This window comes from Pseudobutyrivibrio ruminis, from assembly GCF_015057245.1.
Lineage (GTDB): Bacteria > Bacillota > Clostridia > Lachnospirales > Lachnospiraceae > Pseudobutyrivibrio > Pseudobutyrivibrio ruminis_E.
Genome location: NZ_SVET01000005.1, coordinates 57,672 through 115,342 on the forward strand (window position 1 = coordinate 57,672; position 57,671 = coordinate 115,342).

Annotated in this window: 53 protein-coding genes (2 of these 53 cut by a window edge); 51 read left to right on the top strand and 2 right to left on the bottom strand. The window is 37.8% G+C overall.

Annotation, left to right across the window (positions count from 1 at the left end; genetic code table 11):
* The 28 genes from E7274_RS06015 to E7274_RS06150 form a co-directional block, all read left to right on the top strand.
* Positions 1-354, top strand: the 3' portion of a protein-coding gene (locus tag E7274_RS06015; RefSeq protein WP_304174540.1) for a phosphotransferase. It extends 474 nt beyond the left edge of the window; the window shows 354 of its 828 coding nt (coding positions 475-828); its start codon lies beyond the left edge, outside the window; its stop codon occupies positions 352-354.
* 14 nt (positions 355-368) lie between these two features.
* Positions 369-1,436, top strand: a complete 1,068-nt coding sequence (locus E7274_RS06020; RefSeq protein WP_304174541.1) for a hypothetical protein — start codon at positions 369-371, stop codon at positions 1,434-1,436.
* On the top strand, positions 1,437-2,003 hold the full coding sequence (locus E7274_RS06025) for an HAD family hydrolase (protein WP_304174543.1): 567 nt from the start codon (positions 1,437-1,439) through the stop codon (positions 2,001-2,003).
* 22 nt (positions 2,004-2,025) lie between these two features.
* Complete coding sequence (locus tag E7274_RS06030) at positions 2,026-3,108, top strand: hypothetical protein (RefSeq protein WP_304174545.1); 1,083 nt, start codon at positions 2,026-2,028, stop codon at positions 3,106-3,108.
* Positions 3,109-3,151: 43 nt separating this feature from the next.
* Positions 3,152-4,465 carry a WavE lipopolysaccharide synthesis family protein gene (locus tag E7274_RS06035; protein ID WP_304174547.1) on the top strand — a complete coding sequence of 438 codons (1,314 nt, stop codon included), beginning with the start codon at positions 3,152-3,154 and terminating at the stop codon, positions 4,463-4,465.
* A gap of 16 nt (positions 4,466-4,481) precedes the next feature.
* Positions 4,482-5,564 carry a hypothetical protein gene (locus tag E7274_RS06040; protein WP_304174549.1) on the top strand — a complete coding sequence of 361 codons (1,083 nt, stop codon included), beginning with the start codon at positions 4,482-4,484 and terminating at the stop codon, positions 5,562-5,564.
* An 11-nt stretch (positions 5,565-5,575) separates the two neighbouring features.
* On the top strand, positions 5,576-6,958 hold the full coding sequence (locus E7274_RS06045) for a 6-hydroxymethylpterin diphosphokinase MptE-like protein (RefSeq protein WP_304174551.1): 1,383 nt from the start codon (positions 5,576-5,578) through the stop codon (positions 6,956-6,958).
* 43 nt (positions 6,959-7,001) lie between these two features.
* Positions 7,002-8,135: a hypothetical protein gene (locus E7274_RS06050; RefSeq protein ID WP_304174552.1), complete on the top strand. Its 1,134-nt coding sequence runs from the start codon at positions 7,002-7,004 to the stop codon at positions 8,133-8,135.
* A 14-nt stretch (positions 8,136-8,149) separates the two neighbouring features.
* Positions 8,150-8,965, top strand: a complete 816-nt coding sequence (locus E7274_RS06055; RefSeq protein ID WP_304174555.1) for a CatB-related O-acetyltransferase — start codon at positions 8,150-8,152, stop codon at positions 8,963-8,965.
* A 68-nt stretch (positions 8,966-9,033) separates the two neighbouring features.
* Positions 9,034-9,933, top strand: a complete 900-nt coding sequence (locus tag E7274_RS06060; protein ID WP_304174557.1) for a class I SAM-dependent methyltransferase — start codon at positions 9,034-9,036, stop codon at positions 9,931-9,933.
* A 24-nt stretch (positions 9,934-9,957) separates the two neighbouring features.
* Positions 9,958-10,641 (top strand): acylneuraminate cytidylyltransferase family protein, encoded by a 684-nt coding sequence (locus E7274_RS06065; RefSeq protein ID WP_304174559.1) that lies wholly within the window; start codon positions 9,958-9,960, stop codon positions 10,639-10,641.
* Entirely contained in the window at positions 10,638-12,260 is a 1,623-nt protein-coding gene (locus tag E7274_RS06070) for an aldolase catalytic domain-containing protein (RefSeq protein WP_304174561.1), read from the top strand. The genes E7274_RS06065 and E7274_RS06070 overlap by 4 nt, the downstream gene beginning before the upstream one ends.
* Before the next feature lie 15 nt (positions 12,261-12,275).
* Positions 12,276-13,115, top strand: coding sequence for a TylF/MycF/NovP-related O-methyltransferase (locus E7274_RS06075; protein WP_304174563.1), 840 nt, complete (start codon positions 12,276-12,278; stop codon positions 13,113-13,115).
* A gap of 17 nt (positions 13,116-13,132) precedes the next feature.
* A complete protein-coding gene (locus E7274_RS06080) occupies positions 13,133-13,375 on the top strand; it encodes a hypothetical protein (RefSeq protein WP_304174565.1) in 243 nt (80 codons plus the stop codon).
* Positions 13,376-13,382: 7 nt separating this feature from the next.
* Positions 13,383-14,588: a hypothetical protein gene (locus E7274_RS06085; protein WP_304174566.1), complete on the top strand. Its 1,206-nt coding sequence runs from the start codon at positions 13,383-13,385 to the stop codon at positions 14,586-14,588.
* The gene (locus tag E7274_RS06090; RefSeq protein WP_304174568.1) at positions 14,573-14,944 is read left to right on the top strand and encodes a hypothetical protein; all 372 of its coding nucleotides are present in this window, start codon (positions 14,573-14,575) and stop codon (positions 14,942-14,944) included. The genes E7274_RS06085 and E7274_RS06090 overlap by 16 nt, the downstream gene beginning before the upstream one ends.
* A 118-nt stretch (positions 14,945-15,062) precedes the next feature.
* Entirely contained in the window at positions 15,063-16,643 is a 1,581-nt protein-coding gene (locus E7274_RS06095) for an ATP-binding protein (RefSeq protein WP_304174569.1), read from the top strand.
* Positions 16,644-16,760: 117 nt separating this feature from the next.
* Complete coding sequence (locus E7274_RS06100; protein ID WP_304174571.1) at positions 16,761-16,973, top strand: helix-turn-helix domain-containing protein; 213 nt, start codon at positions 16,761-16,763, stop codon at positions 16,971-16,973.
* 301 nt (positions 16,974-17,274) lie between these two features.
* Entirely contained in the window at positions 17,275-18,522 is a 1,248-nt protein-coding gene (locus E7274_RS06105) for a HipA domain-containing protein (protein ID WP_304174573.1), read from the top strand.
* Positions 18,504-18,860 (top strand): hypothetical protein, encoded by a 357-nt coding sequence (locus E7274_RS06110; protein WP_304174575.1) that lies wholly within the window; start codon positions 18,504-18,506, stop codon positions 18,858-18,860. The genes E7274_RS06105 and E7274_RS06110 overlap by 19 nt, the downstream gene beginning before the upstream one ends.
* Positions 18,861-18,910: 50 nt before the next feature.
* Positions 18,911-19,645, top strand: coding sequence for a hypothetical protein (locus E7274_RS06115; RefSeq protein ID WP_304174577.1), 735 nt, complete (start codon positions 18,911-18,913; stop codon positions 19,643-19,645).
* Positions 19,629-20,084, top strand: a complete 456-nt coding sequence (locus E7274_RS06120) for a DUF4869 domain-containing protein (RefSeq protein WP_304174579.1) — start codon at positions 19,629-19,631, stop codon at positions 20,082-20,084. Before E7274_RS06115 ends, E7274_RS06120 begins: the two co-directional genes overlap by 17 nt.
* Complete coding sequence (locus E7274_RS06125; protein ID WP_304174581.1) at positions 20,074-20,502, top strand: ABC transporter ATP-binding protein; 429 nt, start codon at positions 20,074-20,076, stop codon at positions 20,500-20,502. Before E7274_RS06120 ends, E7274_RS06125 begins: the two co-directional genes overlap by 11 nt.
* 37 nt (positions 20,503-20,539) lie before the next feature.
* On the top strand, positions 20,540-20,887 hold the full coding sequence (locus E7274_RS06130) for a helix-turn-helix transcriptional regulator (protein ID WP_304174582.1): 348 nt from the start codon (positions 20,540-20,542) through the stop codon (positions 20,885-20,887).
* A gap of 106 nt (positions 20,888-20,993) precedes the next feature.
* Positions 20,994-22,061 (top strand): hypothetical protein, encoded by a 1,068-nt coding sequence (locus E7274_RS06135; protein WP_304174584.1) that lies wholly within the window; start codon positions 20,994-20,996, stop codon positions 22,059-22,061.
* 112 nt (positions 22,062-22,173) lie between these two features.
* Positions 22,174-23,757, top strand: coding sequence for a glucose-6-phosphate isomerase (locus E7274_RS06140; protein ID WP_304174586.1), 1,584 nt, complete (start codon positions 22,174-22,176; stop codon positions 23,755-23,757).
* 99 nt (positions 23,758-23,856) lie between these two features.
* Positions 23,857-24,552, top strand: a complete 696-nt coding sequence (locus E7274_RS06145; protein WP_304174588.1) for a hypothetical protein — start codon at positions 23,857-23,859, stop codon at positions 24,550-24,552.
* A gap of 3 nt (positions 24,553-24,555) precedes the next feature.
* Positions 24,556-25,182 (top strand): YesL family protein, encoded by a 627-nt coding sequence (locus E7274_RS06150; RefSeq protein WP_044936428.1) that lies wholly within the window; start codon positions 24,556-24,558, stop codon positions 25,180-25,182.
* Positions 25,183-25,270: 88 nt separating this feature from the next.
* On the opposite strand, the gene E7274_RS06155 is transcribed toward E7274_RS06150, so the two are convergent.
* Positions 25,271-26,068, bottom strand: a complete 798-nt coding sequence (locus E7274_RS06155; RefSeq protein WP_304174589.1) for a hypothetical protein — start codon at positions 26,066-26,068, stop codon at positions 25,271-25,273.
* 866 nt (positions 26,069-26,934) lie between these two features.
* Between E7274_RS06155 and uvrB the strand changes: the two genes are divergently transcribed.
* From uvrB to recD2, 7 genes are all read left to right on the top strand, one after another.
* Positions 26,935-28,923: an excinuclease ABC subunit UvrB gene (gene uvrB / locus E7274_RS06160; protein ID WP_304174591.1), complete on the top strand. Its 1,989-nt coding sequence runs from the start codon at positions 26,935-26,937 to the stop codon at positions 28,921-28,923.
* A 15-nt stretch (positions 28,924-28,938) separates the two neighbouring features.
* On the top strand, positions 28,939-31,761 hold the full coding sequence (gene uvrA / locus E7274_RS06165) for an excinuclease ABC subunit UvrA (protein WP_304174593.1): 2,823 nt from the start codon (positions 28,939-28,941) through the stop codon (positions 31,759-31,761).
* A 413-nt stretch (positions 31,762-32,174) separates the two neighbouring features.
* A complete protein-coding gene (locus E7274_RS06170; protein ID WP_033152819.1) occupies positions 32,175-33,158 on the top strand; it encodes a rod shape-determining protein in 984 nt (327 codons plus the stop codon).
* A 148-nt stretch (positions 33,159-33,306) separates the two neighbouring features.
* Complete coding sequence (locus tag E7274_RS06175) at positions 33,307-34,113, top strand: flagellar hook-basal body protein (protein ID WP_304174595.1); 807 nt, start codon at positions 33,307-33,309, stop codon at positions 34,111-34,113.
* Between the two features lie 112 nt (positions 34,114-34,225).
* Complete coding sequence (locus tag E7274_RS06180) at positions 34,226-35,044, top strand: flagellar hook-basal body protein (protein WP_304174596.1); 819 nt, start codon at positions 34,226-34,228, stop codon at positions 35,042-35,044.
* 90 nt (positions 35,045-35,134) lie between these two features.
* Positions 35,135-35,593 carry a hypothetical protein gene (locus E7274_RS06185; protein WP_304174598.1) on the top strand — a complete coding sequence of 153 codons (459 nt, stop codon included), beginning with the start codon at positions 35,135-35,137 and terminating at the stop codon, positions 35,591-35,593.
* A 53-nt stretch (positions 35,594-35,646) separates the two neighbouring features.
* Complete coding sequence (gene recD2, locus E7274_RS06190) at positions 35,647-37,878, top strand: SF1B family DNA helicase RecD2 (RefSeq protein ID WP_304174600.1); 2,232 nt, start codon at positions 35,647-35,649, stop codon at positions 37,876-37,878.
* On the opposite strand, the gene E7274_RS06195 is transcribed toward recD2, so the two are convergent.
* On the bottom strand, positions 37,868-38,995 hold the full coding sequence (locus E7274_RS06195) for an HD-GYP domain-containing protein (RefSeq protein ID WP_304174602.1): 1,128 nt from the start codon (positions 38,993-38,995) through the stop codon (positions 37,868-37,870). The two genes, recD2 and E7274_RS06195, sit on opposite strands and share 11 nt — an antisense overlap.
* A 183-nt stretch (positions 38,996-39,178) precedes the next feature.
* Here E7274_RS06195 and metK point away from each other — a divergent pair, with 183 nt between their 5' ends.
* The 16 genes from metK to E7274_RS06275 all read left to right on the top strand — a co-directional run.
* Entirely contained in the window at positions 39,179-40,360 is a 1,182-nt protein-coding gene (gene metK / locus E7274_RS06200; protein WP_033152825.1) for a methionine adenosyltransferase, read from the top strand.
* A gap of 65 nt (positions 40,361-40,425) precedes the next feature.
* Entirely contained in the window at positions 40,426-41,580 is a 1,155-nt protein-coding gene (locus tag E7274_RS06205) for a sensor histidine kinase (RefSeq protein ID WP_033152826.1), read from the top strand.
* Positions 41,573-42,262 carry a response regulator transcription factor gene (locus tag E7274_RS06210; protein WP_033152829.1) on the top strand — a complete coding sequence of 230 codons (690 nt, stop codon included), beginning with the start codon at positions 41,573-41,575 and terminating at the stop codon, positions 42,260-42,262. Before E7274_RS06205 ends, E7274_RS06210 begins: the two co-directional genes overlap by 8 nt.
* A gap of 80 nt (positions 42,263-42,342) precedes the next feature.
* On the top strand, positions 42,343-42,999 hold the full coding sequence (locus E7274_RS06215; RefSeq protein ID WP_304174604.1) for an RluA family pseudouridine synthase: 657 nt from the start codon (positions 42,343-42,345) through the stop codon (positions 42,997-42,999).
* Positions 43,000-43,019: 20 nt separating this feature from the next.
* On the top strand, positions 43,020-45,308 hold the full coding sequence (locus E7274_RS06220) for an EAL domain-containing protein (protein ID WP_304174605.1): 2,289 nt from the start codon (positions 43,020-43,022) through the stop codon (positions 45,306-45,308).
* Between the two features lie 774 nt (positions 45,309-46,082).
* Positions 46,083-47,522, top strand: coding sequence for a proline--tRNA ligase (gene proS / locus E7274_RS06225; protein ID WP_304174607.1), 1,440 nt, complete (start codon positions 46,083-46,085; stop codon positions 47,520-47,522).
* On the top strand, positions 47,518-48,849 hold the full coding sequence (locus E7274_RS06230) for a CCA tRNA nucleotidyltransferase (protein WP_442960414.1): 1,332 nt from the start codon (positions 47,518-47,520) through the stop codon (positions 48,847-48,849). Before proS ends, E7274_RS06230 begins: the two co-directional genes overlap by 5 nt.
* Positions 48,850-49,000: 151 nt before the next feature.
* Positions 49,001-50,098 carry a hypothetical protein gene (locus E7274_RS06235; protein ID WP_304174611.1) on the top strand — a complete coding sequence of 366 codons (1,098 nt, stop codon included), beginning with the start codon at positions 49,001-49,003 and terminating at the stop codon, positions 50,096-50,098.
* A 229-nt stretch (positions 50,099-50,327) separates the two neighbouring features.
* Positions 50,328-50,600, top strand: coding sequence for an HU family DNA-binding protein (locus E7274_RS06240; protein ID WP_044936413.1), 273 nt, complete (start codon positions 50,328-50,330; stop codon positions 50,598-50,600).
* A 74-nt stretch (positions 50,601-50,674) separates the two neighbouring features.
* Positions 50,675-50,914, top strand: a complete 240-nt coding sequence (locus E7274_RS06245) for an RNA-binding S4 domain-containing protein (RefSeq protein WP_033152845.1) — start codon at positions 50,675-50,677, stop codon at positions 50,912-50,914.
* 21 nt (positions 50,915-50,935) lie between these two features.
* Complete coding sequence (locus E7274_RS06250) at positions 50,936-51,244, top strand: septum formation initiator family protein (protein WP_033152846.1); 309 nt, start codon at positions 50,936-50,938, stop codon at positions 51,242-51,244.
* Positions 51,207-52,565 carry a tRNA lysidine(34) synthetase TilS gene (tilS, locus tag E7274_RS06255; RefSeq protein WP_304174613.1) on the top strand — a complete coding sequence of 453 codons (1,359 nt, stop codon included), beginning with the start codon at positions 51,207-51,209 and terminating at the stop codon, positions 52,563-52,565. The genes E7274_RS06250 and tilS overlap by 38 nt, the downstream gene beginning before the upstream one ends.
* A gap of 4 nt (positions 52,566-52,569) precedes the next feature.
* A complete protein-coding gene (hpt, locus tag E7274_RS06260) occupies positions 52,570-53,094 on the top strand; it encodes a hypoxanthine phosphoribosyltransferase (RefSeq protein ID WP_044936405.1) in 525 nt (174 codons plus the stop codon).
* Between the two features lie 33 nt (positions 53,095-53,127).
* Positions 53,128-54,963, top strand: coding sequence for an ATP-dependent zinc metalloprotease FtsH (ftsH, locus tag E7274_RS06265; RefSeq protein WP_304174695.1), 1,836 nt, complete (start codon positions 53,128-53,130; stop codon positions 54,961-54,963).
* 202 nt (positions 54,964-55,165) lie between these two features.
* On the top strand, positions 55,166-57,190 hold the full coding sequence (locus E7274_RS06270) for a glycoside hydrolase family 13 protein (protein ID WP_304174615.1): 2,025 nt from the start codon (positions 55,166-55,168) through the stop codon (positions 57,188-57,190).
* Between the two features lie 106 nt (positions 57,191-57,296).
* Positions 57,297-57,671, top strand: the 5' portion of a protein-coding gene (locus E7274_RS06275; RefSeq protein WP_097075953.1) for a molecular chaperone DnaJ. The gene runs 75 nt beyond the window's last position; the window shows 375 of its 450 coding nt (coding positions 1-375); its start codon is at positions 57,297-57,299; its stop codon lies beyond the right edge, outside the window.

Sequence of the window (57,671 nt, forward strand, 5' to 3'; positions counted from 1 at the left end):
ACATTAGAGAATATTATTGTTCAGGATAACGAATTTTATCTTATTGATTGTTTAGATTCTTTTTACGATTCATGGTTGATTGATATAGCTAAAATATTTCAGGACGTAGATTTATTCTGGTCATATAGAAATCAGAATAATATAAGTGAAAATCTCTTAATCCGACTAACTGTAATTAGAGATTTGTTGATGGAAAAAATATTAGGAATGCCAATGGGAAAGGAAATATTGGATACGATTTACCATATATTAATAGTAAATCTATTAAGGATATATCCATATGTATCGGATAATAAAACTGAATTATTTTTAGACGAAAAATTAAAATATGTGATTAATAAAATTGAGCAGTAAAGGAGCATATATATATGAATACATTAATAATACCATGTGCTGGAAGATCAAGTCGTTTTCCAAATATGCGCCCTAAATGGATGTTATTATATCCAGACGGAAATATGATGGTAAAAAAGGCAATAGAAGGCGTTGAATTGGGTATATTTGACAGGATAATTATCACTATCTTGCAAGAGCATATTGATAAATTTAATGCAAAGGAGATATTGAATAATATATTTGACTTCGAAAACTCTAATTGCTATGAGTTATGCGTGTTAGAGGAGCCTACAAGCTGCCAGGCTGAAACTGTATATGAAACATTAATTAGATGTAATGTTGAAGGACAGTTTTCAGTAAAAGATTCAGATAATTATATTAAAGTAGATTCAAGTAATCATGGAGAATACATTGCATCTCTTAATATTAATAGTTTTCATAAAGAAATAGGTAGATTAGGTGGAAAAAGTTTCTTGGTAGTAAACGAACAAGGAATAATAACAGATATTATTGAAAAAAGAATAGTATCAGAAAATATTTGTGTGGGAATGTATGGTTTTGAAGATGCGAAAAAATTTGAAGATGCTTATAACCACATGAGAGAAGTAAGTGATAAGAGATATGAAATCTATTTAAGCCATATAATAGCTTATTTAATAGGAACAAAAAAATCTGTTTATAGAAATATTGAAGTAGCTGACTATGAAGATTGGGGAACAATAAAAGATTGGAATATTGTATTAAATGAAAAGAAAACAGTAATACTCAATATTGATGGTCTATTATTTGAAAAGAATGAAAAATTCTTCTCAAATGTTGACTGGAATGAATCGCTAATACCAATTAAAGAGAACATAGATAAAGTAAAGGAGATAGTAAAAGAGGGGGCACAACTAATACTTTTAACATCGATGCCAGAATCATATAAAGATATGGTCGTAAAATCGTTAAGTGATATCGAAATAGAATATTATAAAATTATTTTTGGATGTTATATTTCACATGAAATACTAATAAAGAAAGCGGAGAAGACAATACCATATCCAGGAGGAGAAGTTGTTAATGTTAGTGCCAACTCTTATATAGGAGACTATATATAAATGAAGAAAAAAATGGCAGTATTTGATATGGATGGAACTTTGTTTGATACTTGTGAGTCTAACTATCGTGCTTATGAATTTGCAATCAAAGAAAGTGGTTTTGACAAAACAATATCTCTTGGCGATTTTCAAAAAAAATGTTTTGGTAAGAATTACAAAGATTTTTTACCGGAGATATATGGAATAGCCGATGCAGAGGCAATAAAAAGAATTCATGATATCAAGAAGAAAACATACAAATCAGTACTAGAAAAACATGGGAAGACATTTGATGGTCTATTAGACTTGTTGAAATGTATTAAGCCAGAGTACGTAATTGTTCTTTGGACAACTGCGTCCAAAGAAAATACATATGAATTACTTGATGTTTTTCAATGCACAAATCTATTTGATGAGATAATTACAGCTGAAGATGTAAAGGTTCTTAAGCCAGATTTAGAAGGGCTAAATAAGGTCATGGATAAATATGGTATAGCAAAAGAAAAAATAGTATATTTTGATGATTCGGAAGCATCTGTGCTAAGAGCGCGTGAACAAGGAATTACTTCGTTCAAGGTATTAAACTAGGAATTAGAAAAAGAAAAATAAAATGGGAAGAGATATAAACAAATATTACTTTATAATTCCATATGGTTTTGGAGATGCAATGTTTTGTTGCTCATTTTATGAATGCCTGAAGACAAAATTTCAAAGCGAGATTGTTTTCGTCATAAGGCCACAACATGCAATATTGATGTGGATGTATGACATTGATAGCTACGTGGTAAAAAATTTCAGCGAAAATGAATTATTTGAAATAGCAGAATCAAATAGAAATCCCATTAAAGGCGAATATTATGTAGCGCATCCTCATTTTGGGAATAAAAAAAGGATAGAAGAGGATTTTCTAAATATTAAGATTTCCTTTGTAGAAATGTTTAAGAGGTTTTGGGAAATTAAAGAGAAGGAACTATTATCTTCACCTAAAAGATGGCCATCAATGACAGAGGATTTAAAGTCAAAAATAAAAGGGATTGAATTAGAAAAAACGATATTGATTGCGCCAGAAATGAATAGTGCGTCTAGAACAGAGAAAATTCCTTATGAATGGTATTTTAAACTGATAGAACAATATGAGTTAGATGGATACACAGTTTTAGTAAATGCTTATAAAGATAAGGAGCTTTTCGCTAAAAATTATATAGAATTAGAAATAAATGAGTTAATAGCATTAGCGATTAATGTGAAAAAGGTGGTTACATCACGATCTGGTTTTTCTGACATTATATATCCAAAAGTAAAAAACATGGAGATTATATATCCAAATTTGGCTTTTTTTAGAATGTATAGAATGACAGATATTTTTGAAATGAATAATACGAATGTTTATGAAAAGATAGTGTCAATTTCAGCAAAATTAGAATTGTTAAATGTTAAGTCTGTAGCAATATATGGATTTGGACAAGTGGGACACAGATTATTATATTCCCTACAAAACGAAGGAATTGATGTGGATTATGTTTTGGACAACAGGAGAATAGAAGAATATAGATATTATGGATTAAATGAAGAACTGCCACGAGTTGATGCTGTTATCATAACTATTATTGATAATGAAAACAATATTAAAAAAATGATAAATAAAAAAGGCTTAAGCGCAATAAATCTTTCGGAAATAATGAAAACGATATAACACATAGAGTATAACAATAAAAAATGATTGGAGTACATTTTTTATGGAAAAAATTGATATGAAAAAAATGAAGAGAGGGTATTTTATAGGTGATTTCGAACCCTCAGCATTTAAGACAGACGCTGTTGAAATCTGTTCTAAAGGAGCAAGCAAATATACACTTGATGCGGGATACTATAGAAAGAAAGATGTTCAATTTATTTTTTTAAATCGTGGTTCTGCTGAAATTAATGGTGTTAAATTTAAAAAATATGATTTGATTAAATTTGAGCCAGGAGAAGTAATTAATATTTTTGCATTAACAAATATTGAAATGACTATTATTAGATTCCCTGGCACAAAGGGCGATTTAAATAAAGTTGTTTGGAACGATTTTGATGAAATGAACTCGTTCTACCATTCATATTTGGATAGATTAATAAAATTACATGAAGAGCCTGACAACTGTAAAAAAGGGAAAAGTATTTCATCCAAAGATGTGTCTGTAGTAATTCAAGGATACGCAGATTCAGTTATAACCAAAAACACAATTGAAAGCGTTAGAAAATATCTTCCAGATTCAAAAGTAATTCTGTCTACGTGGAAGGAATGTGATTGTAGTCAACTCGATTACGATGAGGTGATATTAAATGAGGATCCCGGTGCTTGCGAGTGTGGTTTATATGCAATGGAACCTATAGCTAATAATGGGAATAGGCAAATTCTTTCGACAAAAAAAGGGCTTGAGAAGGTAAAGACCAAATATGCACTAAAGCTGAGAAGTGATTTAGTTTTATTGGGAAATGATTTTCTTAGATATACAAATGTATTTCCGGAATATAAAAAGGATGTACGTATTTTTAAAGAAAGAATAGTTATAGGAGAATTGTTTACGCGAAATGATTTCGTATACTATGACCCTAATGGATATAAACATAAAGTTCCTAAGCCGTTCCATCCATCAGATTGGTTTTTCTTTGGTTTAACAGAAGACTTAAACACATTATATGATGCGGTAACTCTTATTCCAGAAAATGAGATGGCAAACTATGAATGTAATAATAAAAATCGAGTTGAAAATAATAAATATAAATATTCATGGAGATACACTACCGAACAACATATAATGCTTGGTTGCGTTCGAAATAAATTAGGATTTTCAAAATTTGCTGATTGGACAGATTGGGATGATGAGATTATTGAGTATTCAAAAGAAGTAATGCTTAATAACTTCACAATATTAGATTTTTGCCAACACAAAATATTGAACCAAAAATATATACCGGCAAGTTTTGCAAACAGTGGAGTATGTTATAAAGAATGGAATCTTATGACAAACAAGCAATTGTCAGATTACTATAAAACAAACTTTCAGTAGAGGACGAGTCTAAAAGATGGTAAGTCAGAAATTATATTTTTTATGTCCATATGGAATAGGCGATACATTTATAGTCTGTAGTTATAAGAAGTTTATTGAAGCAAAATATAATACGGAAATAGTTTTTATTATTAAAAAATCTCACGAAGTAGTGCTTAGACTTTTTGATATTAAAGAATATATTATTTATAATTTTTCGGAACAAGAAATAGAAGCAATATCTCAGAAGACAAATCAAGGAGATATAAAAAAAGGAGAAATATTTCTAACTAGACCGGGGTATGAAGATGAAAATAGTGTTTTTAGATACTTTATAGAAAGGAAAATATCCTTTGTTGAAATGTATACAAAATCATTGGGAATACCATGTATCAAAATACCAAATTCTGTGTTGCCTATGGAGTATCCAAAGGTTACTAAGCAATTAATTGAAAAACTTCCTGGGGAAATAGAGAATATTACACTTGTATTGCCCGAGATGAATGCACCAGCGATTGATACTGTTTCTTTACAATATTTTGAAAAAGTTATTCAAAATATTAATGGTCCGGTTGTGGTGAATATGTTGAGACCTAATGAAAAATTATCAAAATATTGTATCGATTTATCGTTGGAAGAATTAGTTGCATTAGCAATAAATTGCAAGAAGGTTATTTCTGCACGGTCAGGCTTTTGCGATTTGATATATGCTAAAGTAAAAGAATTAGAAGTTATATATCCAAATTATTTTTTTTATGATTTATATAAATTCGAAGATATTTTTGAGGAAAAAAATAGCCATATAACAGAAACAGTATTTAGCTATAGTGAAAAAATAAAACAATTGAATTGTAAGAGTGTGGCTATATATGGAATGGGGTTTATAGGAAAAAGAATAGTCAAATGTTTGGAAATCGAAAAATTTAAGGTTAATTATGTTATCGATAGAAGAAAGGATATTGAAGGTGTAGAATTACCAATTTATCAGTTAGAGGATGATTTACCAGATGTTGATTTGATTATTGTTACACCCGAACAAGACAAGAATGAACTGATAAAAGCATTGAATGTGTGTAAAGGGAACGCAGAGGTTGTTTTTTACAAAGATCTAATCAAATAAGAAGGAACAAAATGATAAAATATATTATTTTTGGTGCAGGAGTAACTGGTAAGAGAGCTTTGGCATATTTGGGCGACCTAAGAACAGAATGTTTTATATCTAATTACAAAGAGGTTGAAGTATGTGAAGGTAAGATTGTTCGTGGATACAATGAGCTTCCTGAATTTATACAAGAATATCATGTTATTGTGATAGCAAGTGAAAAATATTACCAAGTAATGGAAGAACAAATAAAAAACGATAATTATAAAAGATACTTTGTGTATCACGAAATAGATGATATAAGAATTAGCGGATTATTACCAGGATATTTTTTACATAGGTGTTATGAGAGAATTAATTACAATAGAGCATTAAGCGTCAAGAATTTGAATAAGTATCAAAGTATAGTGATATATGGTGATAATGCTTGTAATCCATATTTACTTTGCGAAATTGCTATGCAGCACAACTTGGGATTTGCTGCAATAAAGTGCATTATAGGAAATACTGATAAAAAAGAAGAACTTCTAAATATTCCTTATATGGAATTGAATGTTGCTATAAATGATATAGATTGTCTTTTGGTAACTGAGCGACGTACAGAGACAGACATATATAGATTTATAGATGAGAATGACTATGATTTTGATGTTATAGATTTGTATGATGTAGATTGTTGCGAACAATCATTTTCTCATCCGGAACTAATTAAATATCGCAATATACATGAGGGAAAGAGAATATGGCTTATTGGCAATGGGCCTAGTTTGAGATTGGGAGATTTGGAAACATTAGCACGTAATAATGAGATTTGTATTGCGTTTAATATGATATTTAAGATATTTGAGAAAACGGTGTGGAGACCTAATTATATAGGAATTACAGATAGTGGGGTCCTATACGATTGTTTGGATATAGACAAATATATAGAAAACATAGGATTATTTGTTGCTGATGGATTTATGCGTGATACTGATTATTATTTGAATAGAGCAGAATATGTGCATCTTAACATTGAAGACTACAATCCATCGTATCCAAATTTTTCAGAAGATATAACTAAGGAAATATACTGGGGAAGTACAGTTTCATACGATATTGGATTACAGTTTGCGCATTATATGGGGGCAGTACAAATATTTTTACTTGGAATGGATAATTCCTACCCAGGTAGCGTGGCAGATGAAAAAAGTCACTTTATAAAAGACTATCATTCTAAAGAACTTAAAAAAACATACAAGGAGGAAGGACGAACAACAAATTGGGACAAAATCAATTGTGCATATGAAAAAGCTGAACTATATTCTCGTAAACATGGATTTCGGATATTTAATGCTACGAGGGGAGGGAAGCTTGAAGCTTTTGAAAGGGTAGACTTTGACTCATTATTTGATACTAATTACAGTAAATAACATTTGTGAAAAGTAGTAGTGTATGGCATTTGGGAGAAAAAATATGATAAAAAAGGAAGATATTGCTAGCTTAGTAAGTTATGGGATGAAGTATATAGATGGTGAAATATACTTCTATAACTATACATATGGTGCAATCTTTAAAATGGATTTAGAAGGAAATACTGATGTAATCTGGATTGATAATGAAGATAGTTTTTTTTCTTGGAATATGTACGGTGGTATAGAGTATGTTAACGAAAAACTAATTTTTGCTCCTAGATGTGCAGATGAGATTTTGATTTATGAGTTAAAAAATAAGACTATAAGAAAAATACCATATAATACAAAATCTACAGTCGATGGTATGAAGATAAATCAGTTTGTTAGTATACACAGATATGGAGATTATTGCTATCTCTTTCCAGGTAGAAATGACGAGATTCTTAAGTTGGATACTAACACATATGATATTGATTATATTCGTGGATGGGCGGATGAATTAGGTGAAATGCCAAATCCAAAATCTGTTAAATTCGCAAATGCAAGAGTTGTATCCGAAGGAGTGTGCATGCTTCCTTGTTTTCAAAAAGGTAAAATACTTGAGCTTGATATGAGAACTGATGCATGGGTTGTGCATAATATATGTGACGAACCATTATCAGATATTGTTTTTGATGGACAATTCTATTGGATTTCTTTAAGAGACAAAGGCGAATATGTGAAATGGGACAAGAATACAGGACGAATTGAACGAAAAATAATAAAAAACAAAGATTTGATTTTAGAAAGGGGATACATGTACATAATCGATGGAGGCAAGTATGTATACTTGATTCCATTTAGAGGGATGGGGATTGTTAGAATTGAGAAGGAATCAGAAAAAGAAGATGTTGTGTATAAGTGGGATAATATAAAGCCATCATCCAAAATGGAATCTATAAATGCCGTGAATACAAATTCATTCTGTTGTGAAAGAGTATCCAATGAAATGAATCTTGTGTTTGATGTTATGCAAGGAAATATTATTATATTGAACGGTTTTAATGGAAGTGCACAACGGGTAGAAATAAGGTTTAATGAGAAAGATAAGAGCCTTATTAGTAGACGTATGACACTTGAAAAAGGTACAGAAATCAATATTGAGAATGAGATGTTTAGTCAAAGAGACTATGTTGGCTATATTAGGTTATGCTGAATTGAATATTAATTATGAAATTTGAAGATTATCTGTTATCAAAATTGAATAAATCGGAAAGAATTGGGAAGAAAATATTTGTATGTCCTTATGGAACTTGGGGCAGGAAGGTTTCGAAAATCTTGGATAATAATGGAGTAAATCATTTTATTCTTGATAATTATGTAAGAGATGACGGAGCAATGCCAGTTAAGAGCCTACAGCAATTAAAAAAAGCCATCGTAATATACACATGTGATAGAGATGATATATATGAAGATTTATTAAGTAGTATTCAAATGTATATTTCAGCAGAGAACATAATTGAACTATTTCCGAGATTTAAAGTCGGAAAATATAGTTATGGTCCCATAACGCAATCATCATATACAGTTCAGGAGATAGGTAGTTTTTGTTCATTTGCAGTTAATGCAGTCGTGGTAGCGAATCATGATGTGTATATATCCTCGCATGAATTCTTATCATTTCCAGGTGACTGGAGTAATCACCCAGGATATGTACCAGGTATTGAGATTAAATATCCAAGATTTTTTGAAAAAAGTATAATAGGCAACGATGTATGGATAGGATATGGAGCTGTTATCATAGCTGGTTGTAACATTGGAAATGGTGCAATAATAGGAGCAAATTCGGTTGTTACCAAAGATGTTCCAGACTATGCAATAGTGGTAGGGAATCCAGCCAAGGTGATAAGGTACAGATATACTGATGAGCAAATTAGACAATTAAATAACATAGCATGGTGGAACTGGTCAGATGAAAAAATAATAGAATGCTATGAAGATTTTTATTTAGATGTAGATGATTTTATAAAGAAGCATATTAAATAATAAATTTCGCAAGTGGTCAAACTAGCTGTTTGGATCAAAGGTATAGTTGCAAGAAGGTGAAATATAAAATGAGTAAAACATGTCCAATCTGTAGAAGTAGAAAAGTTATAGTTGAATATGATGGGATAATACGTAATGGTGGATTAGGAAAATATACAGACACAAATGTAAAAATGTTTCGATGTAAAGAGTGCGAAACTATTTGGCATGACAATTTAATTGATTTAATTAGTTATTATCAAACGGATACCTATAGGATGTCGTTAGAGGATTCTGTAGATGCGCAAGAATTTTATAGACTACATGATCGAGAATCATTGGATAAGTTGAGATATACTGGAATGATTTATAGGAATAAAAATGTAGCTGATGTTGGATGTGGATGTGGTGCTTTTTTAGATGTGGTATCTGGAATGGCAAAGGAGACAATTGCAATTGAGCCTACTTTGAAATATCGAGAAATAATGTCGAAGGAAAAGCATTATAACACTTATGCATATTCAAAAGATGCATTGGAAGACTGGAGAGAAAAGGTAGATGTTGCAGTATCATTTGATGTAATCGAGCATGTAGATAATCCTAAAGAGTTTTTGATTGATATTTTTAATATGCTTAGTAACGATAATGGATATGCGGTAATAGGCACTCCAACTGAAACCCCAGTTATGAGAAAGCTATTAGGTGAAATATATGATAAAAAAATACTGTTTTCTGTGCAACATAAGTGGATTTTTTCAGAGAAGAGTTTAAGAATAATGGCTTCTGAGGCAGGATTCAAAAGTGATGATGTAAAGATTAAATATTTTCAAAGATATGATCTTAATAATGCTATGGGCTGGGTTAATTCAAAGAATCCAGGCAATGCAATAGCAGATGGTGTCATAAGTGAAACAATGAATCAGGTATGGAAAAGTGAATTGGAGAATAAAGGAATGTCTGATTACATTGTTTTATATCTTAGTAAATAGCGGCGCAATAGGAGTTGTTTTTTAATGAAAAAAGAGAAGGTTGTTTCGTTTATTCCAATAAAATTAAATAATCAAAGATTTCCTGGTAAGAACTTAAAAGAATTAAGCGGGAGACCTTTGTGTGACTTTATCTTTGACACTATTTGTGATGTTAAAGGGATAGATGAGAGATATGTATATTGTAGTGATGTATCAATTATAAATTATATGAAATCATTTTCTGATAGGGGATTGATGTTCCTAAAACGTGATTCTCAATTGGATGGTTTTCAGGTTAAGGGATTGGAAATAATAGAACGTTTTGTAAATGATATAGATGCAGATATATATGTTTTAACACATGTAACACAGCCTTTTACAAAAAAGGAGTCTATAGAGAATGCATTAAATAAAGTTTTATACGAAGGATATGATTCCGCTTTTAGTTGTGTATGTATACAGGATTATTGTTGGTATAAGGGTAAAACTTTAAATTATGACATGAAAGATATTGTGACTACACAAAATCTAGAACCGGTTTATAAAGAGACGGGTGCTTTTTTTATTTTCAGAAAAGAAGTGTTTACTGAAATGCATCAAAGAATTGGAAGCAAGCCATACTTACAAGTAATAGATGAATTGGAAGCTGTAGATATTGATACACCTGAAGATTTTGAATTTGCTAAGGTTGTTGCAAGTTATTATAAGAACGGTGGCGGACAAATATGAAAAAAGTAGAATTGTTGGATTGTACTCTTAGAGATGGCGGGCGAATTATTGATTGTAAGTTCAAAGATAGAGTCATTGATGGAATATCAGATGATTTAACGAATGCAGGAATAGACATAGTCGAACTGGGATTTTTGCGTGATAAAAACAAGATAAAATACGAAGTAGATTCGACATTTTTTACAGATTTGAGACAAATGGATAGATTTGTTAAGGATGACGACATATGTCTATATTGCGCTTTTATTGATTATGGAATGTATGATTTTGATGATTTGTGCGATAAAAGTGAGACTAAGATAAGTGCTATACGTGTAGGATTTACAAAAAAAGACTATAACAATGATTTTGATTCGGTAAGGAAGGCGTTGGAATTAGTTAAAACTAAAGGGTATAAACTATTTGTCCAAGGGGTTAATACTCCCGGATATACTGATGCGGAATTGTTAAACATAATTGATACGGTTAACCAGATTAAACCATATGCATTTGGTATTGTAGATACATATGGTTCATTGTATTTAGAAGATCTAACATATATTTATAATTTAGTAGAGAGAAATTTGGATAACAGCATTAGAATTGATATTCATTCTCATAACAATTTTCAATCCTCATTTGCATTTGCGCAGGAAGTTTTAAGGGTCTCGTCTAGTGATAGAATAATAGTACTAGATGCAACTTTAAATGGCATGGGAAAGTGTGCTGGAAACTTAAATACTGAATTGATTGTGGATTATTTAAATAGAAAAAAAGGAAAATCATACGATTTAGATATAGTACTGGATTGCATTGATACCTATCTTCTCCCATTGAAGAAAGATTTAATGTGGGGATATAGCGTTCCCGCATTTATGGCAGGTATTTATAGAGCTCATCCTAATAATATAATATATCTTACAGAAAAATACAGATTAAGTAGTAAAGATATAAGACATATTCTTTCTAAAATAGATGACAATACAAGACAGCGTTATGATTACGATAATATTCAACGAATATATCACGAATATTCATCTGATGATATTGACGATTCAGAAGCTATAAAGTTAGTGCAATCGGTTATAAATGATAGGAAGGTTCTGATTGTTGCTCCTGGAAAAAGCATAACAGAATATGAAAATCAATTAATATGTATTGCAAATGAAAAGGACGTTGTTGCTATAAGTGTTAACTATGTCCCTGATAAAATTAATACTGATTATTTATTCTGTGCTAATGCTTTGCATTGGAATAGATTAAAAAAAACAGTTAGTCCAGATAAATGTATTGTGACATCAAATGTCAAAGAAGAAATTCAAAAAACCATTTACATAAACTATGAGTCGTATCTGGGAGATGGCGATTATCTAGCAGATAATAGTGTTATAATGCTTCTGAATTTTTTATATAAATGTGGAGCTAAAGAAATAATGCTTGCAGGGTTTGATGGGATACAATCAAACACTGAAAACTATGCTACGGAGGATTTTATCAATTCAAGCCATGGATTAAGTGCAGAAAAGAACAATGAATATATACGTATTATGTATCTAAAATTGTTAAAAAAAGTAAAAGATAAAATGAAAATTGCGATGATAACACCGAGTTTATTTGAGCCAAATGTGAAGGATGAGTGATTGAGGGGGAATTTGATGAAAAGAGTAATATGCTTCGGGGCATCGGATGGTGGAAAACGTTTATATGAAGAAATATCTAGTGAGTATGAAATCGTTGCATTTACTGATAATGATTCAAATAAATGGAATAAAGAGCTCAACGGAATAACTATTTTGTCGCCTGATGAGTGCTTAAAAAAACAATATGATTACATAGTGATTACTTCACAACCTGGATTGATTTCTATAATGGACCAATTGAAAAGGTTAAGAATAGATGAAAGTATAATCATTACAAAATATATAACTTTTGAGCTAGATGCAAGGAAAGAGTTTTTAAAGCAATTTTCAACATTTGATAATACGTTTGATTCAGATGGAGAAATTGCTGAAGTTGGGGTTTTTCAAGGTGATTTTGCAAAACTTATGAATGAATATTTTCCACACAGACGAATACACTTATTCGATACATTTGAAGGATTTGTAGAACAGGATATCAAAAAAGAAGAAAAATCTATAGCTAAGATTGGTGAGTATGGAAATACCTCAATTGATTTAGTTATGAAAAAGATGAGCAGACCAGAGATGGTGGAGATTCATAAAGGGTATTTTCCAGAAACAGCTACATGTATAAAAGACAATAGATTTTTATTTGTGAATTTGGATGTAGATTTGTACGAACCAACCTATCAAGGGCTTTGTTTATTCAGCAAGCAGATGTTGCCTGGAGGTGTGATATTGGTTCATGATTATTTTGCAAGGAATTTTGATGGACCACGCAGGGCAGTAGAACAGTTTATGGAAAAACATGAAGGTGATAAATTAAGAAGAGTTCCAATCGGTGATAAAATATCGATAATGATTGTTGGATTCTAATATAATTGAGTAATGACATGAATCAAGATAAGGTACGCATCATCAAAAATATATTAAATCAAGATAGCGAAAAAATAATAGAAAACATAAATGCTAATGATTTATTGTTGTTATACAAAACGTATGAATTTTCAGATAGACTGTTTCTAGTAAACATAGAAAACACTTCATATCCATCACTCTATAATTATGTAAATACAGGAATTCTTTCTAAAGAAGAATTAGAAGAATTGATAAAAACAAATGAATCAAGAGCATAAAACAGAAATGATAAATAGTTACTTAGATAATGAGGTAACTATTAGGGAAAAAGATATATATATATTTGGGCACTGCGAGGCATCACTATGCCTTGCAGATTTTCTTGTAGACAAAAATATTATTCCAAAAGCTATTCTTGATAATAATGCTCAAAAGCATGGTTTTTTATATAAAAATATCCCAGTTATACCAGTTGAAGATATAATGAAAAATGCTGATGATGCAGCAGTATTAATTGTTACTCGTTTTTATGAATCGATGAATAGGCAGCTAAGAGATTTGGGATTCAAAGGTCCTATAATTAAACTAGTAGATTACAACACATATTCAGAGTATTCTTTATCTCCAGAGACTATTGAGCGAAAAACTAAAAGACTTAATCAAGGTATAGAGTCACTAAATATCCTAAAAAAAGAATATGAAAATGAATTGTTGGTGTTCTGCCCATTTAATGCATTAGGAGATATATATTTATGTATGTCGTATCTACCGGCATTTGCATCAAAAAGAGGATTTGATAGCACGGCGGTATTTGTATCATCAAAGGCCTGTGCAAAGGTTGTCGAATTGTTTTCAAATACAAAAGTGAAGGTGATTCAGCAAAAGGAACTGGATGCTACGATACAAGCTGTAATATATACCGAGGATGAACGTTGCTATATTGCTCATCAAGATAGGCCATATGTAATTAATCTTCACAAAGCGCTATATATAAAGTGCATACCTCTCGAAACAATTTATTGTTGCGGAGTATTTGGCCTTCCTAAAGATACAAAACCTATAATTCCGGATAAATGGGAAAAATATCCATTGTTAGATAATATTCCCAAGGGGGAATCTGCAATCATTTCTCCTTATGCAAAATCAGTTACTGCATTATCGAATGATGTATGGAAAGAAATAGTATCAGATTTAATTTCAAAAGGATATACCGTATATACGAATGTCGCTGGAGATGAAAATGCACTGGAGGGAACAATACCAATTAGTCCTGCTATTAATGAAATGAAATCAGTAGTAGAACAAGCAGGTTTGTTTATAGGTATACGAAGTGGCTTATGTGATGTAATCAGGACTGCGGATTGTAGGAAAATAGCGCTATATCCAGATTATTATTACAGTGACACTAAGTGGAAAGCTATAGATATGTATGCAATTGATACTTTTGAAAACATTGTTGTAGAAGAGGATTATAAATGGGAGCTGAACTAGTATTATCAACTTTACCAAAGACTTGGATTTTTGATATTGATGGAACAATAGCTAAGCATAATGGCTATAAGATTGATGGATATGATACCTTGTTGGATGGAGCAAAAGAGTATATTAATAATATTCCAGAGGAAGACTTTATTCTTATTGTTACTTCTCGAACAGATGAATATAAGGATATAACTTTAAATTTTTTACAGCAGAACGGTATTAGATATAATCAAATTATTTTTAATATGCCAATGGGAGAGCGCATTCTAGTTAATGATCGTAAGCCATCTGGATTGGATATGTCTGTGGCCATTAATATAGATAGGGACCAATTTGAGGTTCCGGAGATTAGGAGAGAGTTATAAAGCGATATAGTTTGTGTATTATCAGAAGACGCTTTCATTTTGCGGGATAATTATAGAAAGAATCATGTTATAATAACGATGTGATAATGATAGATTGAAATATAGTAGGAGAATAATTATGGAAAAGAAGCTGCCATTGGGAATACAAAATTTCGAAAAAATTAGGAATGAAGGATATTTATATATCGATAAAACAGAATATGTATATAAATTGGCGCATGCTGGTATTCCATATTTTATGAGTCGCCCACGTAGATTTGGAAAAAGTTTATTGGTTTCCACATTAATGGCATATTGGGAAGGCAAAAAAGAACTTTTTACTGGGCTTGAAATAGAAAAACTGGAAGCTAATAATAAAGATGCTTGGCAGCAATATCCGGTTTTTTATTTTGATTTTAATAAAGATACATATTCTAGAGAAAATGCCTTAGAAGAAGTATTAAATGAACACTTGACTAGCTGGGAGCAAATATATGGCGATGAGAAAAGAGAAGCATCATTGCCGGAGAGATTTCGATTTCTCATTGAAAAGGCTGTAGCTAAAACTGGAAAAAACGTAGTGGTTCTAGTGGATGAATATGATAAACCCTTGTTAGATGTTATTACTGACGCTTCTAAGGAAGAGCATAATAAGGACGTATTCAAAGGTTTCTTCAGTACATTAAAAAGCTACGACAAGTATATCAAGTTTGTTTTTTTTACTGGGGTAACGAAGTTTAGCAAAGTTAGCATATTTAGTGATTTAAACCAGTTGACAGATATCTCTATCAATAAAGAATTTGCAGCTATTTGTGGAATAACAGATAAGGAAATAGATTTATATCTTTCATCATACGTTAGTAAAATGTCATTATCTTTAGGTTTAACTGAGGCTGCATGTAGAGAAAAACTAAAGAAAATGTATGATGGATATCATTTTCACAATGATTCTCCTGATATATATAACCCATATAGTCTTTTATGTTCTCTTAATAATAATGAGTTCGAGCCTTATTGGTTTAGTACTGGTACTCCGACATTTTTACTTGAAAAAATACAGAATGAGGATTTTGATGTAAAACTAATTACTGAAGGTAGGCTTTATGCTGAAAGATATGCTTTATTAGAATATAAGGCAGATGAGATTAATCTGATTCCTTTACTGTACCAAACAGGCTATTTGACTATAAAGAAGTATGATGCAGAAATTAACGCATTACTGTTAGATTATCCGAATGATGAGGTTAGATATAGTTTTTTAAAGAGCCTTGCACCTATGTTTATGTATAATAGCGAGGGCATATCACCTCTCGAGATTAGATCTTTTATTAATGATATTCAAAACAATGATTTGGAGGGAATGAGAAGGCGGTTCGAGTCATTATTTGAAAGCTTGCCTTATGCGAACAATAAAGATGCAAAGCTAGTTGAACGAGATTTTCAAAATGTGATTTACATAGTGTTCATTTTATTGGGACAGTTTGTAAAGGTTGAACCACATAGTGCTAATGGCCGTGCCGATTGTATAGTTGAAACAAATAAAAGCATATTTATATTCGAATTCAAAGTAAATAAGACTGCACAGGAAGCACTAAAACAAATAGAGGACAATAGATATTTGATTCCTTATTCAGCAGATAGTCGAGATAAATGGATAATAGGGGCCAATTTTTCAACTGAGACACGAAATATATCAGAATGGGAATATAAATGTGTGTAAGATTCTGAATTGACATAGCCGTACGGCGAAATGTATAATCAAAATAAGATTATATAGCCGTACGGCTAATTTTATACAATGCAAAGACAAATATAGCCGTACGGGTAAGAGGTGTTTATGAAAGTAACAGATTCAAATTCATTTGGAGTAGCAATAAAAAACAAAAGAAAAAAACTAGGGTATACGCAGAAGTATATTTCAGAATTTACGGGAATAAGTACAAGCTTTTTGTCTGATTTGGAAAATGGAAAAAAGACTATTGAATTAGACAAGGCTCTGAGAATAGCAAATCTATTAGGGCTTGATGTGGAGTTGAATGAGAGAGGGTAATATATTCCACCCTTCCTGCCGATATAAAGAATATAAAACAAAAGAATTGATTCTTTCGGCAGGAAGACCAAATCTCCGTTGGTTGATTTGACAAAGGTCAGGTTGACTGACGCGAAGGCACAGCAGAAGGACAATTCAAGAAAGGAACTAAATAATGACATTATCAGTATTCGCTTAAGAGCTGCTTTTTGACTTCTGAATGAGGTTGGGAGGCAGCTCGTTTTATGTTAAACATGTAAAGAAATTAATTAGTTGACAAGGCGCGCGCCAGCCTCCATAATATGTCTAAGGAGATATTTCTATGTCAAATGAGCGTAATGCAGGGCGTAAGCCAAAAATCACTTATGAACAATTGAATAAAATAATTTCCCGTCATGAATCAGGGGAAAGCTTGTCAGCCCTTGCTGATGAATTCGGCATTTCGCGCCAGGCCTTGCATAAAAGAATAAAAGAGTCGCAGGAAAAGCCCGTTATAATCAATTGGGTTGTGGATAATCGGCCGGTTTCTACCATCACGGTAGATGTTCGCAGGCAGGCACTTACTCTGGCAAACTATGCAGTTCAGTTATCGAAGCTTCCATTTGGTTTCAATACAAATCCTACCTGGCAGGAATTTGTCCGATTGCTAGAGGAAAAATATCTTATCAGCGTGGGAGTGGACGAGCCAGGAGTATTTTTATTTACCGATGGCGAAAAAACATTTAATCCAGAAAGCATAAAAGAGCTACAAATTGAGTCTGATGACTTAATCCCGGAATTCGCATTTACGAAGAAAGACATCTTGCTAACAAGGACAGATACTGATGGTTTCCAAATGAAGGCACTCACATCTGATCACAGATATTTTGTAAAATCACAGGCTATCATGGCCGGAATCCAAATGCAGGATTGGGCTGTTGAAATAATCGCATCAGATATTGCAAATCAGCTGGGGATTCCATGTGTTCAGCAAAAGCATTGTATTTTTGCATACGGAGGCAGAAAGTTCGATGCAGTATATTCGCAGAATTTTGAGTTGGATGGCTTTACATTTTTGTCGTTCGAATCATTGCTTGAAACAGTCAATCTTTCCACCAAGGAAGATTATTTCTACAAATTAAACGCCATTGAAAAGTTAAAGTGGTGCGCCAGCCAGTTATCAAAAATAGGAGATATTTCGTACGAATCCGCAGAAAAATACATGATTGACCTAGCGGTTATTGACTGTTTAGTTGGAAATGTAGACAGGCACACGCGAAACTTTGGATTGTTCTTTAATTCTCTAACAGGTGAATACACCATGCCACTTGTTTTTGACAATGGCATGGGCCTCTTCGAGCACGATTACTACCGTGATAATTATCGTAATTACGAAGAAGCAATGAACAATGTTTATGTGGCGCCATATGGAGAGGATCCCTTCGACTTGCTAGCAGAGCTTAATAAAGAATTCGGTCTAAAAGAATTATATAAAGATGTAAAACAAATCACCTATCTGGATACTATAAATACACCATTTGCTAGGGAATATGAAAGGAGGATGTCGGAATTATGGCAGAAGTTAGATTAATCAACAATCTTAAAGGAATACTATATTTTCTTGATACTCCTCTTATGGATTTTGAAATAAAAGACAGAGAACTAATAAAAGCAACAGACTTAAGCCAAGGCAAGCTATATCCTTGGGAGCTGGCAAAGCTGGGCGTATCCTACGGAAGTATTCTTAAATTTTTCCAGCGTCGCACCATCAGAGAGGGGTGCATGTTCTATCGCGAACACCTTCGGGCTCTTGGAATGGATAAAATGGATTTCGATTTATATATAAAGAAGAACAATGGAAACAATCATCTGGATAATTATTGGGTGAAGTTTGATGATTTTGGAGCAAGGAAGTTTTCGGATCTTTAGAAAAATGACTGTAGATATATAGATTTATATGAAAGTGATGATTAGAAATAATGACTCAAGATAAGATGTATATTTGGACGGAAGATACAAAATCTGGTTATTCATTCTGGTTGAATTTTTTCAACAGATTGGTTCCAGAAGCAATAGTGCAATCTAAGAAAAATAATAGTGAATTGGTGAAAGCTGTTTCGAGTTTATTGCAGAATGATACTAATAAATATATTATAATTATGGACCAGGCATTTGATAACCCGCAGGTAATAAGAGAACGAAAACGTTTGATGGAGGCTATTCGTGAAAGAAATAATGTTTATATAATAAATATTATTTCTTTTGAATATATTCTATTACAGTTTGATCTATTAACGGATTGGGTTTTTGCAGAAGACGATGAGTTATTTACAAAGAGAGAACACTTGCTGAATGTGAGAAGCAGACTTTGCAATATGTTGAATGATTCAAATTGTGCAGGGTATAAAGACGATGAATGCATAAGCGAGTATATTAATTCACTCAAAGTACATAATGTGGAGCAATTATGTGCTAAACTACTATTTGATATTACAAGAAATACAGGATTTGAAGTGTCAAAAAAAGCAATAGGGCCTTGTTGGATTAATAACTGTTGCGAATGGCAGGAACGGTCTGCTGATGATATTTGTGGCCTGGATAACATAAGAATATCATCAAAAGAAAAAATGCATCAGATATTTATCGATTCGGTAGATTTGGTAAATGGTTTTCAAGCAGCTGGTATAGGGGTGAAAAGTGATAACAATTTATAAGAATAAGCAAGATTTTACTAATAAGAATATGCCAAACATAATATGTGTTGATGTTAATGACGTGTATTTTAATTCCATTACATCTCAGATGATAGATGATAAGGCAAGAGAAATTATTAGCAAAATTGATGGAGCTGTTTTAGAGGAAAAATATAAAATCAAGTCGAAATTCAATGATACATTATTGGATATAGACAAGTTATCAACGGGCTGTAAAACTGCATTAAATGTCCTATATAATCCTTCTGTTTTAGTTAATATAAAAGAATGCGGAGATAATGCCTTAGAGGTAATATTTGGAATGAACGAGGGCTTTGTTTATAGTGACTATCCTATGATTCCATTTTCATTTGATCAAGTAAAGGTAGTGGATAGTAAAGTAGAAAAAATAATATCTAGCTATGACGACTTAAAGGAATGGTGGGAAGATGAAAAGTAGACCAAAAGTAGTATCGCATTATGAAATATATCATACTTCATTTAAAATTGACTTTGAGTTTGATAACAATATTACAATTCTAATGGGGGAATCTGGAACTGGTAAGACGGCAACATTCTCATTTATTTCTGATGAAATGGCACTTGATAATAGAATTGTATGTTTTAATTATCGTGATAATCAGAAGAATATACAAGAAGAATTGCGTAGATGCAACGGTAAGCTAGTTGTAATAGATAATATTGATATTATTTTAGATGATGATACACGCAAATATATTTCGACAGATTTAAATAATCAATATTTGCTTATTGGAAGAGACCCTAGAAATTTATATGCTACTTCGGAAAATTACTATGAACTGATATCCCAAAAAGAAGGGGAATTGACAGTGTTCAAATTAAGAAGGTATATATAATAAATGTGCTAGTGCGTGGGTATGGTACAATTAAATTATGAAACGAGCAGTATATGAAAAGATTTTTGAGCTGATGAAAGCTAAGGGGATGACGCAAAAGGAATTTTCTAAAGCGACAGGAATCCCTGAAAGTACTATCAGTGACTGGAAAAAGAAAAAGTACAATCCAGGTTTAGATAAGATTCCTGCTATATGCCAAGTACTAGGAATAACTTCGAAAGAGTTACTAGGTATTGAAGGCGAGGATGAGCTAGATTGTAGGTATTACTTATCATCAGACGAAATAGAGATAGTAGAGAGTTTTAGAAAAGTAAATAATAAAGATAAGAAACATATTCTAGTTTATGCTAAATATATAGCACAAGCTTATAAAGAGATGGAATAATTAATACACCTATTATGAAATGAAGTGATAGGTGTTATATTTTAGAACAAAAATCCGACAAACCGGATTGCCTAATTGATAATTCATGATTATGGGAGGACAAAAAATGACGTGTAGGACACATGATGAGCTGTATATAGAAGGATTTATACAGGGGTATGTAATAGTAAATTTATACACAGTAACGATGATGCTTATGAAAAAAAGCAACGACAATAATCCTCAAGTTAAAGAAGTAGTTGATGAGTATATAAAATTAAACTATGGAGATATTCCAGCGGATTTATTGGGAGAATGTATTCGATTAGCAAAAAAATGTAATAGCGAAGAGTTTAATGAAAAAGCAGAACCAATTTATGATAAATATTTTTCATATCTAGCTACTACTTACGTATACAAAGAAGCAAAAGAAAAAGCAAAGGAAAATCTAGAAAGAAAAAGATGTATTGAGAAGAATAAAGGATGCTGCATTAGAAAATATTTTGAGGACTACAATAAATACTATCCGGAAAGGTGGAGTTGGAATCTAAAAAATACTAGCGAACAAAACGCACTCTTTATGCAAACAAGAGCAAGAAGGAGTAGAGGGGCATTTATTGAGAACAAAGACTTATTGCCAGACTTTTATTCTATAGAACGCGATGCTAATCAATTTGGATTAAATAATGTTGAGTGGACTGATTTTTTTGGATTGACTTGGATTGGGAAAAAGGGGGTATTTGCAAGCGCAGGTGCTCCAGATTATGAAGGCAGTTTATATTATTATGATCCTGAAGTGTCTAATGATGAATCGGGGTATTGCATTTCGGAAAAATATAATGCTTATAATAATCAGCCACCAAAGGAGATTTTTACACGAGTGGAATCGAGAGGTATTGCTTATTGGGTAGATACAGCAAATCCTATAGATGCAGAATACAGCTTCGTTGTTAATAATCATCTTTTTAAGGACACATACATAGAGTTCACATATGATAGTGGAGAAAAAACAATAGTATGCACTGACTACGGAAATATAATAAACGATTTGCAACTTCATCATAAAGAAAAAATAGTAAAAAAGATATTGAAGGAGATGAATAACCACTTTGCGCAACTACGAGATTCTGAGAGTGAAGAAATAAGGAAATATTATCCAGGTAAAACAGCAGAAGAGATGTTTTTAAAGAATTAACAATTAATTGTGAAAAACCAGTCTCATTCCTTGAAAAGCAAATGCTTTTATTATAAAATTTTCACTGAAATCGTTTTCAATATACATTGTTTTATATAAAGGAGTGTTCAAAATGGTAGAATGGAAAAATTTTGATAAGCTCGAGTCATTCAAGACTCTCCAGGGGCTTAAGAATCAGGTAGAGCTCAAGACAGCCATGGCTGGTGCAAACGGTGCAAAGCGTGTTGCTGAGTACTGCGTGCCAATGTCAAACGGCATGGTTTACAACTTCGCTTCAAAGCAGGTTGATGACACAGTTCTTGATGCACTTGCAAAGCTTGCTGATGAGGCACAGCTTGTTGACAAGTTCGCAGCCCTCTACAACGGAGAGGTTATCAATACAGGTGAAAAGCGTCTCGTTCTTCACCAGCTCACACGTGGTCAGCTTGGCGATGATGTTATGGCTGATGGCGTTAACAAGAGAGAGTTCTATGTAAAACAGCAGGAGCGCATCGCTGAGTTCGCAAACAAGGTTCACGCTGGCGAAATCGTTAACGAAGCAGGCGAGAAGTTCACATCTGTTGTTCAGATTGGTATTGGTGGATCAGACCTTGGTCCTCGCGCTATGTACCTTGCTCTTGAGAATTGGGCAAAGGTTACAGGCACATTCAAGATGGAGGCTCACTTCATTTCAAATGTAGATCCTGATGATGCAGCAGCTGTTCTTGCAGGCGTTGATGTTGCTCACTCTATCTTCATCCTTGTTTCTAAGTCAGGTACAACACTTGAGACACTTACAAACGAGTCATTTGTTAAGGATGCTCTTAAGAACGCTGGTCTTGATGCTTCAAAGCACATGATTGCCGTTACATCAGAGACATCTCCACTTGCAAAGTCATCTGATTACCTTGATGCATTCTTCATGGATGATTACATCGGCGGACGTTACTCATCTACATCATCAGTAGGTGGCGCAGTTCTTTCACTTGCATTTGGTCCTGATGTGTTTGCTCGTTTCCTTAACGGTGCAGCTGCAGAGGATGCTCTTGCAAAGAACACAGACATCCGCAAGAACCCAGCATTACTTGATGCACTTATCGGCGTATACGAGAGAAATATCCTTGGATATGAGTCTACAGCCGTTCTTCCATACTCACAGGCACTTAGCCGTTTCCCTGCTCACTTACAGCAGCTCGACATGGAGTCAAACGGCAAGAGCGTTAACCGTTTCGGTGAGGCAATTGATTATGTTACTGGTCCAGTTATCTTTGGTGAGCCAGGTACAAACGGACAGCACAGCTTCTACCAGCTCCTTCACCAGGGAACAAACATCATCCCTCTTCAGTTCGTTGGCTTCAAGAACAGCCAGATGGCAACAGATGTTGTAATCGAAGGAAGCACATCACAGCAGAAGCTCAAGGCAAACGTTGCAGCTCAGATTATGGCATTCGCTTGCGGTAAGGACGACGACAACCGCAACAAGTACTTCGAGGGCAACCGTCCATCATCAATTATCGTTGGTGATCAGCTTACACCAGAGACACTTGGTGCACTCCTTGCTCACTTCGAGAACAAGGTTATGTTCCAGGGATTTGTATGGAATGTTAACTCATTCGATCAGGAAGGTGTTCAGCTTGGTAAGGTACTTGCAAAGAAGGTACTTGCTGGCGATACATCAGATGCACTTGCAGCATACGCAAAGCTTCTTGATATCTAGTTGAATATAAAATGTTTATTAAAAATGGCTATCGCTTATTGCGGTAGCCGTTTTTTTACGTTACGATAGGTTCTAGACGAAATAATGGAGCGGGGTATTATGGCATATCAAGACAACGAGCAAGAGCAGGTAACTAAAACATGGGCAGGGGAAAAAGCAAAGCTAGCCCAGATGCCTTTAGATAAAAAGATTGGATACGTATTTACGTATTATTGGATGCACATGTTGATTGTGCTTGTCATCATCGGAGTGATTGTCTGGTTCGTCCACCATCAGATGACGTACATAGATTACAAGCTATACGGAGTTGTTATCAATTCATCCCAGGTAGATGAAAGCCTTGAAAAGACAATGCCAGAGCAGCTTGGCATGGATAAGCACGAAGGATTTTCCATGGTGGCAGGTTTGTCAGGGGACGTTGATGCAAATTCAACAGCCTACTACAATCAAATCGACCTTTATACTGTTTCAGGTCAGATGGATTTCGCCTTCACCGACGAAGCAGGCGTACAGTATTTATGCGACCTTGGCACACCACTGGATGTAACAAAGCAGCTACCCGACAATCTCTTAGATTTATGGGCGAATCGCGAGGCTACCTTCAGTCAACGCAACGAAAACGATGACACATACTTCGACAACTACGCAGCCATCGACATTTCTGGCACAAAAGTGCAGGAATATTTCGGCTTGGACGACACCATGTGTTATCTAGTGATTGTTGATTTATCAGGAAATGAAGAATACATGCAGAATTTCTACAATCTGCTTTATGAAATAGAAATAGGAGAATAGGTTTTGGAAAAATTATTTAACAACAGATTTATTGACGGGATTTCAAAAATCGCAGATGTGATTTTGATTAGTTTTTACTTCTTGGCATGCTCATTGCCACTTGTGACAATCGGCGCCAGCTCTACAGCCCTTTACTATGCCACACACAAATGCATCTACAAAGGCCGTGGCTACACCACTGAGTTCTTCCACTCATTCAAGGACAACTTCAAACAGTCCACATTATCATGGCTGATTTTCATTTTGCTATACGCAATCCTTGGGGGTGACATCTACATCACCAGAAATTACCTATCGCCAGATAGCCCATTTGCGGCAGCATCCATTTTCTTTATGGTGCTTCTAGTATTCACGGTTCTTTGGGCAATCTACCATTTTGCGTACATCGCCCGCTTTGAAAATGGCTTCAAGGAATCCTTCAAAGTCTCAGCCGTTTTCATGATTGCAAACATCGGCTGGACTTTGGTAATGCTTGTGCTTTTAATCGCCATATATTACCTTTGCTACAGATTCCTATTTTTAATCTTATTCGCACCAGGAATCATTTCCTGCACATTGCACCCAATCCTTGAAAAAGTCTTCCGCAAATACATGACCGAGGAAGACATCGCAAAAGAGGATGAATTATAGAATACAACGAGGATGTCAATAGATTGGCATCCTCGTTTTTTAGAATAGAAAAGAATTGGATTATAGATAAGTATAAGAACATTTTTTGCTAATCAAGTAAGAAATCGTTGATTTTGTTATCAATCAACTTTGTACTTAAAGGATAATTCACGGACTCAAATGATGTGATTACATTTTTACCTACTAAATATCCGTTGGCTTCATAGAGAGCTAGTTTGCTCAGATTATTTGAGTTGTAATCCACGCTATCGGCAAGACCTAAATGTTCCCAGATTAAAGTTTCTCTAGTGACTTTGTTTAAAACGAGAAAATCGGGATATTTTATTAATCCATCAATAATAAGGCTTGGTTCATAAGCATAAGGAATTCCATAATCTAATAATCTGTCCGCAATGATTTTTTCGGACTTTGATCTAACCAATTCACCATTATTCGTATAAATTCCATTTTCTATTGGAAAAGTGTTTAATGAACCTGGATGTTGAAGATGCCATTCTTCAACAAATGATTCAATGTCAGGAATGATAGGTTTAATCAAAGAACGCTTACCAGGATTGAAAGAATAGTAAACACTATCAATCTCCACATAGATATCAAAATGAATCCCACGTTGATAATGATTGATTAATTCTTTAAGCTTTTTCAAAAGCTTAATGTAGTAATCTCGTTGGCAAATAGATGTGATAAAACCGATGTTATCAGCGGATAAATACTTTCCGCATGTTTCAGAACGGTTCTTGTAGTAATAATATCGAGGATAGCCTTTGCTGCTTTCTAATCTTATGTAACCCTTAGGAGCGGATAAAAGTTCCTTGTCTACTACGTCGATTAGATTGTAGATGCTAGCTTCCGTTCTGCTAGTATCAATATTTAAAATTGTATTCATAACTACTCCTATTTCTGTTTAAATGCGAATATGACATGATAATGCAAAGTATAGGGGAAATACGAGGATTGGCTGATATAAGTTAGAGAGTATGATTAAATGAATTAGGAAAACACCTGTAGTTTATCAGTAAAACAGGCTGACTTAAGTGAAAAAAGAAAAAATGAAATTTCACTTATATAGTTTTTGAAGAATTGTTAAGTGTATTATGTAGAAATAAATAATAAACTTAAAATTGTCATGACCACTTAAGTTTATTGGCATTTTTGAAAAATAAACTTAAAAAATGTGATAGCTTGAGAGAGGATGTTAAGTGAATATAAAACAATTAAGAAATAAACTTATCAAGCATAGCAATGTTGTTAAGTGAAAGAGAGGAAATTTGTAAAAAACTTAACTTTAGTTAAAATGCTTTAAGTAAAGTTAAGTGAAAAATAGATTTTTATATATAAACTTAACTGCAATCACAACTTTTAAGTGAAATAAGCGAATGCTATAGAAAAACTTAACAATTCCAGTAGATTCAGCCAGTAAAAGACCATAATAATCTTGATATGGCACGAACTATTCCTATGTAATCTCCTATAAAACCCATTATTCAATTGTCTTTGGTGGGAAAATGCCGATAAATCGGCGTGACATGCAAGTAATCCTGGTAATGCTGCTGTTCATTACAAAATTGATACTGCATGAAATTGAAATGTGTGTTGTGAGTCACACGAGTGTTATATATAACATAGATAAAACAAATTTGTCAAGTATAATAACACAAAACAAGATGGTACAAACAAATGTTTGACTAATCACACTGCTGTGCTATAATACATTACATACGATTGTGTACAATTGAACCGAAAGGCTAAACTATGGATTTCAAATTACATTCAGAATATAAGCCAACAGGCGACCAGCCTCAGGCAATCGCAGATTTGGTGCGAGGTTTCAAGGAAGGAAACCAGATGCAGACACTTCTTGGCGTTACCGGTTCTGGAAAGACTTTCACCATGGCTAATGTTATCGAGCAGCTCAACAAGCCAACCTTAATTATCGCTCATAACAAGACATTGGCAGGCCAGCTTTACTCTGAGTTCAAGGAATTCTTCCCAGAGAACGCTGTAGAGTACTTCGTGTCTTACTATGATTATTATCAGCCAGAGGCCTATGTACCTAGTACTGATACATACATCGCGAAGGATTCTTCAATCAATGATGAAATAGACAAGCTACGCCTTTCGGCCACAGCTTCATTATCAGAAAGACGAGATGTAATTATTGTCTCGTCTGTTTCTTGCATTTACGGCATCGGCGAGCCAGACGATTTCCAAAACATGATGGTTAGCCTTCGCCCAGGGGACATGAAGGACAGGGATGATGTTATCCATGAGCTGATTAACATTCAGTACATGCGAAATGACATGGATTTCGATCGAGGAACATTCCGTGTTCGCGGTGATACTTTGGAGGTTATCCCTGCTAATACTAGCGATTACGGCATTCGCATCGAGTTTTTCGGAGATGAAATTGACCGCATTTGCGAGACAGATATTATGACAGGCCAGGTTAGAAGAGAGCTTGAGCATGTTGCGATTTTCCCAGCCAGCCACTATGTCATCCCTCAGGACAAGATTAATGCAGCCTGTGCAAGCATCGAAGCAGAGCTGGATGAGCGAGTGAAGTTCTTCAAATCTGAGGACAAGCTCATAGAGGCTCAGCGTATCGCAGAGCGCACTAACTTCGATATTGAAATGCTACGTGAAACAGGATTTTGCTCCGGCATCGAAAATTACAGCCGTCACATGACAAATCAGCAGCCTGGGGAGCCACCAAAGTGTTTGATTGATTATTTCAACGACGACTTCCTTATTATAGTGGACGAGAGTCATATCACATTGCCACAGATTCGTGGTATGTTTGCAGGTGACCAGGCCCGCAAAAAGACGTTGGTTGAGTACGGCTTTAGATTGCCATCGGCCCTTGATAACCGTCCTCTAAACTTTGGTGAGTTCGAATCAAAAATCGACCAGATTATGTTCGTGTCAGCCACACCAGGTGATTATGAGGAAGAGCACGAGCTGCTTCGCACAGAGCAGGTTATCCGCCCAACAGGTCTGTTGGACCCAGAGGTTGAGGTGCGCCCTGTAGAGGGGCAGATAGATGATCTTTTCAACGAAATCCAGAAGGAAGTTGAAAAGAAAAATAAGGTAATGATTACAACTCTTACAAAGCGAATGGCAGAGGATTTGACAGATTATCTGGCAGAGCTTGGCGTGAGAGTTAAATACATGCACTCCGATATTGATACCATGGAGCGTGCAGAAATCATCAGAGATTTACGTCTGGATGTGTTTGATGTTTTGGTTGGAATCAACCTCCTCAGGGAAGGATTGGACATTCCAGAAATCACCCTGGTTGCTATCCTGGACGCTGATAAGGAGGGCTTCCTTAGAAGTGAGCGTTCACTGATTCAGACAATTGGACGTGCTGCACGAAATTCCGAGGGCCACGTTATCATGTACGCAGATACCATGACAGAATCCATGGAAAAGGCCATCTCCGAGACAGAGCGACGTCGCGAGATTCAAAAGGCTTATAACAAGGAGCATGGCATCACTCCTCAGACAATTCAAAAATCAGTCCGTGAGCTTATTTCTATTTCTAAGGAAATCGCCCACAAGGAGATGCAGTTCAAGAAGGATCCAGAAGAGATGAACAAGCAGGAGCTTGAGAAGCTCATTGGAGACATCCAAAAGAAGATGAAGAAAGCCGCCACAGAGCTTAACTTCGAGGCTGCCGCAGAATATCGTGACAAGATGGTAGAGCTAAAAAACATGCTTAGAGATATGTCTGAAGAGTAATAAGAGGAAATTATAATGAAAGAAAGAAAATACATTAAAATAAAGGGCGCCAACGAGCACAACTTGAAAAATATTAGCCTGGACATTCCTCGTGATGAATTTGTTGTTCTCACAGGATTATCAGGCTCAGGTAAATCTTCGTTGGCATTTGATACAATTTTTGCCGAGGGCCAGCGCCGTTACATGGAGTCTCTTTCTTCCTACGCGCGCCAATTCCTTGGTCAGATGGAAAAGCCAAATGTAGAGCACATGGAAGGTATGCCACCTGCCATCTCAATTGATCAGAAGAGCACCAACCACAACCCACGTTCTACAGTCGGTACTGTTACAGAAATTTATGACTACTTGCGTCTGTTATATGCTCGATGCGGCGTGCCTCATTGCCCAAATTGTGGCAAGCCAATCAGCAAACAGACTGTAGACCAGATGGTTGATGCCATTATGGCACTTCCAGAGCGTACAAAGATTCAGCTTCTTGCCCCAGTTGTCCGCGGACGAAAGGGTACACATGAAAAGCTTTTTGAAAAGGCAAAGAAATCAGGCTATGTTCGTGTAAATGTAGATGGCAATGTTTACGATTTATCCGAAGAAATCAAGCTTGATAAAAATATAAAGCACAACATTGAAATCGTTGTTGACCGACTTGTTATAAAAGAGGGCATCGAAAAGCGTCTTACAGATTCAATCGAGGCGGTGCTTAAGCTGGCAGAAGGATTAATGATTGTTGATGTTATCGACGGCGAGCCAATCAATTTCTCAGAGGGATTCTCATGTCCTGATTGCGGAATCAGCATTGACGAGGTGGAGCCACGAAGCTTCTCCTTCAATAATCCATTTGGTGCCTGCCCAGAGTGCTTCGGTCTTGGATACAAGATGGAGTTTGATGAGGATTTAATGATTCCTGACAAGAGCCTTTCTTTCAATGAGGGCGCAGTTCAGGTTATCGGCTGGCAGTCTTCAAACAAGTCTACAAGTTTTGCTCATGCTTTGCTTGAGGCACTTGCGAAGGAATACAAGTTTTCACTGGACACTCCATACAAGGAGCTTCCAGAGAAGATTCGCCACATGTTCATCCATGGATTCGACAAGTCAGTAGATGTTTATTATGAAGGCCAACGAGGCCGCGGAGTGTACCCTACCGTATTCGAAGGCCTCATCGAAAACGTTAGCCGTAGATACAAGGAAACATATTCGGAATCAGCAAAGAAAGAGTACGAGGAGTTCATGTTCTATAGCGATTGTCCATGCTGTCATGGTCAGCGTTTGAAGAAGGAATCCCTTGCTGTTACTTTGGATGATAAAAACATCTTCGAAATGACTCAGTATCCTGTCCGTGAATTATACGAAATGATTGACGGTCTTAATCTCACAGAGCAGCAGAAGAAGATTGGTGCTGTTGTCCTCAAAGAAATCAAGGCTCGACTGAAATTTATGGTAGATGTTGGATTGGATTATCTTACACTTAGCCGTGCCACTGCCACACTTTCAGGTGGAGAGGCCCAGCGAATCCGTCTTGCAACACAGATTGGTTCAGGACTTGTTGGCGTTGCCTACATCCTGGATGAGCCATCAATCGGTCTTCATCAAAAAGATAACGACAAGTTGTTAGCATCCCTGAAAGGCCTTAGAGACCTTGGAAATACGCTGATTGTTGTTGAGCACGATGCAGATACTATGCGCGCTGCGGATTATATTGTGGATATCGGACCTCGCGCCGGCAAGGACGGTGGAGAAGTCATCGCTGCTGGTACACCAGAGGAGATTATGGCATGCCCAGAATCTATCACCGGTCAGTATCTTAGTGGAAAGCTTTGCATCCCTGTTCCAAAGGAGCGCCGCAAGCCAAAGGGCTGGCTCACAATCAAGGGCGCCCGCGAGCACAACCTTAAAAACATCGACGTTGATATTCCACTGGGAATTATGACAGTTGTTACAGGTGTGTCTGGCTCGGGAAAGAGCTCCCTTGTAAATGAGATTCTTTACAAGGATTTGGCAAAGCGCCTGAATCGTGCAAGAAAGGTTTCTGGAAAGCACGACGATATCATCGGCACAGAGGCACTTGATAAGGTTATCGATATCGACCAGTCTCCAATTGGACGTACACCACGATCAAACCCTGCCACATACACAGGTGTGTTTGATTTGATTCGTGATTTATTTGCCGGCACAACCGAGGCAAAGGAGCGCGGATATAATAAAGGAAGATTCTCTTTCAATGTAAAGGGAGGCCGATGTGAGGCTTGCTCCGGAGACGGTATCATTAAAATCGAGATGCACTTCCTTCCAGATGTTTATGTTCCTTGCGAAGTCTGCGGTGGTAAGCGCTACAACCGTGAGACTCTTGAGGTTCACTATAAAGGAAAGACAATTTATGATGTGCTTGATATGACAGTTGAAGAAGCAGTAGAATTCTTCAAAAATGTTCCAAGCATCCTTAATAAAATTCAGGCACTGTACGATGTAGGCCTTGGTTACATCAAGCTTGGCCAGCCAAGCACAACACTTTCAGGTGGTGAGGCTCAGCGTATCAAGCTTGCTACAGAGCTTTCACGAAGAGCAACTGGAAAGACAATTTATATCCTTGATGAGCCAACCACAGGTCTTCATTTTGACGATGTAAACAAGCTTGTTGAAATTATGCGAAAGCTTTCTGACTCAGGAAATACAGTTGTAGTAATCGAGCATAATCTTGATGTTATTAAGTGTGCAGATTATATAATTGATATGGGCCTAGATGGTGGAGACCGCGGTGGTACAGTAATTGCTAAGGGAACCCCAGAAGACATCGTAAAAGTGAAAAAGAGTTATACAGGTCAATATTTGAAAGAATATATATAAAACCGCATGTTAAAATAGGTGAGGAAGATTGCCAATAGGTTACATTTTTTCACAAATCTTCACATAGCCATCACATAAGCACTGTATATTACTTCATGTACTAGCGGAAAGCTAATACCAAATTTTTCATAACTCAGCGACCGAAGGAGACTTTGGTCGCACTCCCCGATTAATACGCCAGCGTTTTACGCTGGCTTTTTTTATTACTCGGATGCCAGTAGCAGACTAGCTCTTAGTATTACTTAAGGAGCCAATCTCGCGACGAAGTAATACTAAGGCTTGTATGCGTAACTGGCAAAAGGGAGATTAGAAATACTTGAATAATGAAATAATTCGTATATAATAGAAACGTGAAAATGCGCAATTCTGCCGATAAGGCAGTAGAATAGATTAGAATTAGAAAGGATAATAACATGGCAGCATCAGATATCGGAATTGATTTGGGTACAGCAAGCGTTCTTGTATATGCAAAGGGCAAGGGCGTTGTTTTAAAAGAGCCTTCAGTTGTGGCTTTTGATAGAGATACTAATAAGATTAAGGAAATCGGCGAGGAGGCACGTCTCATGATTGGACGTACTCCTGGTAATATCGTGGCAGTTCGTCCACTTCGTCAGGGTGTTATCTCTGACTACACAGTTACAGAGAAAATGATTAAGTACTTCGTTCAGAAGGCAATGGGCAAGAAGAGCTATCGTAAGCCTCGTATTGCTGTTTGTGTTCCTTCTGGCGCTACAGAGGTTGAGAAGCGTGCCGTTGAGGATGCAGCTTTTGCAGCAGGCGCTCGTGAGGTTTCTATCATTGAGGAGCCTATCGCAGCAGCTATCGGTGCTGGTATCGATATTTCCCTTCCTATGGGAAATATGATCGTAGATATCGGTGGTGGTACAGCAGATATCGCTGTTATCTCACTTGGTAGCTCAGTAGTCAGCACATCTATCAAGGTTGCTGGTGATGATTTCGACGAAGCAATCGTTCGTTACATGAGAAAGAAGCACAACCTTCTTATCGGTGAGCGTACAGCCGAGGATATCAAGATTAAGATTGGTCGTTGCTTCCCACTTGGCGAGGCAGAGACTATGGACGTTAGAGGACGTAACCTTGTTTCAGGTCTTCCAAAGACAATCACTGTTTCTTCAGAGGAGACAGAGGAAGCACTCAAGGAATCTACAATGCAGATTGTTGAGGCTATTCACTCAGTTCTCGAGAAGACTCCACCAGAGCTTGCAGCCGATGTTGCAGACAGAGGTATCGTTCTTACAGGCGGTGGTGCACTTCTTCGTGGTCTTGAGGAACTCATCGAGGACCGCACAGGCATCAACACTATGACTGCTGATGAGGCAATGACATGCGTAGCTATCGGTACAGGTCGCTATGTAGAGCTTCTTGCAGGAGATTAATTAAATAATATTGAATGTTTGACCCCTTTATATGGTAAAATGATTATGAAAGATAATTTTTTTCCATAAAAGGGGTTAATTTTATTTTCGGAAAACCGATAAAAGAGATGGAGAGTATTATAACCAAGTCTAAAAGAAGGGAGACTCCATGGTAAAAGGACTCTATACAGCCTATACAGGCATGATTAATGAGCAGAAGCGTCTTGATACTATTACTAACAACCTTGCCAACTCCAATACTACAGGCTTTAAAAAGGAAGGCATGGTGGCACAGTCATTTGACGAGCGCCTAGCAATCAAGATTAAGGACACATCAGCACTTGCAAACAGACCAGAGGGAATCGGATACATTTCTCTTGGTACAAAGGTAGGCGAGACTTACACAAACTGGGAGCAGGGCGGATTCCAGATTACCGACAAACCTTCGGATTTAGCAGTTGCAGGAAGCGGTTTCTTCGCAGTTGCGTACACAAACAAAGCTGGTGAAACATCAGTCATGTACACAAGAGATGGTGCTTTCACAGTAGACACAGATGGTTATATCAGAACATCCAACGGAGATTACCTCCTCAATTCAGAGGGAGCCCTTACCGGACAGTACGGCGAGGACTATTACGTACAGATTGATCCAGCACTGGAATATGCAGTAGCTCAGGATGGTACTATCACTCAGGATGGCGAGGAAGTAGATACAATCGGATTAGTGGATGTAGCAGATTACGATTACATCAATAAATACGGCGAAAACCTCTATTCACTTATTGATGGAGGAGAAATAATAGAAGCAGAAAATGGCTACATAGAGCAGGGCGTTTTGGAATCATCCAATGTCAATGTAGTGGACGAAATGGTTACAATGATTACCATAGCCAGAGCATACGAGGCAGGCCAGAAAATGATTCAGGCCGAGGATGAAACGCTTGATAAAACAGTTAATCAAGTAGGACAGGTATAAATAGCCAGTAGGCATCAAGCTATTTACTTACTAAAGCGAAACGTGTGTTGAGCGTAGTAAGTGAATGCTTGTAGACGTAACTGGCGAGAGATAACCTAGGAGGAATTAGCTTATGATGAGATCTTTGTGGGCTGCAGCTTCAGGAATGAAGAGCCAGCAGACATCAGTAGACACAATTGCAAACAACCTTGCAAATGTTAACACTACAGCATATAAGGCTCAGAGCACACAGTTCAAGACATTACTATATCAAACACTCCAGGCAACCAGCACAAACGCAGAGGGCGAGGCAAAGCCTACAAGCGCGCAGGTTGGTCTTGGAACAAGAGTTGCATCAATCAATTCAAACTTTACACAGGGCGCCCAGCTTGCAAATGATAGCAATACAGCAATGTGCATCACAGGCGAAGGCTTCTTTGCAGTGCAGGATGGTGATGAGACTCACTACACCAGAAACGGTAACTTCACATGGGCTATCGATAATACTGGTGCAAAGGTCCTTACTACAGCTGAAGGCTATAAAGTACTTGATCAGGCAGGAAAGTCAATTACACTTCCTGCAACAGCAGGTGAAAATGGATTTACAGTAAATCCAGATGACGGAGCTATTTCATATAGAAATGCCGATGGCACATACACAGCCACAGGCCAGTCAATTGCTTTGTATCAGTTTACAAACAGAGTTGGTCTTTCAAAAATCGGTGAAAACTTGTATGATGAGACTGTAGCTTCCGGTGAGCCAGTTTCAGAATGGAACACAAATGGAGTTATCAGAAGTTCTATTCTTCAGAACTACTTGGAAGGCTCAAATGTCAACGTTGCAGATGAAATGGTAAACCTTATCATCTCACAGCGTGCATATGAAATGAACTCAAAGGCGATTACTACTTCAGACACCATGTTGGAGCAGGCTAATAACCTTAAGAGATAAAGTAACAAGCCTACGCGGAGCGGAGGTTAACTAGCTGATAGAAGAGGGGATGCGGATGATACCAAATCTATCTAATAGGGGGATTGAGAAATGGATTTAACGAGTATGAATACGTATTTGCAATCGCAATACACCAATCAAGCAAAAGCAGCAGCGGAAACAACTGCCAAATCAATTGGCAATATTTCCCAGAATTCATCAAGAGAAGAAATCGAAGATGCTGTTAAAAGCTTCGAGACTTACATGATGGAGCAGGTTGTAAAGCAGGTTAAGGAGTCTTTCGTAAACGAAGACGAAGAAAACAAAGACACAAATATGTCGATGTACAAGGATTTGTATATGGACAAAGCAATCACAGAGGTTGCATCTCAGCTTGTAGATCAAATTGGTGGAGATGTAACAGATGATTTTGTTGAGCAGATTATGCGCAACTATGGAATTACCGGAACAACAGGCGCTCAGACAGAAGCCGCAGGTGTTGACGCAGCTACAGTTTCAGAAGACATCGCACAGGCAAACGCGTCAAAAGTGACAGAAGTTTTAGCATAATGACCACCGCGTACATATAGTACGCGGTGTTTTTTTATGCTATTATTGTACCCATGGAAGAATTAACGGGTTACGTAGAAAACATAATTTTTAGAAATACAGATAATGGATACACAGTTCTGGACTTTGTGGCAGATGATGATTTGCTCACATGTACAGGACTTTTTCCTGTAATTGGAGAAGGTGAGAATCTTCTTCTTAGAGGAGAATTTGTGGAGCATCCAACCTACGGAAGGCAGTTCAAGGTGGTAAGCTATGAGGTGGAGGCACCGGCGGATGAGCTTTCCATGGAAAGATATTTGGGCTCTGGAGCTATCAAGGGAATCGGACCCAAGCTCGCTGCCAGAGTTGTAAAGAAGTTCGGTGCCGATACATTCAGAATCATAGAGGATGAGCCTGAACGACTTGCGGAGGTAAAAGGCATTTCCATCACAAAGGCTATGGAAATTTCCGACCAGATTGTTGGAGCTAAGGATATCCGTAATGCTATTATTTTTCTTGATAAATATGGTCTTCACGGCAATAAGGCTATCAAAATCTACAATCGTTTTGGCAATGAAATCTACAATGTTATACAGACAAATCCATACAAGCTTGCAGATGAAATCTCAGGAATCGGATTCAAAACTGCAGATGAAATCGCCAGCCAGGTAGGCATAAAGGTGGATTCTGAATTCCGAATTAAGGGCGGAATACAATACATTCTTGGCCAGGGCGCTGGAATGGGACACACCTATCTCCCAATCGAGACCCTCAATCGTATGTCTCAGGATTTGCTAAAGGTAGATGGGGACACAATCGATGCCCAGATTATGAACCTTGCCATGGATAGCAAGATAATTATAAAAAAAGACTCTGAAGGAAATCGTCAGGTTTATTCAAAGGCATTCTATCGCATGGAAGAGTCAATTGCCGGCATGCTTCGCGAGCTGGATGTGAAATATAAGGTTGATAAAGAAGACCTTTCAAACACTATCCGCAGAATCGAAATCGAGGAGAATGTGGAGCTTGATGAGCTTCAGAAAAATGCTGTAATTGCAGCGGCAGAGCGTGGATTTTTCGTTCTTACCGGTGGTCCAGGTACTGGTAAAACAACAACTATCACTACAATGATTAAGCTGTTTGAGGACCAGGGCTATAATATCTTCCTGGGTGCGCCAACAGGTCGCGCAGCCAAGCGAATGAGTGAAGCTACAGGCTATGAAGCTAGAACAATTCACCGTATGCTTGAGGTTGCAGGCAACATGAATGACGATGATAGCGTCACATCCTTTGCCAGATTCGACCGCAATGAGGAAAATCCTTTGGAGTGCGATGTAATCATTATCGACGAGATGTCTATGGTAGATGTTTCATTGATGTATTCACTGCTAAAGGCAATTTCACCAGGCACCAGACTTATTCTGGTAGGTGATGAAAATCAGCTACCAAGTGTAGGGCCAGGAAATGTTTTAAAGGATATTTTAGCATCAGAAAGATTTACAGCGGTTACATTAAAAAAGATTTTCCGTCAGGCTCAGGAAAGTGACATCGTCGTAAATGCTCACAAAATCCATCAGGGAGAGCATGTTGTGCTTGATAATAAATCAAAGGATTTCTTCTTTTTAAAGAGAGACGATGCAGATACAATCATCAACGTCATGCTCACTCTTGTTAGAGATAAAATGCCAAAATACGTAGATGCAGGTATCAGCGAGATTCAGGTTCTCACTCCTACCAGAAAAGGATTGATTGGTGTAGAGCGATTAAATGGAATCCTTCAGAATTTCCTGAATCCGCCTGCCCCTAACAAAAAAGAGTGGTCAGGAGATACTCGTATTTTCCGCGAGGGCGATAAGGTCATGCAGATACGCAACGATTATCAGCTTGAGTGGGAGGTTACTGGTGGCTACAACATCACCATCGAAAAGGGCGTTGGTGTCTTTAATGGAGATGTGGGAATTATCAAGGATATCAACGATTGGGCTAAGACTATCACGGTAGAATACGAAGAAAAACGAAAAGTGGTTTATCCATTTGCTAACTTGGATGAGTTGGAATTGGCATATGCCATTACTATTCACAAGTCTCAGGGCTCTGAATATCCAGCAGTTGTAATGCCAGTTATGGATGGCCCAAAGATGTTGATGAACAGAAACATTCTCTACACTGCCATTACCAGAGCAAAAAAATGCGTCACCATGGTAGGCGACGCAAATGTATTTTATTCTATGGTGGATAATACATCCCAGGCAGCAAGGTATTCTGGATTGAAAGACAGAATACAGGAAGCCTTTATAGAATAGCTTTAATATATAAATCTTTGTTGACAGAATCGGCGAGATTGATGATGTCGCCGTTGTCCATTTGAATAACAGGTCGTGAAAGGTTGCTCTTATTGATGTAAACCACGCGGCCTGTTTTTGCATTATTAAGAATAATGCGGCTGTTGCTGTATGCGTTAGCAATACGCTCAAGGAATGTGAGCACGTATTTAGTGTGATATTTCTGAAGTCCTTCTTTTTCAAACTCAGCAATAACCTGGAATGAACAAAGTGGATCACGATGTGCTCTAGCGCAAGTCATTGCATCGTAAACATCAGCAATGGCAACGATACATGAAAAGTCATCCATTTCATCTTCCAGAAGCCCCCTAGGATAACCACTACCGTCACTTCGTTCGTGATGCTGAAGCGTTGCGGCAAGAATTCTTGAATCAAAGCCCTTATTATTAAGAAGCTTTTTGCCAAGAAGAGGATGAGTCTTCATTGTGGCGTATTCTTCTGCGGTCAGCTTACCAGGCTTGTTCAGAATAGATTCTGGTATCTGTGTCTTTCCAATATCATGAAGAAGACCTGCAAGTGTAAGGACGTTCAAATCATTCTTTGGAAGCTGAAGCCATTTTCCGATTGAACGGGAAATGAGGGCTACGTTCAAAGAGTGAGTGTAAATTGGGTCCTCTAAGTTACGCATGTTTGAAAGCATATCTAAAAGCTCAAGTGAAGTCTTTGATTTAAAAAGAGACTCACAGTTTTCAAGCATGAGGTCGGAGCATTCAGCACCACCTCCTGCGATAATAGCTTCAAAGTTTTCTTTTAAATAACCAATATTCAACGCATAGTCAGATTGGAACTTCTGAAACTTAGGTGAAGCCTTCAGGCGTTGAGTATAGGTGATTTGATCACTTACTCTTGATTCTGGTTTAGCGGAAGCAGGAGCAGGCGTTGGTTCTGGTTCAGGCTCTGGCTCTGGTTCGGGCTCAGGGTCTTCAACAGTAACCGCTTCGATTTTGTAGAAGGCAAGCTTGGCGATTAGCTGATTTGTCAGCTTTTCTCCAGCTTTAGAAATGGTCTGGCCACGCTTAGTCAAGACAGGTTCAGCTACAACCATACCAGCCTTCAATTCGTCTACTGCTAGTGTCATTGTTCTACCTCTAATTTTTCATAATTATATATTATAATTATACGTATACAATTTTGGGATTACAAGGCAATACTTAGACGATGACAGTTACAAAAATATGTATATTGCTGAAACTCCCATATGACGTTATACTATATAGGCTTAGGCAACTAATTTTTTTATTTTAAGAAAGAGAGTCAAAAAATGGAAAAGTTACTTTTTACTTCAGAGTCAGTAACAGAAGGCCATCCAGATAAGGTATGTGATGCCATATCGGATGCCATCCTCGATGCTTGCCTAGCTGAAGATCCAATGAGCCGTGTTGCTTGTGAGACTGCTTCATGTACAGGATTCGTTCTTGTAACAGGCGAAATCACAACAAAGGCACAGCTTGATGTTCCAGCTATTGTACGCAAGACTCTTCTTGAAATCGGTTATGACGATGGAAAGAAAGGCATCGATGGAAACTCTTGCGCTGTTATGGTCGCTCTTGATCAACAATCCGCTGACATTGCTATGGGTGTTGACAAGGCTCTTGAGGCAAAGGAAGGCTCACTTACAGATGACCTGGATACAGGCGCTGGTGACCAGGGTATGATGTTCGGTTACGCTACTAACGAAACAGAAGAACTCATGCCTTATCCTATTTCTCTTGCTCATAGACTTGCTCTTCAGCTTACCAATGTCCGCAAGGATGGCACACTTAGCTATCTTCGCCCAGACGGCAAAACACAGGTATCTGTAGAGTATGACGAGGCTGGCAAGCCAGTTCGACTTGAGGCTGTAGTTTTATCTACTCAGCATGATGAAGATGTTACTCAGGAACAGATTCACGAAGACATCAAAAAATACGTATTCGATCCAGTCCTTCCAAAGGACATGATTGATGATAAGACAAAGTTCTACATCAATCCAACAGGACGTTTCGTTATTGGTGGTCCTCATGGCGATGCAGGTCTTACAGGACGTAAGATTATCGTAGACACATACGGTGGATACGCTCGTCACGGCGGCGGTGCTTTCTCAGGAAAGGACTGCACAAAGGTAGACCGTTCAGGTGCATATGCAGCACGTTACGTTGCAAAGAACATTGTAGCAGCAGGTCTTGCAGATAAGTGCGAGATTCAGCTTTCATACGCTATCGGTGTTGCTGAACCTACATCAGTTATGGTAGATACATTTGGCACAGGAAAGCTTTCAGATGAAAAGATTATCGAAATCGTTCGCGAGAACTTCGATCTTCGTCCAGCAGGAATCATCAAGATGCTCGACCTTCGTCGTCCAATCTATCGTCCAACAGCAGCTTATGGTCACTTCGGCCGTACTGATGTTAAGCTTCCATGGGAAGCAACAGACAAAGCAGAGGCTTTAAAGAAATATCTTTAATAAATCACTTATGTTATAATTTAGGCAGTCCTTAGGGGCTGCCTATTTTTTGTGAGGTAAGTATTATGAAACTAAAAAACAGACTAATTATTTCGTTTTTCATTATCACACTTGTTCCAGTGGCACTGTTTTGCAGTTTGATGTTGGGAATGAAAAAAATAGTTTTAGAGGCCACTGAAGAGCAAATTATATCCAACGAAATCATGCACTCATTTAAGAATTATATGGATGAGGCTGGTAAATTTGACGAGTTGGTGACCAACTTCTGTGTGGCTGAATTTATTATTTTGCTTGTGACTGCAATCATTATGGTTGTTTGGATATACCGTGGAATCGCTCCACAGCTGAAGACGCTGAAGCTTGCGGCTAATAATATCAAAGAAGGCAACCTTGATTTCAGCGTAGCAAGCCAGGGCACAGATGAAATGAGTGAGCTTTGTAATGCATTCGAAGATATGCGAGTTCGCCTTAAGAATAATGCCAAGGATAGACTAGAGGATGAGGCAGAGCAGAGGGCATTGATTTCCAATATCGCCCACGACCTTAAGACTCCAATCACTGCAATCAAGGGATATGCAGAAGGCATGCTCGATGGTGTTGCAGACACTCCAGAAAAGCAGGAAAAATACATCCGCACAATTTACAACAAGGCCAATGAAATGAATACACTTATCAATGAGTTGACCTTATATTCGAATATCGATACCAACAAGATTCCATACAATTTCCAGAAGCTTAACCTGAGAGCGTACTTTGAGGACTGTATCGAAGAGCTTGGTATGGATCTTGAAAACCAGCACATCAGACTGGATTACGCAAATTTTGTAGATCCAGATGTTTTGATAATTGCAGACCCAGAGCAGCTTGGCCGTATCATTCACAACATCGTTAGCAACTCCGTTAAATATATGAGGGCAGATGTGGCATCCCGCGTTGGCATCGTTATAAAGGATGTTGGTGATTTTGTTCAAGTGGAAATATCAGATAATGGCAAGGGAATTGCGACACATGATTTACCATATGTTTTTGATAGATTCTATAGAGCAGATACATCACGCAATTCTGCAGCCGGTGGTAGCGGAATTGGTCTTTCAATAGTAAAGAAAATTATCGAGGACCATGGCGGCAAGATTTGGGTTACAAGCAAGGAAAACGAAGGTACAACAATGTATTTCGTCATTAGAAAATTCATTGAAAATGAGGAGGTCGTAAATGAGTAGAATATTAATCATCGAAGATGAGGAAGCAATTGCAGAGCTTGAGAAAGATTACCTAGAGCTTTCTAATTTCGAAGTAGATATAGAAGCCGATGGAGAAAAGGGCTTGCAGAAGGCATTGGCAGGCAACTACGACATGTACATCCTGGATTTAATGCTTCCAGGTGTAGACGGATTTGAGCTTTGCAAGCGTATCCGTGAGGTTAAAAATGTACCTATTCTCATGGTTACAGCTAAAAAAGAAGAAATCGACAAAATCAGAGGACTTGGCCTCGGTGCAGATGACTACATCACAAAGCCATTTTCACCAAGTGAGCTTGTAGCGAGAGTAAAGGCTCATCTTGCAAGATATGAGCGCCTTGTTCAGTCACCAGCTATTCAAAAAAATGAAATTAGCATTCGTGGACTTAGAATCGACAAGGCTAGTCGTCGTGTTTGGATAAATGGTGAGGAAAAGACATTTACTGCAAAAGAATTTGATTTACTTACATTCCTTGCAGAGAATCCAAATGTTATCTACTCAAAGGAACAGCTTTTTGAGACCCTTTGGGGAGAGGAATCAATCGGTGATATCTCTACCGTTACAGTGCATGTTAATAAGATTCGCGAAAAGATTGAGTTGAACACATCAAAGCCACAGTACATCGAAACAATCTGGGGTGTAGGCTACAGATTTAAAGTGTAAGAATTTTGCGAAATCTATGAAAGAATACAGAAAAGTGCTAAAATTCTATTAAGACTCAAATAATAAGGGGGGTATAATGCATGGACATAATTTTTGAGGATGATAGCATTATCGTATGCTACAAACCAGCGGGAGTGGCAACACAGACAAAAAGCATCGGAGAAAAGGATATGGTCAGTGAGATAAACAATTATCTCGCGTCCAAAAATGAAAAGCCAACTGTCCATGTGGTCCACAGACTGGATCAGCCTGTAGAGGGAGTTATGGTTTTTGCCAAGACATCTGAAGCTGCAAACAAGCTTACAAAGCAGATTACAGACCACATTTTTAGTAAGAAATACTATGCCATAATCAGCAGGGAATCCTTCCCGGACGAAGGAGAGCTTGTTGATTATTTAGTAAAGGATAATCGTACAAATCTATCAAAGGTAGTAAAGGAGTCGGATCCACGTGCCAAGAAAGCGATTCTTAGATATCGCGCAGTGGACCACTGGGATGACAAAAAGTTACTTGATATTGATTTGTTCACCGGAAGACATCATCAGATTCGTATTCAGTTGGCCAGCAGGACAGCTCCAATTGTTGGTGATGTAAAATACGGTGGGATTTCTACAGGACACAATCTTGCACTATGCTCATATCACATTGGTTTCAATCATCCAGTGACAGGTGAAAGAATGGGATTTGACATTAAACCTAAGGGAGCAGACTTCGCAGACAGCAAGGTGGCAGGCTAGCATAGAACGGGGGGTATCATTTGATTAAGATATACAGTTTACTAATCATGCTGACAGCATTTGTAATGCTTGCATGTGCGGTATACATAGGAACACGACACACAATTAAACATAGTAAACTGAGCATATCTATTATTCAGCTTTTTATAGTTGGAATAATAACAAGTTTGGCTTATGTGCGAGCAATTTCCACTCACGATTTTGGCCAGGCTGAGTTTGGTTATGCACTATATTTTGCTGGAATAGATTGGCTACTAATCACATTTGTTTTCTATGCAAGACAATATACAAGAATTTGGTTAGATACGTATTCGGCACCACTTATAATAGCTGCTATTGCTGTGCTTGACAGCATTAGTTTGTTTGCAAATCAAAAGTGGCATCATGCTTTTTCACTAGTAGAGCGTAGATTGAATCCAGAGGAATGGTTCTACGCCTTTGAAATTAATGACTATTATTTAGTGCATTTGGTGTTCTGCTACATATTGGTAGCAATTATTGTTGTAGTTCTTTTAAAGAAGACAATCATAACGAGTGGTTTTCATAGAAATAGATATTTGGCAATTCTCATTATGTTTGTGGGAATTATATTTTTGAATGTACTGTATTTGTTCTTTGATTTCCCGGTAGATGTATCAATATGTTTTTATGCAGTGGCGGCAGTATATGTAGGATATTATTCGCTTTTGTATAATCCAAAAACATTTGTTGAGTATATGCTTACAACCATCACCGAGCGAATGGAATGTGCACTTATTTCTTTTGATGAAAATGATTGTTGTATCTACTCAAATCAGTTTGCAAACAGATTGTTCTGTCCTAGTGGAGAGAAAAGAGTTTTTGAAGATAGATTCAGAAAATGGCGAGACGGAAGAGAAACAAACTCTATTTCCAATTCAAGCTGGAATGATATCTTTAATATCAATGGAGATGAATATCGATTCGATATTCACTTCAACAAAATATACGATAAAAAAGGCTACTACTGCGGATGCTATTTATCTTTCTATGATGTAACTGGAGATTTCATTGCATACGAAGAGGAAAAATACCGCAGCACTCACGATAGTCTTACAGGAGCCCTAAACAGAGAAGCATTCTTTGAGGAGGTTCGTAACATCCTTGATGAATATCCAAATGTAGAATACGTAATGGTATGCTGCAACATCAAAGGCTTCAAGCTTATCAACGACATGTTTGGTGTTGAGGAGGCTGACCGTTTGCTTATCAGATGTGCTGACACAATCAGGGAAAAGATTCAAAAGGGAGCTACATTTGCTCGTCTTGAAGCGGACAGATTTGCGGTGCTTATGCCAAAGAGTCGCTACACCGAAGAACTTTTTATGACTGGCATGAACATGGTAAGCAACTACCTCAACAATGCCCAGTACAGAATGGTAATCCTTGTTGGTGTATACGAAATCTTCGACAAGCAGGCGCCTGTTATTTCAATGATAGATGGAGCGTTCCTTGCAATTGATTCAATTAGCTCAAGCTTCAAGAACTCCATTGCCTACTACGGAGACATGCTTCGCCGCGAGTATCTTAGCGAACAGAAGATTCTTGGTGAGTTTGAGGAAGCATTACAGACAGGCCAGTTTGCGATGTTCCTTCAGCCAATTGTAAATATGGACCAGAAGGTAAAGCTTTCTGAAGCATTGGTTCGCTGGATTCATCCGGACCGCGGAATCATTGCGCCAGCTTCATTTATTCCGCTTTTGGAAAAGACTGGCTACATCTACAAGCTTGATATGTACATCTGGGAACAGGCCGCCAAAAGACTTGCATACTGGTCATCCATGGGATTCGATGACCTATCAATTTCGGTAAATATTTCCGTAAAGGATTTCTACTATATCGACTTATACGAAACTTTAGTAGGTCTAGTTGAAAAGTATCACATTCACCCATCCCGTCTAAAGCTGGAAATAACCGAGACTATTTTTATGACTGAAAAAGAGCGTCAGCTGGAAATCATCAACTCCCTCAAGGAATACGGATTCCTTGTAGAAATTGATGACTTCGGCAGTGGTTACTCTTCATTAAACATGCTAAAGGAAGTACCAGCCGACATCCTGAAAATGGACATGGCATTCCTATCAATGGACAAAAATGTCACAAGGGGCCGCAAGATTGTCAACACAATCATCACCCTTGCAAAAGCCCTGGGAATGCTAGTAATCATAGAAGGCGTAGAAACGCAGGAGCAAATGGAATACCTTCGTGGCACCGGAGCCGACTACCTGCAGGGCTACTTCTTCGACAAGCCCCTCCCAGTCAAGCGCTTCGAAGAACTTTATTTGGTATAACCACCGCCGCGCCCACCCTATGGGACAAGGCACTATTCGCACTCTTTTTTACAAGAGGAATGAGCGGTATCGGGTCTGGCGGGATGTGCCCCTCCCACTTTTAGTACGTCGCAGATTTGGGATTACCTAAATGTGTGGTTGCCCATATTTATTAGTAGGTGTTCTTACGAAGTTTTACAATTCTATCGGTAAAGTATGGGTGGAGACGGACATACACTACATTTTGTAATCATCAGTCTTAAGCTAGCTTTGTATTTATTACTATTTGCTTTGGAGTGAACGTAGAATAATAAAAACAGGTTTTGTAATAGATAAGCATGAGGCGCCATGGACGGCGCCGAGAGCCCGACAACGAAATGGACTGAGTTTAAGGGCGGTGCTTATGTATACAAAACCTGTTTTTTAATTATTCTTGGTGAACGGAGTAGCAAAAGTAATAATACAAAGACTAGTTAAGACTAGATGATTATATAAACTACCTTGTCCGTCCCACCCACACATTACCTTCGAATAGTAAAAGCCTCGTAAGTACACCTACATATGGGCGACCTTACACATAAAGGTAATCCGAAAATCTGCTCCAATGATACTTAAAAGTGGGAGGGGCACATCCCGCCAGACCCGATACCACTCACAAATAATATAAAAGAGTGCGAATAGTGCCTCGGAGGGGCGGAGGTGGGCTTGTTTTTAGTGGCGGTATGTTATAAAATAAACGGGCAAATACGGCATTTTCATAGTAAAATGCGAATAATTATTACAAAGGAGATTGAAATGGCACAGGAAAAAAAGCTGGTAGAAGCGATTACCTCTATGTCAGAGGATTTCGCACAATGGTATACCGATGTTGTTGTTAAGGCAGATTTGATTGCATATTCATCTGTAAAGGGATGCATGATTATCAAGCCCGATGGGTATGCTATTTGGGAAAATATCCAGCACGAGTTAGACAGAAGATTCAAGGCAACTGGCGTACAGAATGTTTATATGCCAATGTTTATTCCAGAGAGTCTTCTACAGGTAGAGAAGGATCATGTTGAGGGATTTGCACCAGAGGTAGCTTGGGTTACACATGGTGGTCTTAACCCGCTTCAGGAGCGTCTTTGCGTTCGTCCGACTTCAGAAACTCTTTTCTGTGATTTCTATAAAGATATTATTCACTCTCACAGAGATTTACCAAAGGTTTATAACCAGTGGTGCTCTGTAGTTCGTTGGGAAAAGGAGACACGTCCATTCCTTCGTTCGCGTGAGTTCTTATGGCAGGAAGGTCATACAGCTCATGCAACAGCTGAGGAGGCAGAGGAGCGTACAGTTCAGATGCTCAACCTCTATGCTGATTTCTGCGAGGAAGTACTTGCTATGCCAGTAGTTCGCGGACAGAAGACAGATAAAGAGAAATTTGCAGGTGCTGAGGCTACATACACTATCGAGGCTCTTATGCACGATGGTAAGGCTTTACAGTCTGGTACATCACACAACTTTGGCCAGAACTTCTCTAAGCCTTTTGGTATTCAGTACACAGATAAAAATAATCAGCTTCAGTATGTTTACCAGACATCATGGGGCATGACTACTCGTCTTATTGGTGCTATCATTATGGTACACGGTGATGATTCAGGTCTTGTACTTCCACCACGTATCGCACCTACACAGGTAGTTGTTATTCCTATTCAGCAGAAGAAGGAAGGCGTACTTGAAAAGGCAGGCGAGGTTTGCGAGCGTCTTGGTAAGACAATGCGTGCTAAGCTTGATGATTCAGATAAGTCACCAGGTTGGAAGTTCTCTGAGGCAGAGATGCGTGGTATCCCTGTTCGTGTAGAGCTTGGACCAAAGGATATCGAGGCAGGCAAGTGTGTACTTGTTCGCCGTGATACACGTGAAAAGATTGAGTGCCCACTTGATCAGGTAGAGGTAAAGGTAGCAGAGCTTCTTGAGACTATCCAGAAGGATATGTTCGAGCGTGCAAAGGCTCACCGCGATAGCCATATCTGGGATGCTCACAACTATGCAGAGTTCACAGAAATCGCTAACAATAAGCCTGGCTTCATTCGCGCAATGTGGTGCGGTGATGTTGAGTGCGAAAACAAAATAAAAGAAGATTTAGCTGTAACTTCACGCTGTATGCCATTTAATGATCAGGAGCACATTTCTGATGTATGCGTATGCTGTGGAAAGCCAGCTAAGAAATTAGTATATTGGGGTAAAGCTTATTAATATGAATTTACCAGCAGACGTTTCAAAAATAATAAATATTTTAGAATCTAACGGACACGAAGCCTATGCAGTAGGCGGCTGTGTCCGTGACTGCATTCTAGGGAAAATTCCTCACGATTGGGATATCACCACATCAGCCTTGCCAGAGCAGGTTAAGGCTCTTTTTGAGCGTACATTTGACACAGGCATTGAGCATGGTACTGTGACGGTGTTGCTTCATGGTGAGGGATACGAGGTCACTACCTACAGAGTAGATGGCAAGTATGAGGATGGCCGTCATCCAAAGGAAGTTACATTCACAGCTTCCCTTGAGGAGGATTTAAAGCGCCGCGATTTTACTATCAACGCCATGGCATACAACGACACCAGAGGCTTGGTGGATTTGTTTGGTGGTGAGCAGGATTTACAGAATGGCATTATCAAGGCCGTAGGAAATCCTACTGAGCGCTTTACGGAGGATGCTCTTCGCATGCTTCGCGCTCTCAGATTCTCAGCGCAGCTTGGCTTTGAAATCGAGCCAGCCACATACGATGCAATCAAGACACTAGCTCCTACCCTAGATAGAATCAGTGCAGAAAGAATCCAGGTAGAGCTTGTAAAGCTAATCACATCAGATCATCCGGAGAGGATGAGAAATGTTTACGAGACAGGCCTTACAGATGTTTTCTTCCCTGAGTTCAACGCGATGATGGAATGCAAGCAGAACAATATGCATCATATGTACACGGTAGGTGAGCATGCCATTGTTACTATGCAAAACTGTCCTGCTGATAAGGTACTTAGGCTTACAATGCTTCTTCATGATGTGGCAAAGCCTGTATGTAAGACAACAGATGATGAGGGTGTAGACCATTTCAAAATGCATCCTATGAAGGGTGCCGAAATGGCAAAGGCTATTTTGCGCAGACTGAAATTTGATAATGATACAACAGATGCAGTTTGCAATCTGGTTAAAAATCATGATGATAGACCAGAAATTAATCCGAGAAATGTTCGCCGTTTGATTATCAGAGTAGGAAAAGATAATTTTGAAAATCTTCTTGCGGTTAAAAGGGCTGACACTTATGGCCAAAGCCTGCAAAATCGCGAAGAAAAGTTTGCATATATTGATTCACTTGAGGAAATGTACCATCAAATCCTTGAGCAGGAGGATTGCTTATCTATTAAAGATTTAAAGATTAATGGTAAGGATTTAATAGGAATGGGAGTGCCTCAGGGACAAAAAATCGGTCAGATTCTGAAAACAGTTTTTGACGAAGTAGTAGACCAACCGGATTTGAACGATAGAGAATATCTGTTAAATCGTGTAAAAGATATGCTACAATAATCGTATGAATGGGATTTTTGCAAAAAAACTAATTAACTTAACATTGATTTTATGCATGAGCGCAGCTTTGCTTGAGGGGTGCGGAAGTCACCCTAACACTGCCACGGTTACTCAACACACAGGCTCTGCCCTGAAAAAGCAGGAGGAGACTGTGGAGGAGGATACGGCACTTGTGGAGGAAGAGCCACAGGGGCTGTATATCGTAGAAAGTCTAGATATGATGGAGGAAACCATCGCACTCTATTCTTTGGAAGAGGACAAGCAACTGCGCTACAACTATAATATGACCACAAAATTCCTTGATAAATTTGGGGGTAATGCTTTGTGGGCAAGCTTCACAGCAGGAACAGTTGTTACAATTGGAGATTTGTTACCAGCTTCTGGGGCACTATCATCAGTACAGAAATCAGATGATGTTTGGGCATACGAGGATATTTCCAAATACACTCTTGATGCCGGTAAAAATCTTATCACTATCGATGGAACCAATTACAAGATTACAGATAAAACAAAGGTTTATTCAGATTCTGAAAAGATTTTGCTATCAAGCATCAGCGAGGATGATGTAATTACGGTCATTGGCCAGGATAAGCAGGTTATCTCTATTGCTGTTACCACGGGACATGGCTACATCTATCTCACAAACACAGAGTTATTTGATGATAGTCTTATCTTTATTGGTAACAAGATTGTTTCTATGGTAAATGGAGAACAGGTTATCGAGGTTCCTGAGGGAACATACAAAATTACCGTAGCAAACAACGGCTGGGGAGGCAGCGCCGAATACACAGTCAGTAGAAACGAAACTACCCCGGTTAATTTGGATGATTTGAAGGGCGAAGGACCATCATTCTGTTTGATTACATTTATAGTTACAGTTGCAGACACATATGTTTACATAGATGGTCAAATGATTGATCCAGCGGAGCCACAGTACGTTCAGTATGGCAATCATAAACTGGTAGTTCAGTGTGATGGATATACAGCTTGGAATAAGACTTTAGTAGTTAATTCTGAAACAGCTACAATTACTCTTGAAATGGAAACAGAATCTGAGTCAGAGACGGAAACAGAATCAGGCACCACTGACTCACAAGTTGTCCAGGAAGACGAGTCAACAGAAGAGGAAAATAGTGAAGAATCGTCTACAGAAAATGAGACTGAAACCGAGGAAAAATCAGACGATTATGACTATGAAGTGGACTATTTATCAACTATTTCGGATCTTATAAGTAAGCTTGGAAATTAGGAATATGTGAAAAAAAAGTGAACTTTTCTAAAATGCAAGGATTTGTAAATAGTAATAATGTTTAAAAAATGTGCAAAAAATTTGTAATAATCCATAAAAACCTTATAAAATGGGGATTTTTTGGGGTTTTATTGTTGACACCGTAAAGCAAAAGAATTATAAAGGATATTGTAGTTAAGGGCGCTAAAGCCCGCTATAATACAATACAAATTCTCGAGGAGGAATAGTAATGAACAAGACAGAATTAGTAGCAGCTATCGCTAGCAAGGCTAACATTTCTAAGAAGGACGCTGAGGCTTCTGTAAAGGCTTTTACAGAGGTTGTTGCTGAAGAGCTTAAGAAGGGGGAGAAGATTCAGCTTGTAGGCTTTGGTACATTCGAAGTATCTCAGAGAGCAGCTCGTACAGGTAGAAACCCACAGACAGGCGCAGAGATGAAGATTCCTGCATCTAAGGCTCCTAAGTTTAAGGCTGGTAAGGCTCTTAAGGATTCTATCAACTAATTGAATGTATTTTTTATTTAGATGATGGTTAGGGTTCGGTTTTGCCGGGCCCTATTTTTTAATGAGGTGATGGAATGAGACTTGATAAATATTTAAAAGTTAGTAGACTTATAAAGCGTCGTACTGTTGCTAATGAAGCATGCGACAGTGGCAGAGTTCAAATCAATGGAAAAATTGCGAAAGCGTCCACCGATGTTAAAATTGGTGATATAATAGAAATAGCATTTGGAAACAAAAATGTTAAAGTAGAGGTGTTGGATATTCAGGACACCACAAAAAAGGATGCGGCAGCAGACCTATTTAAGTATATTTAATATCAGTTATCGAGGTATTTGATGGCAAGAGCTAGAAGAGTTAAAAGACGAAAGAAAACCTCAACAGGTAGAATATATGTTGCAGTTATCATGCTGTTCATGATTTGCGTTATGACTGTCCAGATGGTTCGTTTATACGATAAAAATCAGGACTTAAAGAAGCAGGAGGAATCTCTCCAAAGCCAAGTAGATGAAGCAAACGAAAAAAGTGAGCAGTTAAAGGAATACGAGGAATACGTTGGTACTGACGAATATATAGAAAGTGAAGCATCACAGAAACTTGGATTGACACATGACAATTGGATTATTTTTAAAGAAAAAGAAGATTAAAGAATATATTGAAAAATATAATATGCTAAATAAAGGCGATGGAGTCGTCCTAGGTCTATCAGGTGGACCTGACTCTGTGTGCCTTTTTTTTGTACTGTTGGCACTTAAAGAAGAATACAATCTGACTATATCAGCAGTTCATATAAATCATATGATTAGAGGCAAGGATGCAGACGAGGATCAGGAATATGTGCAAAGCTTGTGCAAGGAATTCAATGTGCCTTTAAATGCTCTTAGAATCGACATTCCTGCGCTTGCAAAGGCATCAGGCCGCTCTATTGAAGAAGAGGCTAGAATTGCCCGATATGACGCTTTTGAGAGGGCTGCAGCAGCTTTTGAGGAGCAAGGGATACCAGCAAAGATTGCAGTGGCCCATAATGCTGATGACAATGCTGAAACTGTCCTCTTTCACATGGCAAGAGGCACAGGATTGGATGGGGTCTGCGGAATCGCACCAAAGCGTGATAAAATCATCCGCCCCTTGCTTGCAGTTCCTAAGAAAGACATATTGGAATTTCTCAACGAAAATGAAGTGGCATATTGCATTGATGGAACAAATGCCGAAACTGATTACGACCGCAATCGAATCAGACACAACATCATGCCGGAATTAACCAAGATAAATGATAGAGCGCTAGAACATATTTCGGACATGACAACACGACTATCTGAAATTGCAGAGTATATCTCTCTGGAGTCAAACGGATTGCTTCAGATGGCTAAGCTTGAGGGCGATAAGCTTAGAAAAAGAACTATTGCAACTGCACCACGTGTAATCGCCAGCCAGGCAATAAAGGATTATTTAAGCAAGTTTATGCCATATCAGAAGGATGTGGCTGCTGTCCATGTGGATTCTATCCTGGACTTACTAAACGAAGATGGAGAGCGTCAAATTCAGCTTCCATACAAAAAGACCCTTATCATATCCTATGAAGAAATATACGTAATCGATACAGCGAATGAGGATAATCAAAAACAGATTAATCCTACTTTTAACTATCGAGAATTTGATTACAAAGAGGGCATGAAATACCCTACCGAAACCTATACGAAATGGTTTGATTGTGATAGAATAGGGGCTAATATTGTAATAAGAACCCGTGCAGAGGGTGACTATCTATGCATCGATTCAGATGGAAATCGCAAATCTATACAGGATTATTTTGTAGATGAAAAAATTCCACGACATTTAAGAGATGAGGTGCCACTTGTATGTGATGGAAATCATGTAATGTGGGTGGTCGGTCACCGAGTCAGCGAGTATTACAAAATTTCAAAAAATACCACTCGAGTATTAGAGATTAGTTATACGGAGGAATAGTAAAATGAGTGAGAACATCAGAGTTCTTTTGCCTGAAGAAGAATTGGCAGCACGTATTTCAGAATTAGGAGCACAAATCAGCAAGGATTACGAAGGAGAGTCAGTATTTCTCGTTTGCATCTTAAAGGGCGCAGCATTCTTTGCTTGTGAGTTGGCAAAAAGAATCACAGTTCCAGTAATTATCGATTTTATGGCTACATCAAGCTACGGTAGCGGCACAGTTTCTTCTGGTGTAGTTAAGATTAAAAAGGATTTGGATTTAGATCCAACAGGTCAGAATGTCATCATCGTTGAAGATATCATTGATAGTGGAAATACATTAAACTACCTTGGTCAGCTTTTCAAAGATCGTGGAGCTAAGTCAGTTCGCATGGTTACAATGCTTGATAAGCCAGATCGTCGTGAGGTAGATGTGCATGTTGATTACACTGGATTTACTATTCCAGATCAGTTCGTAGTTGGTTACGGCCTTGATTACGACCAGAAGTATCGTAACCTTCCATACATTGGCGTTGTAGAGCTAGACTAGGAGGCGGATTTGAAGAAAAACAGAGCTTCAGGAATGATTATCTATGCTTTGTTTGTATTTGTTGTGTTAGCTATTCTTTACACAAGCATGGGTAAATCAACTACCACATACACCCGAAAAGAATTTGACAAGGCCTTGGCAAGAGATGAGGTAAAATCAGTCAATATTACTCAGAATGAAGAGGTGCCAACTGGCGCAGCAGAAATCACTCTTACTGATGGTACAGAGGCTACTCTTTATGTTTCGGATGTTAACGAAATTCAGGAAGAATTAAAAGAAGCAAAGGTTGCCTATACTATTTCAGATATTCCGCATGACAGTTGGATTTCTGAATTGTTACCAATGCTCATTGTCTTAGGCGCAGTATTCATTCTCTTTATGATTATGATGAATGCACAGGGCGCTGGTGGTGGCGGTGCCAATGCTAGAATGATGAATTTTGGCAAAAGCAGAGCTAAGCTTACAAACAAAGAAGATATCCACACTACTTTCGATAATGTAGCCGGATTAAAAGAAGAAAAAGAAGAAGTTGAAGAGCTTGTTGATTTCTTAAAAGATCCAGCTAAATATACAAAAATCGGTGCTAGAATCCCTAAGGGCGTTATCTTAGTAGGCCCTCCAGGAACAGGTAAGACACTTCTTGCAAAGGCTATCGCTGGAGAGGCAGGAGTACCATTCTTCTCAATCTCTGGTTCAGATTTTGTTGAGATGTTTGTTGGTGTTGGTGCTTCCCGTGTCCGTGATTTGTTCCAGGAAGCAAAGCAGAATGCACCATGTATCGTTTTTATTGACGAGATTGATGCGGTAGCTAGACGCCGTGGTACAGGTATGGGCGGCGGCCACGATGAGCGCGAGCAGACACTGAATCAGCTCCTTGTAGAGATGGATGGTTTTGGTGTTAACGAAGGCATCATTGTTATGGCGGCTACAAACCGTGTAGATATTTTGGACCAAGCTATCATGCGTCCAGGACGTTTTGATAGAAAGGTTTATGTTGGCAGTCCTGATGTGAAGGGACGCGAGGAAATCCTCAAGGTACACGCTAGCAACAAGGCGTTGGCAGAGGATGTAGATTTGAAACAGGTTGCTCAGGCAACAGTTGGTTTCACAGGAGCGGATTTAGAGAATCTTCTAAACGAAGCAGCTATTCTTGCAGCAGGTGAAAAAAGACAGTACATCCTTCAGGAAGACATCAAAAGATCTTTCGTAAAGGTTGGAATTGGTAAAGAAAAGAAGAGCAAGATTGTTTCAGATAAAGAAAAGAAGATTACAGCATACCACGAGGCTGGACATGCAATTCTTTTCCATGTACTTCCAGATGTAGGGCCTGTATATTCAGTGTCAATCATTCCTACAGGTGCAAGTGCAGCAGGCTACACAATGCCTATAAATGAAAATGACGAAATCTTTAATACAAAAGGCAAGATGACCCAGGATATTATTGTTTCTCTGGGTGGACGTGTTGCCGAGGAACTTATATTTGACGATGTTACCACTGGTGCCTCTAATGACATCAAACAGGCTACAAAGATGGCAAGAAACATGGTAACAAAGTATGGATTCTCAAAAAATATAGGTATGATTCACTACGGTGATGACGATGAAGAAGTATTCATCGGCCGTGATTTGGCTCATACAAAAGGCTTTTCAGAAGCAACAGCTAAAGCTATCGATGAAGAAGTTAAACGCATCATTGATGAATGTTATGAAAAAGCTGTGAAAATTTTGCGAGAAAACGAACAGATACTACACAAATGTGCTAATCTATTATTAGAAAAAGAAAAGATAGGACGAAGCGAGTTTGAGGCCCTATTTGAATCTTCAGGTACGAATGAGACCGCTGTAGAGGGTATAAACTGGGGAGAATAGTGCAACATGCACAAAAACCTAAGTTAGTATTTGTTATATTTGTGCACACTTAAGTATTGTGGGGTCATATAATAAACATCGTAAAAACCCCCCAATACATTATATAATTTTTACTAACCCCATAGTAAAAATACCTTCTCCTAAAAAGACAGCGATCGTTGCTGTCTTTTTTACTATCTAAAAATATCTAAGGGGAGTTGGAATGAACATCCAAGCTATTTACTCGGACGGTACAGCTGAATATAGAACTCCTATGGAACCGGAGCCTTTTGACTTAGTAACTATCAGACTGCGCGTTTACCATCAGGAAGACCTGGAGGCCTTTTTAGTATCTGGTGATAAGAATATAAGAATGCATCTAGAGAGAGCGCGTGGAGAGTTTGATTACTATGCATGCGACGTTAAGCTCGAAGATAAAGAGTTTAGATATCACTTTGAAATAGTCGGCGACTATGGCCTTTATTATTACGATAGAGTAGGTCTCTGGCGTGATCATAGAGAACATTACGAGTTTTCTATTATGCCAGGTTTTTCCACACCTTCCTGGTCGAAGGGTGCAGTTATGTACCAAATCCTTGTGGATAGATTCTATAAGGGCGACCCAAGCACAGATGTAGAAACAAATGAATATCATTATGTAGGAGCACCAGTTGAGCGTGTTGATAACTGGGATGCTATACCTGCAAATCTTGATATAGGAAGATTCTATGGCGGAGACCTAGAGGGAGTCAGACAGAAACTCCATTATCTCAAGAGCTTGGGGGTTGAAGTAATATATTTCAATCCGCTGTTTGTTTCCCCTTCTAACCATAAATATGATACCTCAGATTATGACTACATAGATCCTCACCTCACTGTAATTAAAAAAGATGGAGGAGAGTGTCTAAAGGATGGGGATTATGACAATTCTCATGCCACTAAATATAAGCTTAGAGTGACCAATAAGGAAAATCTTGAAGCAAGTAATCAATTCTTTGCAGACTTTGTTAGAGAGGCCCATGAGAAGGGAATACGCGTAATTATTGATGGTGTATTTAATCACTGTGGTTCCTTCAACAAATGGCTCAACAGAGAAAAGATTTATTCAAAGGAAGAGGGGTACGCTCCAGGAGCTTATGAAAGCAAGGACAGCCCATATCATAATTTCTTCTACTTTTATGAGGATACATGGCCAGACAACAAATCATATGACGGCTGGTGGAGTCATGATACGTTGCCAAAGCTAAATTATGAGGAATCGCCTGAATTGTGTCAGTATATCCTCAATATAGGAAAAAAATGGGTTAGTGAGCCATATAATTGCGATGGATGGAGACTTGATGTGGCTGCCGACTTAGGTCACTCAGAAGAGTTTAATCATAAATTCTGGCATGATTTTAGAGACGCAGTAAAATCAGCAAATCCAAATGCAATCATCCTTGCAGAGCATTATGGTAATCCGACTGCCTGGCTGGCTGGTGACCAGTGGGATACAGTTATGAACTATGATGCCTTTATGGAGCCGCTTACATTCTTTTTAACGGGAATGGAGAAGCATTCTGATGAATTCCAACCTAGTGCTATTGGTGACGGTGAAAGATTCAAAAATACAATGCTTCATTTTATGGCAAGGTTGAAGACTCCATCATTGTATTGTGCAATGAATCAGCTTTCTAATCATGACCATTCAAGATTTTTGACAAGAACGAATCACACAGTAGGAAGACTTGCCACCAAAGGGGCTAAGGCTGCTGAGGATGGTGTAAGTATTCCTGTTATGAAGCTGGCTGAAATGATACAAATGACTTGGCCTGGTGCTCCAACATTGTATTACGGTGATGAAGCTGGCGTATGTGGCTTCACAGATCCAGATAGCCGCAGAACATATCCTTGGGGCCATTGTAACTATGATCTTATCGATTTCACTAGAGATATGATTATGGTTCACAAACTAAGTCCAGCCATTAAGCAGGGCTCGTTTAGATTTTTAAATTGTGGCCAGGGATTTATTAGCTATGCCAGATTCACAGCCAATGAGCAAGTTATCGTAGTTATCAACAGCAATGGCAATGGCATAGAAGTGGATATTCCAGTTTGGATAGCTGGCGTTCCACTAAATTGCAATTTGGAAAGAGTAATTATGACCAATGAGGTTGGCTATTCAATAATGCCTACCGATATAATTGTTGAAGGAGGAAACCTTCACGTCAGCCTTCAACCATATACCGGCATAGTGTACAAAAGATAGAATGGATATTTTATTTTACAAGCATGTACAACATATAGTATAATCATTACAAGTTTTGGGAATGTTCCACAATACTTAGGATGTAATACTATACGGGAGAGTTATTATGGCAAAGGATCTCACATGTCAAGGCAAGATCGACATGCAAGCACTTGAGGACCGACATAAAGAGTTAGAAAAAGCATGGAATGATTTGCTAAAAGAAAGAAGAGAGTTTGAAGCGCGGATTCATACTCTCGAACAGCAGGAAAAACAGTTTGAGTTGAAATGGGACTTGTTAATCCAGGAGACTCAAAAGCTTGCTGAGGATAAATTACAATTTGAGAGAAAGAAGAAATTCTTTGATCAAGTACAGGCTCACTCTGTGGAGCCTTATGTAGCTGAGGATAACATCGTCCATGGGGAGATGTTCTTTTCTGGTGTCACCACACCAAAGGCCCTCAAAAAGCGTTATAAGGACCTTATTAAGATTTACCATCCT

What these genes read in the sequence shown, in the direction of transcription:
- E7274_RS06020 (WP_304174541.1), top strand. Translation starts at nt 369, where the DNA reads ATGAATACATTAATAATACCATGTGCTGGAAGATCAAGTCGTTTTCCA.
- E7274_RS06025 (WP_304174543.1), top strand. Translation starts at nt 1,437, where the DNA reads ATGAAGAAAAAAATGGCAGTATTTGATATGGATGGAACTTTGTTTGAT.
- E7274_RS06030 (WP_304174545.1), top strand. Translation starts at nt 2,026, where the DNA reads ATGGGAAGAGATATAAACAAATATTACTTTATAATTCCATATGGTTTT.
- E7274_RS06035 (WP_304174547.1), top strand. Translation starts at nt 3,152, where the DNA reads ATGGAAAAAATTGATATGAAAAAAATGAAGAGAGGGTATTTTATAGGT.
- E7274_RS06040 (WP_304174549.1), top strand. Translation starts at nt 4,482, where the DNA reads ATGGTAAGTCAGAAATTATATTTTTTATGTCCATATGGAATAGGCGAT.
- E7274_RS06045 (WP_304174551.1), top strand. Translation starts at nt 5,576, where the DNA reads ATGATAAAATATATTATTTTTGGTGCAGGAGTAACTGGTAAGAGAGCT.
- E7274_RS06050 (WP_304174552.1), top strand. Translation starts at nt 7,002, where the DNA reads ATGATAAAAAAGGAAGATATTGCTAGCTTAGTAAGTTATGGGATGAAG.
- E7274_RS06055 (WP_304174555.1), top strand. Translation starts at nt 8,150, where the DNA reads ATGAAATTTGAAGATTATCTGTTATCAAAATTGAATAAATCGGAAAGA.
- E7274_RS06060 (WP_304174557.1), top strand. Translation starts at nt 9,034, where the DNA reads ATGAGTAAAACATGTCCAATCTGTAGAAGTAGAAAAGTTATAGTTGAA.
- E7274_RS06065 (WP_304174559.1), top strand. Translation starts at nt 9,958, where the DNA reads ATGAAAAAAGAGAAGGTTGTTTCGTTTATTCCAATAAAATTAAATAAT.
- E7274_RS06070 (WP_304174561.1), top strand. Translation starts at nt 10,638, where the DNA reads ATGAAAAAAGTAGAATTGTTGGATTGTACTCTTAGAGATGGCGGGCGA.
- E7274_RS06075 (WP_304174563.1), top strand. Translation starts at nt 12,276, where the DNA reads ATGAAAAGAGTAATATGCTTCGGGGCATCGGATGGTGGAAAACGTTTA.
- E7274_RS06080 (WP_304174565.1), top strand. Translation starts at nt 13,133, where the DNA reads ATGAATCAAGATAAGGTACGCATCATCAAAAATATATTAAATCAAGAT.
- E7274_RS06085 (WP_304174566.1), top strand. Translation starts at nt 13,383, where the DNA reads ATGATAAATAGTTACTTAGATAATGAGGTAACTATTAGGGAAAAAGAT.
- E7274_RS06090 (WP_304174568.1), top strand. Translation starts at nt 14,573, where the DNA reads ATGGGAGCTGAACTAGTATTATCAACTTTACCAAAGACTTGGATTTTT.
- E7274_RS06095 (WP_304174569.1), top strand. Translation starts at nt 15,063, where the DNA reads ATGGAAAAGAAGCTGCCATTGGGAATACAAAATTTCGAAAAAATTAGG.
- E7274_RS06100 (WP_304174571.1), top strand. Translation starts at nt 16,761, where the DNA reads ATGAAAGTAACAGATTCAAATTCATTTGGAGTAGCAATAAAAAACAAA.
- E7274_RS06105 (WP_304174573.1), top strand. Translation starts at nt 17,275, where the DNA reads ATGTCAAATGAGCGTAATGCAGGGCGTAAGCCAAAAATCACTTATGAA.
- E7274_RS06110 (WP_304174575.1), top strand. Translation starts at nt 18,504, where the DNA reads ATGGCAGAAGTTAGATTAATCAACAATCTTAAAGGAATACTATATTTT.
- E7274_RS06115 (WP_304174577.1), top strand. Translation starts at nt 18,911, where the DNA reads ATGACTCAAGATAAGATGTATATTTGGACGGAAGATACAAAATCTGGT.
- E7274_RS06125 (WP_304174581.1), top strand. Translation starts at nt 20,074, where the DNA reads ATGAAAAGTAGACCAAAAGTAGTATCGCATTATGAAATATATCATACT.
- E7274_RS06130 (WP_304174582.1), top strand. Translation starts at nt 20,540, where the DNA reads ATGAAACGAGCAGTATATGAAAAGATTTTTGAGCTGATGAAAGCTAAG.
- E7274_RS06135 (WP_304174584.1), top strand. Translation starts at nt 20,994, where the DNA reads ATGACGTGTAGGACACATGATGAGCTGTATATAGAAGGATTTATACAG.
- E7274_RS06140 (WP_304174586.1), top strand. Translation starts at nt 22,174, where the DNA reads ATGGTAGAATGGAAAAATTTTGATAAGCTCGAGTCATTCAAGACTCTC.
- E7274_RS06145 (WP_304174588.1), top strand. Translation starts at nt 23,857, where the DNA reads ATGGCATATCAAGACAACGAGCAAGAGCAGGTAACTAAAACATGGGCA.
- E7274_RS06155 (WP_304174589.1), bottom strand. Translation starts at nt 26,068, where the DNA reads ATGAATACAATTTTAAATATTGATACTAGCAGAACGGAAGCTAGCATC.
- uvrB (WP_304174591.1), top strand. Translation starts at nt 26,935, where the DNA reads ATGGATTTCAAATTACATTCAGAATATAAGCCAACAGGCGACCAGCCT.
- uvrA (WP_304174593.1), top strand. Translation starts at nt 28,939, where the DNA reads ATGAAAGAAAGAAAATACATTAAAATAAAGGGCGCCAACGAGCACAAC.
- E7274_RS06170 (WP_033152819.1), top strand. Translation starts at nt 32,175, where the DNA reads ATGGCAGCATCAGATATCGGAATTGATTTGGGTACAGCAAGCGTTCTT.
- E7274_RS06175 (WP_304174595.1), top strand. Translation starts at nt 33,307, where the DNA reads ATGGTAAAAGGACTCTATACAGCCTATACAGGCATGATTAATGAGCAG.
- E7274_RS06180 (WP_304174596.1), top strand. Translation starts at nt 34,226, where the DNA reads ATGATGAGATCTTTGTGGGCTGCAGCTTCAGGAATGAAGAGCCAGCAG.
- E7274_RS06185 (WP_304174598.1), top strand. Translation starts at nt 35,135, where the DNA reads ATGGATTTAACGAGTATGAATACGTATTTGCAATCGCAATACACCAAT.
- recD2 (WP_304174600.1), top strand. Translation starts at nt 35,647, where the DNA reads ATGGAAGAATTAACGGGTTACGTAGAAAACATAATTTTTAGAAATACA.
- E7274_RS06195 (WP_304174602.1), bottom strand. Translation starts at nt 38,995, where the DNA reads ATGACACTAGCAGTAGACGAATTGAAGGCTGGTATGGTTGTAGCTGAA.
- metK (WP_033152825.1), top strand. Translation starts at nt 39,179, where the DNA reads ATGGAAAAGTTACTTTTTACTTCAGAGTCAGTAACAGAAGGCCATCCA.
- E7274_RS06205 (WP_033152826.1), top strand. Translation starts at nt 40,426, where the DNA reads ATGAAACTAAAAAACAGACTAATTATTTCGTTTTTCATTATCACACTT.
- E7274_RS06210 (WP_033152829.1), top strand. Translation starts at nt 41,573, where the DNA reads ATGAGTAGAATATTAATCATCGAAGATGAGGAAGCAATTGCAGAGCTT.
- E7274_RS06215 (WP_304174604.1), top strand. Translation starts at nt 42,343, where the DNA reads ATGGACATAATTTTTGAGGATGATAGCATTATCGTATGCTACAAACCA.
- proS (WP_304174607.1), top strand. Translation starts at nt 46,083, where the DNA reads ATGGCACAGGAAAAAAAGCTGGTAGAAGCGATTACCTCTATGTCAGAG.
- E7274_RS06240 (WP_044936413.1), top strand. Translation starts at nt 50,328, where the DNA reads ATGAACAAGACAGAATTAGTAGCAGCTATCGCTAGCAAGGCTAACATT.
- E7274_RS06245 (WP_033152845.1), top strand. Translation starts at nt 50,675, where the DNA reads ATGAGACTTGATAAATATTTAAAAGTTAGTAGACTTATAAAGCGTCGT.
- E7274_RS06250 (WP_033152846.1), top strand. Translation starts at nt 50,936, where the DNA reads ATGGCAAGAGCTAGAAGAGTTAAAAGACGAAAGAAAACCTCAACAGGT.
- tilS (WP_304174613.1), top strand. Translation starts at nt 51,207, where the DNA reads ATGACAATTGGATTATTTTTAAAGAAAAAGAAGATTAAAGAATATATT.
- hpt (WP_044936405.1), top strand. Translation starts at nt 52,570, where the DNA reads ATGAGTGAGAACATCAGAGTTCTTTTGCCTGAAGAAGAATTGGCAGCA.
- ftsH (WP_304174695.1), top strand. Translation starts at nt 53,128, where the DNA reads ATGATTATCTATGCTTTGTTTGTATTTGTTGTGTTAGCTATTCTTTAC.
- E7274_RS06270 (WP_304174615.1), top strand. Translation starts at nt 55,166, where the DNA reads ATGAACATCCAAGCTATTTACTCGGACGGTACAGCTGAATATAGAACT.